The sequence below is a fragment of the Empedobacter falsenii genome (assembly GCF_013488205.1).
Classification (GTDB): Bacteria; Bacteroidota; Bacteroidia; order Flavobacteriales; family Weeksellaceae; genus Empedobacter; species Empedobacter falsenii_C.
This window is the reverse complement of sequence record NZ_CP040908.1, coordinates 57,672-115,342: the sequence shown is the minus strand read 5'-3', so window position 1 is coordinate 115,342 and position 57,671 is coordinate 57,672. Positions and strand designations below refer to the sequence as shown.

The window sequence follows — 57,671 nt, the reverse complement described above, 5'->3', positions numbered from 1 at the left end:
AATACTATTTTATTTAAGTGTTTCATTTTTGTCTTATTTTAGGTTGTACGATACGCCTAAACCAAAGTTTATAGCACGCATTTTAACATCTCCAGAGAAGTTTTGTTGAATATTATCAATATGTCTTTCGTCTCCTTTTACATATGATCCAAATAAATCAATATGAAAACCTGACTCAAATCTAAATCCTAATCCAGCTGAAACTGAATTCAAGTTAGAACTTGGTGTTTCTGATGACCAATAAGCTGATGGAACTGGTGATTTATCATGATAATAACCAACACGTCCAACAATCATCTCGCTGAAAGTATACTCTGCTCCAAAACGGAATAATGTATTGTCTTTCCAGTTTTTCGTAGAAGATGATGTGTAAAAAGTATTAGAAGCATCATTATATAAATTGATATCTAAACTTTTGTAACGTGTCCAGTTTTGCCAAACTACATCTCCAAAAAGTTCTAATTGTGGTAAAACTTTGTACGACATTCCAAATGTAAACTCAGATGGTAACGGTAAAGTTGTATTCCATTTATCTGTATTGAAAGGGACATTAGATGCAATTCCAGAAGGAACATTAGACCATGTAACATCACCTTTATTTGCAGAAACATCTACATTAGAACGGTACGCAATTCCAACTCCAAATTTATCTGTTGGCTTGAACATTGCTCCAACATTAAATCCTAAACCATGAGCATCTTTATCCTCTAATTTAAGTTTAATATCATTTCCAGCAACTGTTTGCACTTTCTCCAATTTAGCTGTTCCGTGTGTATAAATGAAACCTACCCCCAAACTAAACCAATCAGAAAAACGATATGCAACCGTTGGCTGAATATTGAATGCTTTTAAGTCAATATGTGTAATATTTGCTTTGTTTTGCCAATCTTCTGGCCACGTAACCGAACTACCAAAAGGCGTCGTAACACTCAATCCAATTGCTAAATCATCTACAGGCTTGTAACTAACTGCCAAATACATTGGTGTTCCTAATTTACTATCTGTTTCTGCTTTTTGTAACGTCATTGGATCTTGCCATTTTACGTCAGTTTTTACACCAAAACCTCCGACAGCAATACTCAATTTACTATCAACAAAAGCTAAACCTGCAGGATTATAAAACGCAACACTCGCATCGTGAGTTTGTGTTGCAGAAGTCCCTCCCAATGCCGCTTGGCGAACTCCTTGTAAAGCAACTCGGTATCCACCTGCGAATGCAGAAGAAGATAAGCCGATTAATGCTAAGGTTAAGAAAATTTTCTTCATATTTTTTGTTCGTTTTTAATAATTCCTTTAAACAAAAATAACATAATTTTATAATAATGTTATGTTAACATAATAAATCTTGAAAAAATCTTTATTCTTAAGGCTTTCAGCCAGAATAATATTTGTGTAAAATATACACTATTGATAAATTTCTTTGATTTTTTCAGATATAATATATCCTTCAGACCAACACGCCTGAAAATTGAACCCACCTGTTATGGCATCAATATTTAAAACCTCACCGGCCATAAACAATTGTGGGATTTTTTTTGCTTGCATCGAATGAAAATCAATCTCTTTCAAATCGACACCGCCAGCCGTCACAAACTCATCTTTGAACGTACTTTTTCCATTAATTTGGTATTTTCCTTGCGTCAATTCTATTGCAATTGCTTCGATGTGTTTTTTCGATAAATCTGCATAAACCTTGTTTTCATCTATATTACAATAGCTCAGAATACTAAACCAAAAACGCTTCGGAAAATCGAATGGATTATTTTTATGCACATTTTTCTTAGCATCAACTTGTTTTTTATCATTCAAAAATGAAATGATTTCGTCTTTAGATTGATTTACAAAATTGATTTCAGTTTCGAATTTATAATTGCTTTCATTCAATTTTAAAGCACCCCAAGCCGATAATCTCAAAATCGCTGGTCCACTAAATCCCCAATGCGTAATTAGTAACGGACCTTCTTCTTCTAATTTTTGTTGATTGATTTTGACTTCAGCATTATCGAAAGAAATTCCCATCAATCCTTCAATTCGAGGATCTTTGCAATTAAACGTGAATAAAGAAGGAACTGGCTGAATGATTTTTAAACCTAAATTTTTCAAACTTTTCCAAAATTTAGGCGTACTTCCTGTTGTCACAATCACCGTTTCGAAAAAATGTTTTCCTGATTTTGTTGTCAATTCATAACCACCATCAACTTTATTAATTTCTTGCACACCATCTGAGAAATTAAGCTGAACTTTATTTTGATCAACCGCTTTTGTCAAAGCCTCTATAATCGAAAGTGAAGAATCGCTAACTGGAAAAATACGGTTATCGTCTTCTATTTTCAATTCTACTCCGCGCTCATCAAACCAAGCCATTGTATCACCTGGTTGAAACGTGTAAAAAACGCTTAATAATTCCTTTTTTCCGCGTGGATAAAACTCGACCAAATCAAGCGGATCAAAACATGCATGCGTCACATTACATCTTCCTCCACCCGAAATGCGTACTTTTTGAAGCGGTAGATTTGCTTGTTCAAACAATATAGTTTGTTGTCCTACAGTTTTTCCAAGGTTTGCGGCAACAAAATATCCTGCTGCACCACCTCCTACTATGGCTATTTTTTTCACGGGGCAAAGGTAAAGTTTTATTTTTAACAGAATTTTTGACAAAAAAAGGAAATGTTTTCACATTTCCTTTTAAGACTTTTGTTCATGAAAAACGAACAAAGGTGTAATATTTTTATTTGCAATTTTCTTTGTAAATCCTGGCGAAAAAATCTTATCAAAAAATCCTTTATTGCGACTCACAACCGTCAACAAATCAATTTGTTTTTCCTTGATAAAATCCAACACCGCGTTTACAGGATCTGCATCATGATAAATTTCAAAAACAATTGGATCTCCAGCAAACTGATCTTGCCAATCTTTCATTGCTTGTTGATTAAATTTTCCATCTTTCGAAACGTGCATACAATGAATTTTTGCCTGATGACGATTTGCAATTTCAATCAAATACTTTAACGCATCTTTATCTTTTTGATCAAAAACAGTCGTAAAACCAATATTTTTAAATCCTTTGAAAGACATTCCGTGCGGAACACTAAGAATCGGAACTTTCATCGATGTAATCGCATTTATCGTATTCGAACCGAAAAGCATTTTCTCAATTCCTGAATTTCCATCCGTTCCCATCACTACAAAATCAACGCTTTCTTCACCAATAATTTCGCGTAGAATGTATAAGAAATTTCCTTCTTCTAAAATAAATTTGATTGGAATTTCATTCAAACCATTATCATCAGCAATTTGTCTTAGTTGCGGAATATTATCTTTAAAGTTATCGAAACTTCCTAATTCTACCGTTTCATATACATTCTGAATCAATCCAGCACTCAAACTTCCAGTAATCATTGGCAATTCATAAACATGCAACACATAAACTTGTGCATCGATACTTTTTGCAAGATTTAGTGCATATAAGAAGGCGTTATTGGCAGTTTCTGAGAAATCTGTTGGGAACAATATTTTTTTCATCTTTTCGTGTTTTGTACTCAAAAGTTACGAATAATTTCATTTCAACACGAAAAAAGCTCAATCTATTTCTACAGATTGAGCTTTGTATATTCAGTATAAATTATCTTATTCGTGGAAAACAAACAAAGGCACGTTGTGTTGCGTCAAAATTTTCTTTGTAAAACTTGGTGAAAATAATTTCTCGAAGAAGCCTTTGTTACGGCTGACTACTGTCAACAAATCAATTTTTTCTTCTTTGATAAATTCCAAAACTGCATCAACAGATTCATCCGCAGTATAAATAGAAAAATCTACAGGTTCGTCTTTATAATATTCTTTCCAATGATTAAGCGTCGGAATATCATAATTTCCATCTTTCGAAACGTGTAAACAATGCACTTTTGCTTTGTAACGATAAGCGATTTCTGTTAAATAATCTAAGGCTTTGCGGTCTTTATCTTGGAAAATTGTCGTAAATCCGATGTTATTTATTCCTTTGAATTTATAACCATTTGGCACGCTCAATACCGGAATTTTAAGATGTTTGATTGCATTCATCGTATTCGAACCAAAAAGAACTTTATCAAATCCTGTATTTCCAGTCGTTCCCATTACCACAAAATCTACTTTTTCATCTTCGATAAATGTTGGCAACACAAACGAAAGCATTCCTTCTTTTACGAAAAATTTCAAATCAACATTTGCAAAACCATTGTCCTCAGCCATTTTTCTCAAGAACGGAATATGATCTTTTAAATTCTCGAAATTATTTAATTCAATTGTATTATAAACATCTTGCAAAATACCAGCATCGATTCCTCCACTTACCATTGGATACTGAAAAGCGTGCAAAACATACAATTCTGCATTCTGATTTTCGGCTAAATTTAACGCATACAAAAACGCATTATTTGCTGTTTCTGAAAAATCTGTTGGAAATAATATTTTTTTCATAATCTGTCTGTTTAATAGCTTTTTAAAGATACAAAATATTAAATATCTATATTTTAATTTGATGTTAAATCTTATTGTTTTTTATTATTTACGATGATTAAAAATATTATCATTTTCGTGTAAATAGTAATCCGTAACTTTGTACCTTAAATAATTTTTCAATTCATGAATAATAAATATTTTCAAAAAACCATTGTTCGATGGTCAGATTTGGATGCTAATCGCCATTTAGCGAACGCTTCGTATATGAATTTTACAAGTTTTTCACGTATTGCTTTTTTGAGAGATTATGGCATTTCGATGAAAAATTTGGCTGAATATGGAATTGGACCAGCTATTTTGCACGAACAATTTTCCTTTTTTAAGGAAGCAATGGAAGGTGAAGAAATTTATATTTCGGTAGAAATTGGTGGAATGTCGGAAGATGGAATGATTTATCAATTTATTCATAATTTATATAACCAAGATGGTGTACATCTTTGTCATTCTGAATTGACAGGTGTTTGGTTTTCGATGTCGAAAAGAAAAATGCAAGCACCACCAACAGAAATGTTAGAAAATATTAAAAAATCATTTGAAGGACAAACCGTGAAAACAATGTCGAAACAAGATATTATCAATTTACCTTTTCGTTCAGAAAATATAGATCCTTCAATCTTTACTCAAAAATAAAATCATGTTAGAAGATAAAAACGTTTCAAAAACAAGTTTAGCCGAAATTGGAGAATTTGGTTTAATTAATCAAATCAAAGAAGGTTTTCCGATCAAATTAGAAAGTTCTATTAAAGGAATTGGCGACGATGCAGCTGTTCTTGATTACAAAAAAGATAAAATTGTGGTTTCTACTGACATGTTGGTAGAAGGTGTAAATTTTAGCTGGTCGTACATGCCTTTGCGTCACTTGGGTTATAAAGCGGTTGTGACGGCAATTAGTGATATTTTGGCGATGAATGCTATTCCAAAACAATTGTTGGTTTCGATGGCAATTTCGAATCGTTTTACGATAGAAGCTGTGGACGAAATTTACAACGGAATGAAATACGCTTGCGACAAATACAATATTGATATTGTAGGCGGCGATACAACTTCTTCTGTTAGCGGACTTGTTTTGAGCATGACGGCGATTGGCTCTGCTCCAGAAAAAGATTTGGCTTATAGAAATGGTGCAAAAGAAAATGATTTGGTTGTACTTTCTGGTGATTTAGGTGCTTCTTTTCTTGGTTTGCAAGTATTAGAACGCGAAGCACAAGTATCAAAAGTAAACCCTAATAATCAACCAGATTTCGAAAACTATTCATATTTAATTGAACGTCAATTAAAACCAGAAGCTCGTTTGGATATTATCAATCTTTTGAAAGAATTGAAAGTTAAACCAACTTCTATGATTGATATTTCGGACGGATTATCTTCTGAAATTATTCATCTCTCGAAAGAAAGTGGTGTTGGAATTAATATTTACGAAGAAAAAATTCCGTTAGATTCTATTGTGATTCGTACAGCCGAAGAGTTCAAAATTAATCCAATAACATGTGCATTAAGTGGTGGAGAAGATTATGAATTGCTGTTTACAATTAATCAAAAAGATTTTGAAAAAATCAAAGGAAATCCGCATTTAACGGTGATTGGTCATGTAACTGGTAAAAACGAAGAAAACTATTTGATTACACGCGGAAGCGAACAAATGGTTCCATTAACAGCACAAGGTTGGGGAGTTGAAACGGAAGACGAAGAGTAGTTTTAGACTGAATTTATTTCAGTTTCTCATCAAATATAAAATCAAAAAAGCATTCAAGGAATTGAGTGCTTTTTTGGTTGAAATAAGTTGTATTTTAGTTCTATTAATTAACTAGTTATGAAATACTTTTTACTTTCATTTATTCTATTTTTTTGTTCATGTTCATCAACATTCAATTCTGTTTATAAAGACAAACAACTTCAAAAAACGATAGATGTATTTATTGAATTAGGCGAAAAAGATTCTAAAAACAACAAAATGGATAAATTTTTATTAATGAAGCTTTCTAAAACAGATCCAGAAAAAGAAATATATTTTTCAAATTTTGGTATAGAAGTTATGTTTTATGAGAAAAAACTTCCTTTTATTATTCCTCCCCATGAGTATTCTCAATTTGAGTATAAAGGTTATTCTATTATAATTATTGACTCTAATCACATTAATTTTAAAAAATATTCATTTTTAAAACCTGTTAAATCAGAAGAATTAAAGACTTTAGATTCTGAGAATATGTTTTCATATAATCCAACAACTTTTGCAATATTTTTTGATAAAAAAGGAGTTATACAGTTTATTGATCCAATGTACAGAAGAAAATCTCTTCGAGAAATGTTACTTAAACAAAATATAAAAATTAATCTTAAATCAAAAGATGTATATAACGAAAACGCTATAGGGATTGATTAGTTTTTAAGAACAAAAAAAGCTCGAACCAATAAGTTCGAGCTTTTATATTGTTAGCATTTTCGCTGTCGAATTATCAATTAAGATAATGGTTCAACTGAAACGTAAGATCTATCGTTACGTTTTTTAGTGAAAACTACTTTTCCGTCAATTAAAGCGAATAATGTGTGATCTTTACCGATTCCTACATTATCACCAGGATGATGTTGAGTACCTCTTTGACGAACAATAATGTTACCAGCGATTGCTGCTTGTCCACCAAAAATTTTAACACCTAAACGTTTCGAATGTGATTCACGACCATTTTTCGAACTTCCGACCCCTTTCTTATGTGCCATTTCGTTTTGTTTTTAAGAGTTAATAATTAATCTCAGCTCAATCTTAACCGATTGAAGCTACTTCAATTTTAGTGAATTGTTGACGATGACCGTTAGACTTTTGGTAACCTTTTCTTCTTTTCTTTTTGAAAACGATTACTTTGTCTCCTTTCACGTGTTCAACGATTTTAGCTACTACGGTAACTCCGTCTATAACTGGGGCGCCGACAGTGATTGTTCCGTTATCTGTTAATAAAACACGGTCGAATTTTACTTCGTCACCTGCTTCACCAGCTAAACGGTTTACAAACAATTGTTGGTCTTTTTCAACTTTGTATTGAAGCCCTGCTATCTCTACAATTGCGTACATAAATTAATGTTTATAAATGAAAATTGAGTGCAAAGATAATCAAATTTTTGAATTTAGACACTTGAATTCATTGAAATTTAATTAGAAAGATAAAAAAACTATGACATATCTTCTATTTGGATTAATTAAAAATAAATATCTTTGCATATAGTAAAATCATAGATAGATTGGTAGAAATGGTTGAAAATTATTCTTTAAAAGATTTAAAAATTGGTGAACAAGCAGTTGTAACTGGATTTAGTACAGAAGACATACCTGCTAAGTTTTACGAAATGGGCTTTATTCCGGGAACAAGTTTATTGGTAAAAAATAAGGCTCCGTTTGGTGGTCCTATTTGCATTAGTATCATCTCTAACAAGTCTGTTTTAGCTTTAAGAAGAAACGAAGCCGATAAAATTTTGATAACAAAAAAATAATGAATCATTATAAAATTGCCTTAATTGGTAACCCAAATGTTGGTAAAACTTCGTTATTTAATAAATTAACAAATCTTCGTCAAAAAGTTGGGAATTACCCTGGTGTGACGGTAGAAAAACGCGAAGGTAAAATAGAACGAAATGGAAATAAATTCCAAATTACAGATTTTCCCGGAACGTATACAATTTATCCAAGCTCTTTGGATGAAGAAATTGTTTTCAAAACTTTAGGAGACAAAACCAATAACCATTACCCAAATTTGGCGGTTGTTGTTGGTGAACCATCTAATCTAAAACGATCGATTTTGTTGTATCAACAAGTTAGAGATTTAGAAGTTCCTGCGATTTTTGTCATCAATATGAAAGATGAAATCAAAAGCAAGGGACTAAATATTGATTTGAAAAAGTTAGAAGATTTTCTTCAAACAAAAATATACTTAACAAACGCGCGTACAAGCGAAGGAATTGATGAATTGGTAGAAGCTTTTACAAAAGAAGCAACTCCATATAATCGTCATTACGAAATTCCGAAAGAGCATCTTTCTATTCTAGAAAAAATCAAGAATGAATTTAATCTTAAATCTGATTATTTAGCTTGGCAATATCTTTCTCAGAAAGAAGTTCCGTTCGAATCGAAAGAAAATCTAAGTAAATTAGATACAATTAAGAAAGAAAATTCTATTGTTTCGAAACGATTACAAGTTAAAGAAGCATTAGATCGAAATAAAATTTTAGAGGATAAATTAAACGATATTATTTCGTATAATTTTGACGGAAATGAAACCTTAACCGATAAAATTGATAAAACATTAATTCATCCGATTTTTGGATACATCATCTTTTTAGGAATTTTATTATTAATCTTTCAAGCTGTTTATACGTGGTCTGCACCATTAATGACAATGGTCGAAGATTTATTTGGTTGGATCGACGAAAAAGCAATTAGCTTAATTCCCGAAGGACCTATCAACGAAATTATTGGAGGTGCAATAATTCCAGGTATAGAAGGGATTGCCGTTTTCGTTCCGCAAATTGCCATTTTGTTTTTATTCATTTCAATAATGGAAGAAACGGGCTACATGAGTCGCGTGGTTTATTTAATGGACAGATGGTTAAAACCATTCGGTTTAAGTGGAAAAAGTGTCGTTCCATTAATTTCTGGTGTTGCCTGTGCCGTTCCTGCAATCATGTCTGCGCGTAATATCGAAAATGATAAAGAACGTCTATTAACGATACTTGTAACGCCTTTTATGACGTGTTCGGCTCGTTTACCAATTTACATCGTTTTAATTGCTTTGGTTATTCCCGACGAACATATTTTCGGATTAAGTTACCAAGCTTTGGCGTTATTTGTGATGTACATTTTAGGTGTTTTAGGCGCACTAGGAAGTGCTATTTTATTAAATTTAATCATTAAAGCGAAACATAAAAGTTACCTAATTTTAGAAATGCCAACATACAAACTTCCTGATTGGAAAAATGTTGGAATTAATGTTTGGGAAAAAACATTAGGATTTTTAGTTGATGCGGGTAAAATCATATTTGCAATTTCGATTATTCTTTGGGTTTTAGGAACTTTCGGACCTGGAGAACAATTCAAAAATGCAGAAGAAATTGTAACTGCTCATCATCCGAAAATGAATGAAGAAGATTTGGCAAATGAAATTGCTTCTTACAAATTAGAACATTCATATTTAGGGAGATTAGGATCAGTTATAGAACCAGTTGTAGAGCCTTTAGGATACGATTGGAAGATGGGAATTGGTTTAATTTCATCATTCGCAGCGCGTGAAGTTTTTGTCGGAACGATGTCAACAGTTTATAGTTTAGGAGAGGTTGATGTTGAGGACAATGGTCAAAAAGATCGTTTACTTCTTCGTATGAAAAATGAGATTAATCAAAACACAGGAGAACCAGCATACAACCTTGCTACAGGAGTTTCGTTGTTGTTATTTTATGCATTCGCAATGCAATGTATGAGTACAATTGCGATCGTAAAACGAGAAACAAATTCTTGGAAATGGACATTGATTCAGACAGGGTTTATGACAGGTTTAGCATATGTAGTTGCATTCATTGCATATCATTTTTTAAAATAATAGTATGGACAATATTTGGATACAATATATCTTTATCGCTTTCCTTTTTGGATTTGCAGTTTGGTATGTTGTAAAATTAATTAGAAGCTCATTTAGCTCAAAAGGAGGCGGATGCTCAAAAGGCTGTGGTTGTTCTCCAAGCAAAGATGAATTTCAAAAAAAGGCTAACTCTTAAAAGTTAGCCTTTTTTATTTCAAAATTTCGGAGTATTTTTACAATAGTATAATCAGAAAAAAACAAGTATTTTAATGATTATCAATTGGTTTTATTTTATTAATTCGGAATATAAATTTTACAAAAATGGAAACTTGGTTAATCATTTCATTAATAGTTTTAGCTATAATTATCTTAGGATTAATTATTTACTTTGTTTCCAAAAAAACTAAACAATCAACTGAAATTTCTACTGAAGAAATTAATTCTGTAAAAGAAATTAAAGAAATTCCTTCTGAACCAATCAAACAAGAGGTTACAAATAAAATAATTCCTCCAACTCCGCCAACAGAGGTTATCATTGAGGAAAAACCAATGAATAATCTTAGCATTTCATCTAAAACCGAAAATGATTTACTTCGAAAATTAGAATTATTTGAGAAGAATAAAGGCTTTACTAAGAAAGATATTAATCTTGCTTCATTATCAAAACAATTTGAAACGAATACAAAATACCTTTCCGAAATCATTAAAACTCATCGTCAAAAACAATTTAATTCTTATTTGAATGAGTTGAGAGTAAATTACATTGTAAATCGACTTCAAAATGAGCCGAAATACATTAATACGAAAGTAAGCTATTTAGCAAGCGATTGCGGATTTGCTTCTCACAGTACTTTTACGACAACTTTTACTCAAATAATGAACGAATCTCCTTCTGCTTTTATAAAAAGAATTAAAGCGGAACAAAAAAATTCATAATCACGAATTAATAAAGTTTATACAACTGAATTTTAAATAGATATTCATTTATATTCATTTTATTTTTTACACCAATTAATACAAGAGCTATATAAAATAATTTCACAAATCTCGATTGTATTTTTTTATTCTTAATTAAGACTTTATCTTTAATCTAAGATTGTGTCTTATGCGAAAAATTGACCCCGAAATACTTGCTCAAAAAATAAAAGAAGGTGATCGTTTTGCCTTATCAAGAGCTATTACACTTGCCGAAAGCAATCGTTTAGACGATTTAAAATTAGCGCAACATATCATTAGTTTATTACCTGTTTCCATAACGTCAAAAAGAATTGCCATTACTGGAATTCCTGGTGTTGGTAAAAGTACTTTTATCGAATCTCTGGGGAAATATATTCTGAGTAAAGATGAAAAAGTAGCAATTTTAGCTATTGACCCTAGTAGTTCACTTTCCAAAGGAAGTATTTTAGGCGACAAAACACGCATGGAAGACTTATCTCGAGAAGAGAATGCTTATATACGTCCAAGCGCCTCTAACGGCTCTTTAGGCGGTGTTACGTCACGTACATATGAAGCAATTTTATTATGTGAAGCAGCAGGATTTGAAAATATTTTGATTGAAACTGTTGGTGTTGGACAATCTGAGACCTTAGTAAATGAAATTTCAGATCTCTTCCTATTTCTTCAACTTCCGGGTTCTGGAGATGATTTACAAGGAATAAAACGCGGAATTATGGAAATGGCTGATTTGATTTTCGTTAATAAATCAGATTCATTTCAAGAAAAATTAGTGAAAGATGCAAAATTAGACATTGTTCGTTCATTGCAATTTTTACCAACCAAATCTTCTCAATGGAAAAGAAAATCAATTATCGGTTCTGGATTAATCGGAAAAGGAATTCCTGAACTTTGGGAATTGGTCAATGATTATTTCAATTTTATTAATAAAAATAATTATTACGCTTCAAACCGAGAAAAACAACAGCTAAATCAAGCAGAACGCTACACAATTGATTTAGTCAATCAACAATTTTTAAAATTACTTAAGGAGAAACCACTAGAATTGAGCAAAAATTTATCTGCATTCGAAATGGCAAAAGACTGGTTGAATAACCATACTGAAATTGATATAAAATAAAAAAAGACAATCAAATTGATTGTCTTTTTTGCTCCTCCTCTTGGGCTCGAACCAAGGACCCTCTGATTAACAGTCAGATGCTCTAACCAACTGAGCTAAGGAGGAAAATCCGATATTTTAAAATTTTATTTTTATGTCTTTGTTTGACATTTCACTAAAAAAGCTCCTCCTCTTGGGCTCGAACCAAGGACCCTCTGATTAACAGTCAGATGCTCTAACCAACTGAGCTAAGGAGGATTGTTGCTTAATTGTGGGTGCAAATATAGAAGTATTTTTTACACCCACAAAAAATATTTTAAAATTTATTTAAAAATCATATTCACAATATCGTTCCCAAAGATGAATACCATTAATCCTAAGATAATTACAACTCCAACCATTTGTGCTTTTTCTAAAACTTTTTCACTTGGTTTTTTACCTGTCACCATTTCATAGATAGCAAAAACAGCATGTCCACCGTCCAAACCTGGAATTGGTAATAAGTTAATAAATGCTAACCAAGCAGAAATCATTGCCGTAAATGACCAGAAAAATAACCAGTTCCATTCTTTTGGCATTTGTTTTACCATTCCAATTGGTCCAGCAACTTGCTTACGACCGTCTTTTACTTGGAACAATGTCCCAATTCCACGAACTTGCGTTGCAATCGCTTCAAATGGCTCTACAATTCCTTTTGCGATTCCTTCACCAATTGTATAATCTTCCTTAGAAATTAATGAATCTAAATATGCTGTTGATCTTAGGAATCCAATGCTTCCATCTTTATCTACATTTACCATCAACTCTACAGGCTCGCCTTTTCTTTCAACACTTAAAGAAACTGTTTTTCCTTTGTATTCTTTTAATTTATTTGTTAAATCTGAAAATAGAGGTGTTGTGAAACCATCAATAGCAATTACTTTATCATCTTTTAATAAACCTGCTTTTTGTGCTGCACTATTCTCAACAACAGAATCCACAACGGTTGGCATTTGAGGAATAAAGAAAGCGCCTTTAGCGTTTAAAATTTCAGTTCTGAAATCTTCTGTAATTGGTAAAGAAACTTCTTTTCTTTGACGTTTTACATCTAAAGTTTCACCACCCAACAAGGCTTCTTTTCCTATTTCATTTAATGCTTGATATTTAACACCATTTACACCAACTGGAATATCACCTTTTTGCAAGCCGAATTTAGTTTGCGTTGCATTCGCTTCGATTCCATATTGCATTTTGTTTACATCAACAAAGCTTTTTCCTTGAGAAATAAATAAAATAGTATAAATAATCATCGCTAAAATGATATTTACAATAATACCACCTAACATAATAATTAATCGTTGCCAAGCTGGTTTTACACGGAATTCCCACGGTTTTGGCTCTTGTTTCATTTGTTCCAAATCCATGCTTTCGTCAATCATTCCCGAAAGTTTTACGTATCCTCCAAGAGGCAACCAACCGATACCGTAAACAGTATCACCAATTTTCTTTTTCCAAATGGCAAATTTCACATCGAAAAAACAAAAGAAACGTTCGACACGAACGCCAAACCATCGCGCTGTTACATAATGTCCTAGTTCGTGCAACATTACTAAAAGCATCAAACTAAGCATTAAGGTAGCTATCTGTATTAACATATTGTTTTAAATTTATTTATGTTCTAATTTTATTAAACGATTACAAAATTAATCGAATTTATTTATCAAAGCGGTTTATTTTTTCCATTCTAAGGTTTCTAACAATTTTTTTACATCTTTTTTGATATAATCAACTGCTGGAGCTAAAGAATCGGGTTTTGGTTGAGTTTTGAAATAAACCGAACCTGCTAAAAAATTCTTTACACTATCCGTCGCATGAAATTGAATATTAATCGCTGATTCTCCTCCTAATTCATACATAGTACCAAAAACCTTTTTTTCTGGAAAAGAAAATTCCTGTGGCGAGATAAAACTGGCTTTAACCGTCTGTTCTTGCACAAAACTTTCACTTTCTTTTATTTGAACGATTAAATCTTGTGGTGACTGAACTGGAAAATACGTCAGGTAAATTGTTGCTTTCATTCGTGGATAAACAATATTGAAAGAGTTTGGTTTTTTCCCTGCAATCACCTTCCCAAAGTTTGAATACTGAAAAGTATAAGGCACATTTTCTTTGAATGATAGATAAGTTTGTTGCGGATATTCGAGACGAACTTGCCCTAAAGGTTTGGCAACTTCCTCGTTTTTATTGCACGACACAAAAAAAATAGCACTACTACATAATGCTATTATAGTTTTAAAATTCATTGTATAACGTAAAACGTTAAGTTTTGTAAAATTCATTTAATTTTTTAATTTCTAAAAAGGTAAATCGTCTTCTCCTTCATCTATAAAAGGCGGCTCGACAACTGTTGTGTTTTGTTGACTTTGCTGAACTTTGTTCTGATCATTTTGCATGGCTTGACGTTGTTCATTGTCAATTTTGGGTGTCAAAAACTCGATTGAATTTGCTACGATTTCTGTTGTATAACGCGTTTGTCCGTTATCGTCCCATTTGCGCGTTTTGATACGTCCTTCAACAAAAACTTTATCTCCTTTTTTTAGATAACGATCACATAATTCTGCCAATTTATTGCGTGTCACAATATTGTGCCATTCTGTTTCTGTAATTCGCTCTCCCGTTCTAGAGATATATGATTCTGTCGTTGCAATAGGAAATCGTCCAATACAATTTTGTTCGTCAAAATGATGCAATTTTACATCATCGCCCAAATTTCCGATCAAAAGTACTTTATTCGTTGTTCCATTCATAGTTGTAATAGGTTTTTAGTGGCTTGTTACTTACAAAGTTAATCCAAATAATGTTTATTTATAAATTTTTCTATTGGTTTTGGAAGCGGATAATGTTCGAGATCGTTTAAAGCAATCATTTCAAAATCATTTTCGGCTTGCAAATTTGTTATATCTTTTAAAGATACATTTAATTTCCAATATTTTATAAATAAATTTTGATGTGACAAAATGTGTTTCTCTTCTTCGATAAAAGTTAAATTATTTTCAAGATTTTTATCTAAAATCCAACCTTTATCCAACAAATCAGTTTCAGTTTCGATTTTTGGAAAAGTGAATAAATTTTTCCAAACATCATTTCCAATTCGTTTAGACAACGCAATTTTATCTTCATTTTCGATGAAAATAAAATGTAAAAAACGATTTGATACTTTTGTCTTTTTCAATTTGATAGGCAATTCGTTTACTTTATTTAATCGAAGCGCTTCACAAGACTCATTAAGTGGACAAATTTCACATTTTGGTTGTTTTGGTGTACAAATCGTTGCACCCAAATCCATCACCGCCTGATTAAAATCACCTGGACGTTTTTTATCAATGATTTCTAAGCCCAAATCCCAGAAAATCTTCTTTGTTTTTGGCGAACTTATATCATCTGTAATATTAAAATATCGCGCAAAAACTCGAAACATATTTCCGTCTACAGCAGGCACAGATTCATCATATACAATAGATGCAATTGCAGCAGCAGTGTAATCTCCTACGCCTTTTAGCTTTTTTAAATCTTTGAAATTATTCGGAAATTGTCCATTTAATTCATCAGCAATCGTCTTTGCCGTGAAGTGCAAATTTCTGGCACGGGAATAATAACCCAGTCCTTGCCAGAATTTTAGGACTTTTTGTTCGTCGGCATTTGCCAAATCGAAAATAGTCTCAAATTCTTGTATGAAATTATTGTAAAATTTCATACCTTGGTCAACCCTTGTTTGTTGGAGAATAATTTCCGACAACCAAATGTGAAATGGGTCTTTTGTATGACGCCAAGGTAAATCTCGTTTATTTTTGTCAAAATATGACAAAATCAGATAGTTGAAGTTCATAAAAACTGAAAAAATCTTTTTTTGTTGGGATACTATCGTTATATTTGCACCCGCTTTCAAATTTAAGAATAATAAGAGGAATTATGACAAAGGCAGAAATAGTAAATAACATTTCAGGTAAATTAGGACTTGAAAAGAGCGATACTCAAAGAGTGGTAGAATCGTTTATGGAGGAGGTGATTAAATCATTAGTAGAAGGAGAAAATGTATACTTAAGAGGATTTGGTTCTTTTACTATTAAAACTAGAGCTGAAAAAACAGGTAGAAACATTACAAAAGGTACTTCTATCATTATCCCAGCACACAACGTTCCTACATTTAAACCAGCGAAGACTTTCATCGAAGATGTAAAGACTAGCGAAGCAAACGTAATCAAATAACAATAAAATAATTGTATCATGCCAAGCGGAAAAAAACGTAAAAGACATAAGGTAGCGACGCACAAACGCAAAAAACGTCGTCGTCTTAACAGACACAAAAAGAAAAAATAATTAGTAGCTAAGCTATTAATAATTTAGTCTTTTTACAAGATAGCACTTTTCAATGGAAATTTTGGAAAGTGCTTTTATCATTTTTAAAAACATAATTTTTTGATGAGTAAAGAATTAGTGATTTCAGCCTTAGCTGATCAAGTACGCATCGCAGTTTTAGATGAAGGTCGCTTGATGGAATTTCATCAAGATACTGCAAATGATGGCTTTGCAGTTGGCGACATTTACTTGGGTAAAATCAAAAAATTAGCTCCCAGTTTAAATGCAACCTTTGTTGACATTGGTTATTCGAAAGATGCATTTTTACATTACCATGACTTAGGTCCACAAATACGCTCGTCAAATGCTTACAACAAAATTGTAGCAAATGGCACGTACAAAACCGAAAAATTGAAGAACTTCCGTATGGAAGAGCCGATTGACAAAGATGGACAAATTACAGAAATCTTTGCTCCAGGTGATTCCGTTTTGGTTCAAATTACAAAAGAACCAATCCATACGAAAGGACCAAGAATTACTTCTGAAATTTCAATTGCTGGTCGATATTTAGTTTTAGTTCCATTTTCGGAACGTGTTTCGATTTCGCAAAAAATCAAACAAAAACCAGAACGCGATCGTTTAATCAAAATTTTAGAAGGTTTAACACCAGAAGGCTTCGGAGTTATTATCAGAACAGTTGCCGAAGAGAAGAACGCAGAAGAATTGCAAGCAGATTTGGCATATTTGTTAAACAAATGGACTCAAATCTTCAAAAATCTTCAAAAAAAGAAAGCGCCAGCTAAAATTCTCAGCGAAATGGACAGAGCTTCTTCTATTTTGAGAGATAATTTTAATGATGATTTTATTAAAATTTCTGTTGATGATGACGAATTAGCTGACGAGATGCGCGAATATTTGGAAGTTATTGCACCAGATAAAATTAATTTGGTAAAAGAATACGACGATCCATTTGTTCCAATTTTTGAGAAGTTTAATGTCGAAAGACAAATTAAACAAGCTTTTGGTAAAACGGTAACTATTCCACAATCTAAAGGTGCATATCTTGTGATTGAACATACAGAAGCGTTACATGTAATTGATGTGAATTCAGGAAATATTTCTCGTAATTCTAAAAATCAAGAAGATTCAGCTTTTGCCGTAAACAAAATTGCTGCTTCTGAAATTGCACGTCAGTTGCGATTACGTGATATGGGAGGAATTGTTGTGGTCGATTTTATTGACATGACGGATGTAGAACATAAGAAAGAATTGTTCGAACATCTGAGAGCTGAAATGGCGAAAGATAAAGCAAAACATAAGATTTTGCCACCAAGTAAATTTGGATTGATTCAGATTACAAGACAACGTGTTCGCCCAGAAGTGAATTTCGTGACAACTGAAGAAAATCCTAACCAAGAATCGAATGAAGTTGAAGCACCTATCGTTACAATTGATAAAATTGAACAAGTGCTCTTGAATATCCTTGATAGAAAAGATAAGGATTTACGAAAAATGTCGTTGCACGTGCATCCTTTCGTAGCTGCTTATTTACAACATGGATTGCCAAGCATTCAGATGAAATGGTTTTTTAAGCATAAAAAGTGGATTAAGATTGTACCAAGAGATGCGTACAAATACTTACAATTTAATTTCTTGGACAAAGATCATAATACACTTTACAACGAATCAAATTAAGAAAAGCCTCGCAATTGCGAGGTTTTTTGTTTTATATTCGTTACACAACAAAATACTATGAAAAAAATCTTCCGAATTCTACTCAAAACTTTAGGAGCTTTAGTTTTACTAATTGTGGTGTATTTACTTGCAGTAGTTTTGCTGCCATTAATTCCAGTAAATAAGCAAAAAGAAAAGCCTAATGATCAAATTACAGCTTATATTTTGACAAATGGCGTACATACAGATATTGTGGTTCCAGTAAAATCTGAAGCGATTGATTGGTCGACTTTTGTGCCTTTTTCGGATACGAAATCGAAAAAAGAATACAAATATATTGCCTTTGGTTGGGGTGATAAAGGTTTCTATTTGGATACACCAGAATGGAAAGATTTGAAATTTTCTACTGCTTTCAACGCTGCATTTTGGTTGGGAGATTCGGCGATGCATACTACTTTTTATGATAAAATGACGTTGGGAGAAGATTGTAAAAAAGTAAACATGAGCTTAGAGGAATATCAAAAATTAATTGTTTACATCAAGCAATCATTTGATTTAGATAAAAATAACAAAGTCGAATTAATAAAAACGGATGCTGTTTATGGAGATAGTGATTCGTTTTACGAAGCAAAAGGAAGTTATAGCTTATTTTTTACGTGTAATACGTGGGCAGCAAGCGCGCTAAAAGCAGCAAATAAAGAAGCACCATTGTGGACGGCAACACAACAAGGAATTTTTCGTCATTATGAATAATTTTTTTGAATTATTTCTGATTCATTTTCAAAGAGTTGCCTATTAATGCGACTTGTAGAACGAAAAAAAATACTTTTAAGATTTGGAAGTAATAAAATTTGCTCTATATTTGCAACACAATATCGATAACGATACTCCTCCTTAGCTCAGTTGGTTAGAGCATCTGACTGTTAATCAGAGGGTCCTTGGTTCGAGCCCAAGAGGAGGAGCAAAAAAGACAATCAATTTGATTGTCTTTTTTTATTTCACAAAAATTTAACATTCCCTCACACAACCATTCACCTAACTTTTGCATCTTACTAATAGAAAACAAATAAAATAAAATCAAATTAGTATGAAACTTAGAAAAGTATTTAGCGTTTTAGCATTATTAATGGTTATGGTAACATTCGCGCAAAAAAATATGAAAATAGATTATTCAATGTATCCAAAAGCAAAAGATGGATATGAACAAAAAATTATCACGTTGAAAACTTTACCTAACGAAGATAATTATAGTGTAGAAATTTTCGCAGGTAAAAAAACATTGGTTGATTCTTGTAATCATTTTTTCTTAGCAGGAGCCTTCGAACAAAAAACTGTTGATGGTTGGGGTTATGATTATTTCAATTTCGAATCAAACGGTAACGTTGGAGGAACTTTAATGGGATGTTTTGACAATAAATCTGTCGAAAAAATTGTACACGCACAATCTATTCAAACGCGTTACAATAGCAAATTACCAATCGTAGTTTACGTACCAAAAGGCTATACTTTAGAATATAGAATTTGGAAAGCAGATGAAAAACTTAATTTAGTTAAGTAATATTTATAGTTGTTAATTGAAAAAGCTCGAGAGATTCTCGAGCTTTTATATCTTAATGAAATACCAATTGCGTAATCGTGTAAATAACTAAACCAACAAGTCCTCCAACCAACGTTCCGTTAATCCGAATAAATTGCAAGTCTTTCCCAACTTCCAATTCTAGCTTTTCGCTCAACTCTTTTCCTTCCCATTTATCAACTGTATTACTAATCAAACTTTCAACCTCTTTGACATTTCGTAAAATCATACGGTAAATAAAATGACGCACCCAACCATTAATCTTATCTATCATTTCTTGGTTATCGTTCAAATTTTCGGTCAACTTTTTAATGTTTTTCTTAATGTAAACTTGCATCGCAGAATTTTCATCATCAAAACTTTCGGTCAAATTTTGTTTAATCGCCAACCACAAATCCAAAGCATAATCATTCAATCGTTCTTTTGTGATAAAATCATCTCGAAGCGATTCTAACCTAAATTTCCAATCGGGAGATTCTTTTATATTCTGAATATTTTCTCGGATAATTCGTTCGATATTATGACGAATTGGATGCTCTTTGTCCGCTTCAACCTCATCCAAAAAACTAACCACGCCTTCCACTACTCCTTTCGATATTTTTTTACCAGCAAAAAATGAAATGACAGGATGTTTTTCATTTAATTTATCTTTAATAATCAAATCACTTTCTAAAATATACTCTTTCGCTTTTGGAATGATTGCTTCTAAAATTTCGTCGTGTTTTTCCTTTTCTAAAATATACTCTAAACTTGATGATACTAATTCAGGTAAATCAAATTGTTTCAAAATTTCATCACCTTTCAAGGTTATAAAATCAACGACATCTTTATCATCTAAATCTTTGACAATTTTCTTGGAGAAATTAATCAATTCTTCTTGCAACATTTCTTGATTCGTAGGTTTATTCAACCAATCTGCTGCGTATTTTACAACTTCTAATTTCTCGATATATGGACGAATTGTAGATGGTGTCAAAAAATTCTCAGTTACAAACTGTCCCAAATTATCTCCAATCGAATTTTTACTATTTTCGATCAAATTTGTATGCGGAATTTTAAGTCCAAGCGGATATTTGAACAAAGCCGTAACCGCAAACCAATCGGCAAGTGCACCAACCATTGCTGCTTCGGCAAATGCTTCCACATATCCAATCCATTTCGCAGGTGAATGTTGACTTAGATAAACCATCAAAAAGTAAATAAAAGCCATCAAAATGAATAATCCTGTCGCAATAGCTTTATGTTTTTTGAGGTTTTGTATTTTCTGAAGTTCCGTCATAAAAGTGTTTTGAGAAATTTGTTGCAAAAATTTAGCCAATCAAAAAAGCGGAGAATTCTCCGCTCTAAGTTTTATGTTTTTAATTTATTTACTTTCCTGAAAAACCAATAACGCTACATTTGCACTCGACAATAATCGTTGGCTATGATTGATTGTAAATAATCTTTCGAAAGATGATAATTCACGGTGAACAACACCTAATACATCAATGTTATTTTTCGTACAATAATTGATTAAACCACCTTCTACATCTTTGCTCGGTTCAATTGTAATTATCGCTTCAGGATATTCTTCTTCCCATTCTTTTTTAACGCTTAACATTTGTGGAGTAATCGATTTATCATCAACATGTACAATGTTTAACAATTTATCGTAACGTTTTGTCACTTCTTCCATTTGCGCCAAAGCTTTTGTCTCTTTTTGATTAAACAATGTAGCATAAGCAAAATTTCTTTCTTCTTTAAATTTTACATTATTTGGAACAACCAACACAGGCGCAGGCGAATTGTTAATGACATTTACGGTATTAGAGCCAAAAAACTTTTTGCCTAAACTATTTTGTCCATTCGTTCCCATCACCACATATTGTATATCATCTTTGTTGATAATATCCAAAATCATCAACAACAAATCGCCAACAACCAAAGAACTCTCTATTTTTACATGTTCAAGGTTATTTTCTTTTGCAATATTTTTAAGTTTATTGATATAATTTTCGAAGTTTTCTTCTGTAACTTCAAGATAATTTTTAAGATTTGATTGTACAGAAACTAACTTAATATCTGTTTTAAGAACTTTTGCAAGGTTTAACGCATACAAAAAAGCATTGTTTGCTGTTTCCGAAAAATCGGTTGGAAATAATATTTTAGCCATAATAATTAAATTCTAGAATAGATTTTGTTCTATAAATTTACAACTAAAATTTAGGTAAAGCCACAAAAAAAGTCTTGATTTCTCAAGACTTATCTATTTTTTAACCGTTTTTAATAACCAAAACGACGCAAATCATTCTCTTTGCTTCTCCAATCTTTTCGCACTTTCACGAAAAGTTTCAAGAATACTTTTTTATCAAAGAATTTTTCTAACTCTTCTCTTGCTTCTTTTCCTACTTTCGATAAAGACTCTCCTTTATGTCCAATAATAATTCCTTTCTGAGAATCGCGTTCTACAAAAATTTCAGCTTCGATAGAAATTAAATTCAAATCTTCTTTGAAACGCTCTGTTACTACCTCAACAGAATATGGAATCTCTTTTTGATAGTTTAATAAAATCTTTTCACGAATTACTTCGTTTACAATAAAACGCTCCGAACGGTCTGTTAATTGATCTTCTGGATAATATTGTGGCCCTTCTGGAATAATTGCTTTGATCTTATTAATCAACAAATCTACATTCACGTTTTCTTTTGCCGAAATAGGTAAAATCTCTGCTTTTGGCAATAATTCGTGCCAATATTCTACCGCTTCATTCAATCGATCCGGCGTAGCTGTATCAATTTTATTCAACAATAAAATAATTGGTGTAGATGTTTTTTGCAGACGTTCGAAAACTTGTTCATTTTTCAATCGTTTTTCTCCAATTTCTACAACATAAAGAATCACATCAGCATCCACCAACGATTCATTAACTGCATCCATCATTTTTGTTTGCAGCTCATAAGCAGGATCCAAAACACCAGGCGTATCCGAAAATACAATCTGATAATCTTCTCCTGTCAAAATACCTTTGATACGATGACGCGTAGTTTGCGCTTTGTGTGTTGCGATAACCAAACGCTCTTTCATCAACATATTCATCAAAGTAGATTTTCCAACATTTGGATTTCCTATGATGTTTACAAAACCGGATTTAAATTTCTTTTCGTCTGACATTCTGCAAATTTAGTGATTTCTATAATATTATTTCAGATTAATATGTTGAAGAAAAGATTAATATTCTAATGAAATTTTAATTTCATAAAATTGATTTTGGTCTGTATTTTGAATAATTCTAATTAAGTTCAAAAAAATATGACGAAAATTATGGTTTATTGAAAAATATGATTAATTTCATACATGTGTTATGGAAGATTAAATTAACCAAAATTTAAAAAAATGATGAAAGCAGAACTTATCGAAAAAGAAGAAGTAAGAAACTATAAATTTTTAGACGCGCCAAAAGACGAAGTAACGGTAGAGGCAAACAAATTGAATGGTGCAGTAAGATTAGGAAACGAATTCAAATCGAAAGCATATATTACATTTCAGACAGATCAAGGTCCTAAGAAAATTGAGACGACTGTTTGGTCTGTTACGGATAAATTTTTACAAATTAAGAATGGAGTTTTGATTCCGTTAAAATCTTTAATTGATATTCAATACTAAAAATTGTTTATTGCTTAAATTAAAAAAGGGATACGATGACATCGTATCCCTTTTTTAATTAATTATTTTCGTTAGATTCTTTCAACAATCTAATTAATTCTGCTCTAATAGCTGCTTTATCATTACTTTTCGGGAAATCTCCGATAAAAAATGTTTGTTGCGGAACTTCATAAGATTCTAATTCACTTTTTGGAATATCAACATGTTCTGCAAATCGACTTTCTATTACCAAAGAAATTACATCTTCTGTAGATCCTTTTTTCGGAAAAGCAATCACAATAAAATTATAATCTATATATGGTTTTAATTTCTCTTCGATCAATTCTAAATTCACCACATCTTTCCCATTCAACTTACACTCATTTCTAGAAATCCATCTAAACTTTTTCTGATCATCCGAAACAACAGCCTGTCTATATAAATTTAGTGATTCTTTTTCGTAAGGCGAATTCAAGACTAAATTACCTTTTTCATCTTCCGAAAGTTCTATTTTATCTAAAACAGTATAATCTGTTTCATCTATTTTTTTTACTGCAATCGGAAACCCATTCGCGGTAAAAACTTGATAAAAAGTTGTTTTCGTTTGATCATTCAATTTACTTTTCAAATCATCTGACAAATCATCACTTTCGATTGCAATTTTTTCGATTCTTGCTAAATCTTCAAAAGAGTTTTCAATCTGTTTCTTTGTCAAATAAGCATAATTTAATGCGTATCCTATTTCGTCTTGACTTTCGTCTGTTAATGGAATCTTCACTTTATCCGAATCTTCATGACAATACAAATCAAAACCTCCTTCTATGGCTTGAACCAATAAAATTTCTCCTTCATTTTCTAAAACCGATGAACTTAAAAGTGTAGAATCTCCTTTTTTCAATCCTAAAAAATTATTTAACGAATGAAATGTTTCATTCACAAATCGAGGATCAAAATTTGATATATAAACATTATCTTCTCTCGAATAATGGAAATTAACTTTTTCTTCTTTTGAATCGATCTTTTTCATCAAATCAAAAATATCATTTTGCCATTGAAAGGTATTTTTATCCTGAAATTCACTTAAAATTTCTGGAATGCTTTTATTGTTAAAATCTAACTTCATAATAATTATTTTTTGTGCGTTTTTAATTTATTGATAATCAAATTCAATCAATAATTTTACCAAAAAACTCGATTAAAATGTTTTTTCAACTTTTGTTGACAAAAAGTTGAAAAAAGCAGTTTCAAAAATTGGTGATTTTATAAAATCTAATGGATAATTATTTATCTTAGCAAGATGAATCACAAAACAGATTTTTCGAATTTAAGATTTAAACGAAATCTAAATTCTAATCCATCACATATAGAGTCATTTGAATTAGATAGTTTACAAGTCAAAAGTGATTACAATTACGATGATGTAAAAGATCTGAAACAGATTAACTTTCTACCCGGAGTTGCACCATATTTACGTGGTCCTTATACGACTATGTATGTTCGTCAACCTTGGACAATTCGCCAATATGCAGGTTTTTCTACTGCTGAAGAATCAAATGCTTTTTACAAAAGAAATTTAGCTGCTGGTCAAAAAGGACTTTCAGTTGCTTTTGATTTGGCTACTCACCGAGGATACGACTCAGATCACGAGCGCGTTGTAGGAGATGTAGGTAAAGCTGGCGTTGCAATAGATTCTGTAGAAGATATGAAGATTTTGTTCAATGAAATTCCTTTGGATAAAATTTCGGTTTCGATGACAATGAACGGAGCTGTTCTTCCTATTTTAGCTTTCTACATTGTAGCGGCTGAAGAACAAGGCGTTTCGCAAGATCAACTTTCTGGGACCATTCAGAATGATATTTTGAAAGAGTTTATGGTGCGTAATACATACATTTATCCGCCAACTCCTTCGATGAAAATTATTGCAGATATTTTCGAATATACTTCTCAAAAAATACCTCGTTTCAATTCGATTTCTATTTCGGGTTATCACATGCAAGAAGCTGGAGCTACACCTGTTTTGGAAATGGCTTATACGCTTGCAGATGGTTACGAATATGTAAAAACTGGTTTGGAAGCAGGATTGAAAGTTGATGACTTCGCTCCTCGTTTATCATTTTTCTGGGCGATTGGAATGAATTTTCCTCAAGAAATTGCAAAAATGAGAGCTGCTCGTATGTTATGGGCAAAATTGATGCAAGAATTTGAGCCTCAAAATAAAAAATCATTAATGTTGAGAACGCACTGTCAGACTTCTGGTTGGAGTTTAACAGAGCAAGAACCTTATAACAATATTGGTCGTACAGCAATCGAAGCCTTAGCTGCTGCATTAGGTGGAACACAATCTTTGCATACCAATGCATTGGACGAAGCAATTGCTTTACCAACAGATTTCTCGGCGCGTATTGCACGTAATACACAAATCATTTTACAAGAAGAAACTCAAATTTGTAGAACAGCTGATCCTTTTGGAGGAAGTTTTATGATTGAATCTTTGACAAATGAAATGGCAAATCAAGCGTGGGAATATATTCAAGAAGTTCGTGAATTAGGTGGAATGACGCAAGCCATAGAAGCTGGAATTCCAAAAATGCGTATTGAAGAAGCTGCTGCAAAAAAACAAGCCAAAATTGATTCTGGTGAAGTTGCGATTGTTGGTGTTAATGCTTATCGCTCGAAATTAGAACAACAAGAGTTCGAAATTTTAGAAGTTGACAACACAGCAGTTCGTCAAAAACAAATTGATCGATTAAATCAAATTAAGGCCGAGCGTAATAGCGAAGCTGTTCAAGATATTTTAGCGCAATTAACAAAAGCTGCTGAAACAGGCGAAGGAAATTTATTAGAATTATCTATCGAAGCGGCTCGTCGTCGTGTTACGTTAGGTGAAATTTCTGATGCATTAGAAGCTGTTTTTGGACGTCATAAAGCAATTACAAGAGGAATTCAAGGAGTTTATGCTATGGAAGCAGGTAAAATGAATAAATTTGAGGAAGCTCGTAATTTAGCTGACGAGTTTGCAGAAGAAGACGGACGTCGCCCTCGTATTATGGTAGCAAAAATGGGACAAGACGGTCACGATCGTGGTGCAAAAGTCGTTGCAACCTCTTTTGCGGATATGGGATTTGATGTGGATATTTCCCCATTGTTCCAAACGCCAGCAGAAGTTGCAAAGCAAGCTGTAGAGAATGATGTTCATATTTTAGGAATTTCTTCTTTGGCTGCAGGTCACAAAACATTGGTTCCGGAAGTTGTAAAGCAATTGAAAGAATTAGGTAGAGATGATGTTTATATCGTAGTCGGAGGTGTTATTCCGCGTCAAGATTATGATTATCTTTATCAAAATGGTGCAGATGCAATCTTTGGCCCAGGTACAAACTTAGCTGAATGTGCCTGCGAAATTTTAGAGAATTTATTGAAATCTTATAAATAAATCTATTTTAGTATGAGTATTCCTGTCTATTGACAGGAATATTTTTATATTTATACCACACAAACCTTAAAGCGAAATGAATAAAACTCTTCGAAATATTATCTTAATCATCTGTACAATTTTTATTATATGGTTTATTGGATACTTTCTGATTGGAGATTTTATCAGTTTAGAATTCGCGAATCATGACTTTGCAAAACTATTTCCAAAGCTTTTAACTTTTGCTGCGGCAGTTAGTATTTATGTGCTTTTTCTACTTTCGATCAAAAAGAAAGACGGATGGAGTTTTATGAATGTGATGAAATTTATCTTTGGAATTATCTTCGGATTTCTTCCACTTTTAACCTTCGAATATTATAGTATTGGAAGTTGTACAAATTGGAAAATTGATAAAAAAATTCAAAAAACGCTTTATAAATCCAATTCTTCTGATTCAGAAAAAATTGTTTTAATCGAAACATTTTGTCCAGAATCTAACCTAAAAACAACTCAAGTAAAGCGAATTGTAGAGATTACACCACTTTTTATAACAACTTCTGAAATTGATCTAAATAAAATTTCGGATAAAAGTTGGAAAAAACTTTAATCAAAATTAAACTTTGCCCAAAATTTGATGTCTAACAGATGAAGTAACCAATTCATCTCATGACAAAATATATTCTATCATTTCTTTTTAGTTTGATTACGATTTTTTCTTTTGGACAAGAAAAGATTACCGTCACTGGAAAAGTAACGGATGTACTTAATTTTCCTTTAACTGATTCTGAAGTTATTTTAGGCAATAAAGCCGATTCTACACAAATTTCTACTACATCTACAAATGATGATGGTACGTTCAAAATTGAAATTAATCTACAAGATAAACCTGTTTATTTAATTATTGATGATCCTTTAGAAGGCGTTTTCAAACAAAGTTTCGAATCGATCAAAAACAATATTGATCTTGGAACAATTATCATTAATCCGATGATTTATGATTTGGATGAAGTTGTGGTGACAAATGTGGAACCTATGGTTGTAAAACAAGATACAATCGAATATAATGCTGATTCTTACAAAGTAAAACCGAATGCAAATTTGGAAGCTTTATTGAGAGAATTACCAGGTTTTGAAATGGATGATAGCGGAAATATTACGGTAAATGGAAAAGATGTTAATGAGATTTTGATTGATGGTGAACCATTTTTTGGAACAGATGGAAAAGTTGCGTTAGAAAATTTACCTGCGGATATTATCAAAAAAATTCAGGTTTCGGATTATAAAACAAAGAACGAAAAATTCTCTGGAGAACGTTCGAAATCGGATAAATCTTCGCTAAACATTACCTTGAAAGAAGATAAAAAGAAAGGTTATATGCTCAAAGCCACGGCGGGTTACGGAACGGATAATCATTACGAAGGCAATTTGATGGCAAATTATTTTAAAGGTAAAAAGAAAATTAGTTTAATTGGTTCTTCAACGGATATTGCGGCTTCTGGAATGACAAGCGGTGAAGGTTCGCGTGGTCGTGGCGGAATGGGACGAAGAGGTTCTGATGGAGTAACGACAAATACTTCGATTGGATTGAATTATAGCGATCAATTAAATGATAATTTGAAAATTGGAGCTGATTATCGTTTGAATCATTCGTTTTCAAAAAATGATCAATACAAACACATCGAAAATTTTGCGCCTAAAAATATTTATACTTCTGATGCAAATTCTAAAACAAAAAACGAAACGTATGGACATAATTTTGGAACAAATTTAGAATGGACGAAAAACAACACAAAAATTTATTTTTATCCATCATTTAGTAATTCATCATCTACAAATTCATCGATTTCGGATAGTAAAACATATTCAGATTTGGGTGACTTGAGAAACCAAATGAATCAAACATCGAATGGAAAATCAAATTCGAATACATTTAAAACATTATTATCACTTAATCAGAAATTCAAAAATAAATCATATCTAGATTTTAATTCAAGTATATCGATTGGTAAAACAGATCGAAATTCGTTCATCAATTCAACAACATTATATACAAATGATACGATAGCGGATGTTTATCGAAACATCAATGAGAAAAATATTTCGAAGAATAATCAATACAATTTTGATGTAAAATATACGTATCCTATTACAGATTCTTTGAAAATTGCTGTTGGTTCTGCTTATAATTTAACCGATTCTGAAACCAATAATAGAACGTGGAATTATAATGATGTAACGGGAGAATATGACAATTTGAACAATGATTTGACGCGTTTTTATTCAACTAAATTGAATGAATTTAATCCATATGCACAATTATTACTGAACAAAAATAAAATTTCGGCAACTGTACGTTTTGGTGCAAATATCTATAATCAACAAAATTTTGGAACGTTTAAAGCAGATGATTACAGCTCAACTCAAAACAAAACCTTGCCAGATATTTCGGGAAATATTCGTTATCAAAGCGGAAACAACTCGCTGTCTTTAATGTATAATTATCAGACAAGTTTGGCTTCGACATCACAAGTTTTACCGATTTTAGATGAAACTGATCCGTTAGATGTTTTCAAAGGTAACCCAGATCTTGATCCAAATAAAGCGCATCAAATCAATTTGATGTTCAGCAATTTTGATCGTAAAACGCGTCAAGGATTTAACGCTAACTTAGGTTATACGTACAACGAATCGAATATTGTGAATTATACAGAAATGGATTATTCGATTTATAAACGAACTACAACGTATGAAAATGTAAAAGGAAATTATCGTCTGAATGGTAACTTTTTCTTTAATAAACAATATCAAAAAGGGATCAATAAATTTAGAGTAAATGTAGGAATGTCTGCGAGTTATGCTTTAACGCAAGGTTTTAGAGATGCGGTGAAATATGAGCAATACAATACAACTTTATCACCTACATTGAGATTAAATTGGGATTATGGTGATTATTTAACAATTTCACCTTCTTATCGTTTGAACTTCACAAATTCTAAATATGTAAATTACTCAATTGACAATCAAAATAATATTACGCACAATTTTGGAATTAAAACGATTTCTACTTTTCCTAAAAATTTGACTTGGACAAATGATTTCAGTTACAATTATAACTCGAGAATGGCAGCAGGTTTCAAGCGTGATTTCTTTTTGTGGAATACAAGTTTGATGTATCGTTTCTTCGATGATAAATTGGAAGCTGGTGTTAAAGTTTACGATTTATTGAATCAAAATAACAGTTATACGCGTACAATTACAGCAGAATCAACAATCGATCAACGCAATAATATTCTGACTCGTTTTGTGATGTTCTCGTTAACATTCAACTTAAATCAGTTTGGTGGAAAATCTACAAAAGGTGAAGATGGAGACCGACCAAGAGAAAGCGGTGGAATGCGAAGAATGTAAATGCAGTAGTAAAATAACAAAAAAACGGCTCAAAATTGAGCCGTTTTTTCAATTCTTATATAATCAAAAAAAGCTTCACCATTTCTGATAAAGCTTTTTGATTAAATATCCCTCTTGTTTTTAGAAAACTCTTACCAACAATTCTTGTTCTATTTTATCGTGACAATTTTCTAATGCATTTTTCTCTGCTTTTCCTGCTTTCCAATGCGATGTACAATAAAATTCGTCTTTTTTCCATTCTAAATCATCTTTAAAAAATGATTTTATTTCCTTTACAGATTTAGATTCTCCCGCAACATAAGCAAAACGTTTTCCATCTTTGCGTTTCGGAAATTGCTGATTTTTCGTCAAACTATATAAAGCTGTTCCACTTCCTACATTTTGATTCACAATCCATTTAAATTCTAAATTTGCTTTTGTTTCAATTTGGTGAATATCATCTTCTGTTGGCACTTCCACACAAACAATTCCGTTTGTTTTAGCAGGAAGAGACTCTATAATTGCCGAAATTACAGGCAAACCTGTTAAATCTGCAGCTAAGAAAATGAAATCTGTTTTTGGAGCCAAGTCTTTCTTTTTCGACTTCATCGAAACCCCAATCATATCTCCAACTTTCGCCTCATTTGCCCAACGCGATCCTGGACCGTTCAATCCATGATTTGCAATATCAATCACAATCACATTGTTTTTTGCATCAATATCACGCAACGTATAGGTACGAGAAACTGGTTTAAATTTTTCTGATGGCGAAATCCATTTTTGATTTTCTTCATCATACTCAGCGTAGTGAATATCACGGATTCCAAGCGGTGGAAAAAGTAATTTACATGTTCCGCCCAACGTTGTATCCTTAAAAAAAGAAACATCATCATTCTCCAAATGAACGCGAATAAGATGTGGTGTCACAAATTCTTTCTTTTTTAAGATGAACTTCTCCTTCGCAATTTTCACTTTATCTCCCATCAGATTATTTAGATTTATTCTAATTCTATGCGAATATAAAATAAATTTAGATTGAATAAAAATAATAAAATGTTAAAGTAAAAAGTTATACTTTTTTTAATACGATTTTAATATGATAACTAAATAATTAACCTTAACTTTTACATATTAAAAAATAACCTAAAAAACGAACAGAAAATGGAAAATACTTTTTGCGAAATCTCGCTCGAACAAAGAACTCTTCCACTTGAAGGCGGATTTAATTGCAGAGATTTAGGTGGAATAATTAACACAAAAAATGAAGTCATTAGAAAAGGATTGTTAATTCGATCTGATGATTTAGCAAATTTGACAGATGATGATTTGGAGATTTTAAACGATTTTCCAATTCGAACAATTATTGATTTACGCACGACTTACGAACGTTTAAAAAATCAAGATCGCATTCCAAATAGTTGTAATCACGAAGTTCATTTGGATATTTCTTCTGGACATTTCGAAAATTTAGTGAAACAATTCAAAGCTGGAATTTCAAATCCAAAAGAATTTATGTGTAAAATCTACGAGGATTTTGTTTTAGATAAGACGTGTCAAACGCAATACAAAAGCTTTTTTGATATTATTCAACATAAAAATAGAACGCCAATTTTATTTCATTGTACTGCAGGAAAAGATCGAACTGGATTTGCAACAGCAATGATTTTATCTGCTTTGAAAGTCGATTTAGATACAATTATGGATGATTACTTGGCTTCTAATATCTTTTTGGAACAAAAATATGCACACATCTTAAAGATCGATCCGAATTATAAATATCTAATTGATGTTTTACCTGAATATTTGGAAAGCTCTTATGAAGCGATTAATAAGAATTTTGGTTCAGTCGAAAATTATTTAACTGATATTTTAAAGGTTGATTTAGATTTGATGAAAGATTTATACATAAAAAAATAAGCGATCAATTGATCGCTTTATTTTTTATCTAAAATTTCATTCGTTGAATTCGAACAGCATTCAAAATTGCTAATAAAGCAACACCTACATCTGCAAAAACAGCTTCCCACATATTGGCAATTCCTTCTGCTCCAAGGAAAAGCACGATAATTTTAACGCCCATTGCTAAAATGATATTCTGAATCACAATCTTTTTTGTTTCACGACCAATTTTTATCGCCGTTGCAATTTTAGAAGGTTGATCGGTTTGGATTACAACATCTGCAGTTTCTATCGCAGCATCGCTTCCAAGTCCACCCATCGCAATTCCGACATCAGAAAGCGCTAGAACAGGCGCATCATTGATTCCATCACCTACGAAAGCCACCACTTGATTTTGATCTTTTTTCAATGCTTCAACTTTCTCTACTTTTCCTTCTGGTAACAATCCACCAAAAGCTTCATCAACACCAACTTCTTTTGCAACTTTTTGCGTAATGGTATTTTTATCTCCACTCAACATAATCGTTTTCGAAACACCTAAAGCTTTCATTTTCTGAATTGCTTGTTGCGCATCTTCCTTGATTTTATCAGCAATTGTAATATATCCAGCATATTTTTCATCAACTGCAACCACCACAATGCTTTCTACAATATCATGAATTTCTTGTGGATATTGAATCGAGAAATAATCTAATAATTTAGTATTTCCAGCTAAAACTATTTTTCCATCAACTTTTCCTTTCAAACCTTTTCCAGAAATTTCTTCCACCTCTATTGCTTTCAATTCTGATGGATGACTTGCCACAATCGCTTTCGCAATTGGATGTGTAGATTGCTTTTCTAAAGCCGAAACAAGATTTAAAAAATCATTTTCAGGGAGATTCGTTTCAATTTTTTGCACTTCAAAAACACCTTCTGTCATTGTTCCAGTTTTATCCATCACAACCGTGTTTACTTTCGCCATTAAATCTAAAAAGTTAGAACCTTTTACTAAAATTCCGTTACGTGAAGCCGCTCCAATTCCACCAAAATAACCCAACGGAACCGAAATAACCAACGCACAAGGACAAGAAACAACCAAGAAAACTAAACCTCTATACAACCAATCATGAAAATCATAATTGTCAACAAAAAAGTAAGGAATAATCACCAAAGCAGCCGCTAAAAAGAAAACAATTGGCGTATATATTTTTGCAAATTTTCGGATAAATAATTCAGTTGGAGCTTTGCGAGAAGCTGCATCTTGAACCATTTGTAAAATTTTTGCAATCGAACTATCTTCAAATTTTTTTGTCGTTTGAATTTCAATTACATTTTCGAGATTTAACATTCCTGCCAAAACAGTTTCTCCTATTTTATACGTTGAAGGTTTACTTTCTCCCGTCAAAGCCGCAGTATTAAAGCTCCCTTTATCTGAAATCATAATTCCGTCTAACGGAACTTTTTCCCCAACTTTTACTTGAATTGTTTCTCCAATTGCCACATCTTGTGGTTTTATTGTTTCGAAATTACCATTTCGTAAAACATGCGCTGTGTCTGGACGAACATCTAATAAGGCTTTAATATTTCCTTTTGCCTTATTAACCGCCGCTTCCTGAAACATTTCGCCAATTGTATAAAACAACATTACCGCTACACCTTCTGGATATTCGCCAATAATGAAAGCACCTAAAGTCGCAATTCCCATCAACGAAAATTCATTGAAGAAATCTAGCTTTTTAGCTAATTTAAAGGCTTCTCCCCAAACAGGAAATGCTACTAAAATATAAGAAATGCCAAACCATATCAAACGAATAATTTGATTATCAACAAACCAAGTTGGTTTTAAAACATATTGAACAAAAATTCCGGCAAAGAAAATAGCTAAACTGGCACCTAATAAAATTTTACTATTATTGTGTTCGTGGTCATGACCTTCGTGATTGTGATCATGAGTATCTTTATGTTCGTCATTTGACGTACTACAACAAGCTTTAGACATAATTCAAAAATTTATATTTCAAAATTATAAAGTTATTGCTGCAATCTGGTTGCAAAGTTTAGGACTTACATTGATCGCAAATTCCTTTTAAGATAAAAGAAGATTGTTCGACTTCGAAATTTTTGGGTAAATTGATTTCTGGCAAATGAATATTTCTCAAACAAAACGTCTGATTACAATTGTTACAATGAAAATGAGCATGCGTAAACTCGGGCGTACATTTGCAACTCGATTCGCAAAGCGCATATTTTATAGACCCCGTTCCGTCCTCGATTGAATGAATTAATTTATTTTCTTCGAAAGTTTTCAATGTTCTATAAATTGTTACTCGATCTGCTTGATCCATCTCAATTTCTAGATCAGCCAAACTCAACGCAACTTCTGCATTCATCAGTTTATCCAAGACCAACAATCTCATCGCAGTCGGATTGATAGAACGATTTTGTAATGTTTTGTTTAAAATTTCTGTTTGCATTTTCTTCGATTTCGAATATAAAGTTACGAAAAAGTTAACTAAAGTTTAGTTAATAAAGTTTTTCCCTTTTTATTGCATCTAATTCTTTTTGCATTCGTTTCTTCCAATCTTTACCATTACGTTTTTCAAGATAAGGCTTTACAGTTTCTTCATATTTTAGTTCTAATTTATCATGTTTAAAATCTAAAACTCCAATATTTATATAATCTACTCCATATTTATTGTGAATACTGTCAATTTTAGCATAGGTTTCAGAACTAAATTCTGGTAAAGGAAATCCTCCTGAATAAAGGAAAACAATTTTATCTTTTTTAATGTCGTCAAGAGCTCGTTCTATATATTCTTTTTCTTCTTTTTTTAGATCAATTAGTTGATTAATTAATGAGCTAAAAAATAATATTATTAAAAGAAAATTTAGGCCAAGATTAAATTTAAGTAATTTGTCTATTCTGAATAAACTTATTAAGCTTGAAAAAATAAAAATACCAACAAGAATAAAAATAGTATTCTGATACTCAATTTGATTGAAAATTTCTGAAAATTTAAATTTCAAAGGATAATAAATACAATAAAATTCTAGTATTGGATACAATAATATTAATCCAATAGCAATTATATTAAACGCTATTAATTTATTTTTCATTATTTAATCATAATCTCATCAACGAAAATATAGGATTTCCCTTGAAAAGGTTCTGCTAAATGACCTTTTGGAAATGCACCATAATTTGTCGCTTTTACTTTGATATAACGTGCTTTCTCTGCTTTGAACTGAACTTTCCATTGATCAGAAAACACATTATTATCAAATGCATCAACTTGTTTTTCTAACATTCCAACCAATTTAAAATTCTGACTATCCTTAGAAATATAGACTTCTAATTTTGTCGGTAACACAATCCAAGAACGAGAATCTTGCAAGAAATTCATGACAACAGAAGAAACTGATTTCGCTTTTTTCATGTCAACTATTGCTTCAAAGTTTTGGTCATAATATCCCTGCCAATCGCCTTTTTTCCAATTGCTATCACCAATAATACCGTCCAATAAACCTTGTGGACCACCTGCATGATATTGTGGTGTATACGTAGAATTAAGCTGAATTGTATAATCATTTGGTTTCTTAGTAAACGTTCCAGAAATCGTTTTACTTTTCTTGCCATTCACTTCTATGAAAGAAGAAATTATAGTTGTTTCTTTTATTGAAATAGGCTTTTTATAAATTTCAGCTTTTTTACCATTCACCGAAACATAAATTTTTGCATTGGGTTCAGAAGATTTTACTTCAACATTCATTTTATTTTGAAATGATCTGTCTTCAGCAACCAAAACTGGAACCGTTACAATTTTTTCACTTTCAGAAATAGGTTTAATCTCTCTATCTTTCAAGAATTCAAATCCTAAAAATTGATTGTCTTTATAATTATTTTTCGTAATTACACGCTTCGTTCCATCTTCTAAATTAATAGTGATTTCATCAAAATACGGCTCAACTGTCGTCCACATTCCAGAACCTGGCGTAACACTGTAAATTCCCATCGAAGCCAAAACATACCACGCACTCATCTGTCCACAATCTTCATTACCAATTAATCCATCAGGCGAATTTTTATAATGTTCGTCCAAAATTTTATGGACTAATTCTTTCGTTTTTTCAGGTTTATCAATGTAATTGTACAAAAACGCTACGTGATGACTCGGCTCATTTCCTTGCGCATATTGTCCAATAAGTCCCGTAACATCCACTTGTTCTCGACCTGTTGTTTCTGATGGTGCATTAAATAATTCATCCAATTTTGCCTCAAAACCATCTTTTCCGCCATAAATATCAATCATTCCATTGATATCTTGCGGAGCGAAAAATGTGTATTGCCAACCATTCGCTTCTGTGTAATTATTGTTTACTTCACGCGGATCAAAAGGCTTTAACCAACCTCCATTTTTCTTTGGCTGAATAAATTTTGTCTCATGATTGAATAAATTTTTCCAATATTGCGCACGCTCAATGAAGTAATTATAATCGTCTTGTTTATTTAAAATCAATGCCATTTGCGCAATACACCAATCATCGTACGCATATTCTAACGTTTTTGAAACTGACTCGTGTTCATCATCAATCGAAATAAATCCATTCTGTTTGTAAGCTTTCAATCCCAAATGATCTAACATTGCCGAATGCTTTGCTGCTTCATAAGCTTTCTCATAATCAAAGCCTTTGAAACCTTTGACCATCGCATCTGCAATCACAGACACCGAGTGATAACCAATCATACAATCCGTTTCATTGCTCGCTAATTCCCAAACAGGCAAACGTCCGCCTTGTTCGTAATGCTTGATAAATGTGTTAATAAAATCGATCGTTCTTCTCTTCTCAATCAACGTATACAAAGGATGCGCAGCACGAAAAGTATCCCAAAGCGAGAAAACTGAATAATAATCGAAATTATTTGCCAAATGAATTTGATCGTCCATTCCACGGTAATTTCCATTCAAATCTTGCGAAATATTTGGTTGCATCATCGTGTGATACATCGCTGTATAAAAAATTGTTAGCTTATTTTTGTCTGAAGATTTTACTTCAATCTTTGATAATTCTTTATTCCAAGCCTTTTCAGCAGCGGCTTTCGTTTTAGTAAAATCGAATGTTGTTAACTCTTTACTGTTAACATCCGTTCCATTATATCCAGTTGTAGACAAGGTTACTTTTACCAAAATCTTCTCACCTTTCTTTACTTTTTTCCCAAAAGCCAAGGCAATTTCATTTCCTTTGAATGTTTTAGATGTAATATTTCCGTCTTTTGAAGATGTTAATTTTAACGGAACATTAAATTCTATTTTGGCAAAAATCTTTTGATTCTTCGCCCACTCTTCCGAATTTCTGTAGACATAAACTGTTTTAGCGTCTACAATTTTCACTTCTCCTTCTACTAATTTATCACGATGGTTAAGGTCTAAAATGATATTTGCATCACCAGCTTTATTAAAAGTATATTCATGCAAACCAACGCGAGTTGTTGTTGTTAATCTAACATTGATATTGTATTTATCCAACAAAACTTGATAATATCCCGCAGTTGCTTTTTCGTTTTTATGCGAAAATTTAGAGCCATAATCCGTTTGATTAAATCCATTCTGATTAAGCGTTGGCATCAACATAATATCGCCATAATCAGAAACTCCTGTTCCATTAAGATGCGTATGCGAAAAACCATAAATAAAATCATCAGAATAATGATATCCGCTGCAACCATCCCAACTTCCATCAACACGCGTATCTGGTGAAAGTTGAACCATTCCATAAGGTAAAGTCGCGCCAGGAAAAGTATGCCCGTGACCGCCAGTCCCGATAAAAGGATTTACATATTGTGTATAATCATTTTTTTGAGCAAATAAAATACTGGAAATCATTATCCATAAAACAGATAGTAAAATTGTTCTCATAAGTTTTTAGTGTTTTGAGTATCAGATAAACTGTTATACAATTATATGAATTATATTTGTTAGATTCATAATTTGAAATCGATTAACACATGAATAATAGAAGAAATTTTATAAAAAATTTAGGTGCACTAGGCTTGCTTTTAGGTACAACGAAACTTGATCTTAGTGCGCAAACTAAATCTACAAAATCAGCTACTTCAACAAAAATCAATAAGCCAATTGTTCTTTCTACATGGCGTTTTGGGCTTGAAGCCAACGCTGAAGCTTGGAAAATTTTAGGAAAAAATGGAACTGCTTTAAACGCAGTAGAACAAGGTGTAAAATTGGTAGAAGCAGATCCAAATGAACGAAGTGTTGGTTACGGTGGACGTCCTGATCGTGATGGAAAAGTAACGTTGGACGCCTGTATTATGGACGATCAAGCGAATATCGGTTCTGTTGCAGGTTTAGAATATATCAAACATCCTATTTCTGTTGCGCGAAAAGTGATGGAAGATACGCCGCATGTTATGTTAGTTGGAAATGGTGCACTTCAATTTGCGTTGGAAAAAGGCTTCAGAAAAGAGAATTTATTGACTGATGTTTCCGAACAAGAATGGAAAGAATGGTTGAAAGACACCAACTATCAAATGCCAATCAATATCGAAAATCATGATACAATTGGAATGATTGCATTAGATGCGCACGGAAATCTTTCTGGAGCTTGTACGACAAGTGGCATGGCATACAAAATGCACGGACGTGTTGGAGATTCACCAATTATCGGCGCAGGTTTGTATGTTGATAACGAAATTGGTGCAGCGACAGCAACTGGACACGGTGAAGAAGTAATTCGTATTGCGGGAAGTCATTTGGTTGTGGAATTGATGCGTCAAGGTTATTCGCCAGAAAATGCGTGTAAGGAGGCTGTACATCGAATTATTAAGTTAACAAAATCGCGCAAAAAAGATTTATCGGCTATTCAAGTTGGTTTTATTGCGATTAATAAACAAGGTGAATATGGTTCGTATTGTATCCATCCAGGCTTTAACTTTGCGGTTTATGACGAAACTGGAAATCGTTTGATTGACGGAAAATCTATTACAAAATGAAAAAATTAGAAATCGCTTGTTTCAACTTAGAATCAGCTTTAATTGCTGCAAAATCAAATGCAGATCGAATTGAGTTATGCGCCAATGCTTCAACAGGTGGAGTTACACCAGATTTTGAAGATATCAAAACATTGCGAAAAGAAACAGACAAAGAAATTATGGTGATGATTCGCCCTCGTGGTGGAGATTTTTGTTATTCTGATGAAGAATTTGAACAAATGAAATCTGAAATCATCATGATTAAAAATTTTAGAATTGATGGTTTTGTTTTTGGAATTTTGAATGAAGATAACGAAATTGATTTTGAACGAAATCAAGAATTAGTTGAACTTTCAAAACCTTTTCCATGTACGTTTCATCGTGCATTTGACAGAACTTCTGATGCCGAGGACTCACTTCAAACAGTGATTGATTTAGGATTCAAAACAATCTTAACTTCTGGCTTGGATAGCAATGTAGATTATGGAAAACGTGAATTAAAAAATCTGGTTAAAAAAGCAGAAAATCAAATTACAATTATGCCTGGAGGTGGTTTGCGCTCAACAAATATTGAAGAAATTGATTCATATGCAAATGCAACTTATTTTCATTCTTCAGCAATGATTGACGATTCTGGAATTGCTAATTTAGAAGAAATCAATCGATTAAAAAGTTTGATAAATTCTGAAAAATAAAAATAGTAACTTTGGACTATGCTTTGGGAAAATGTAATTGGACAACAGGAGATTAAAAACAAACTTCAACAATCTATAAAAGATGGTCGTATAAGTCATGCGCAGCTATTTTCTGGTCCAGAAGGTTCGGGAACTTTGGCTTTGGCTATTGCTTATGCACGTGAGGTTTTGTGTGGTTTGAATAACGAACAATGCAATCTGAAAGTTGATAAATTACAACATCCCGATTTACATTTTTCTTTTCCTTATTCAGCAACAGAAAGTGTAAAAAAGCCACTTGCTAAGTATTTATTAAACGATTGGCGAACTTTTGTAGACGAAAATGTCTATGGAAATCTAACCGATTGGATGTCCCATCTCGGAATTGAAAAAAAACAAGGCGTTATCCCTGTTGATGAAGCAGATGAAATTGTTAAAACATTAGCGCTAAACAGTTACGAAGGCGGTTACAAAATCATGATTATTTGGCAAGCAGAGGAAATGACAACTGCTGCAGCCAATAAATTGTTGAAAATAATTGAAGAACCACCTCAAAAAACACTGTTTTTATTGGTAACAGAGCGCGAGGATTTAATTTTACAAACCATTACTTCTCGTTGTCAATTAGTCAAAATCCCACGTTTATCGCAATCGGATGTAAAGAACTATTTGGTTGAGAAGAAAAATATTAATCCAGAAAAAGCGCAACATATTGCTTTTCTATCGCAAGGAAATGTACGAGAAGCCTTGCATCAATTGAATGATGACGAGCATTTATTCGATAAATATTTTGTGACTTGGGTTCGAAAAGCGTTTATGGCAGCCAAAACTCCAACCGTTTTAAAGGATTTGATTGATTGGTCAAATCAAATTGCAAGTTGGTCGAGAAGTGAGCAAAAAGATTTTTTGAACTATTGTTCCGAGATTTTTCGTCAAGCTTTGTTAAAAACGTATCAATCTGATGATTTAGTTTTCTTGCAAATCAATGCAGAAGGCTTTAAATGGCAAGGTTTTGCGCCTTTTATACATGGAGCAAATATCGAAGATATTTTAAATGAAATTAATGAAGCGTCATATCATATCGAGCGAAATGGTAATTCTAAAATTATTCTTTTAGATTTATCAATCAAGCTAACGAGATATTTACATCGCAAAACAGCATAAAAAAACCACTTATCTAATAAGTGGTTTCTTTATATGATCTGAATGTTATTTCAAATTATTTTGCTGGAGCTTCAGTAGCTGGAGCTACTTCTTTAGCTGCACCTTCAACTTTAGTTGCTGCTGAATCAACTTTAGCTGCTGCTGAGTCAACTACTGCTGCTGCTGAATCAACTACTGCTGCTGCTGAATCAACTGTTACTGCTGCTGAATCAACGTTAGCTGGTGCTTCTTCTGCTTTTTTCTCACCACAAGATACTGCTCCTAAAGATAAAGCTGCTACTGCAACTACTGCGAAAAATTTTTTCATTGTTTTATTGTTTTAATTATTAATAATTTTCGATTAATTTTCTTTGACAAATGTATTTCGAAATGCAAACAACAGCATGTAAAATCAATGTAATATAGTTGTATTAATAAATTCTCAATAAATAAAGTTTAATGCATTAATTATCAATTAATTATAAAATATTTTACAATTTTTGAATATTATTTGTAAAAAACATTATGTCAATTATTTATCTAATAAAGACAGTAAAATCTAAAAATAAGTAGATTTTGATTAATTTTTGATACTAAATCATTTAATCTTTATTCTAAAAAATTAATTATTTATACATTTGTATAAATTTAATAAAAGTATGCTAGTAGTTTCTTACATTCAAGAAAACAAAGATCGTGTAATTGAAGGACTTAAAAAACGTAACTTCAAACAATTAGATCTTGTTGATGAAGTTTTAAATGTGGATGAACTTCGTCGTAAAACACAATTTGAATTAGATAATGTATTAGCTGAATCCAACAAATTAGCAAAAGAAATTGGTAATTTGTTTAAAGATGGAAGATCGGAAGAGGCTAATGAATTAAAAAACAAAACGGTTGATTTAAAAACTCAATCAAAAGAGTTACAAGATTTATTATCGTCTTACGAAACATCCGTTAAAGATATTTTGTATCAAATCCCGAATATTCCGAACGAAATCGTAATGGCAGGAAAAGATGCTGATGATAACGAAATCGTTTTTGAACACGGAGATGCAACTGCAAAACCAAACAATTTGCCACACTGGGAAGTTGCTAAGAAATTTGACATCATTGATTTTGAATTAGGTGTTAAAATTACTGGAGCTGGTTTCCCTGTTTACAAAGGAAAAGGTGCTCGTTTGCAACGTGCTTTAACGCAATTTTTCTTAGATAAAAATTCTGATGCTGGTTATACAGAAATCGTTCCTCCTTTCGTTGTGAATGAGGCTTCTGGTTATGGAACAGGACAGTTACCAGACAAAGAAGGGCAAATGTATTATATTGGAGAAGATGATTTGTACTTGATTCCGACTGCGGAAGTTCCTGTGACAAATATTTACCGTGATACGATTGTAAGAGCAGAAGATTTACCAATTACGTTGACTGCATATTCGCCATGTTTCCGTCGTGAAGCGGGTTCTTATGGAAAAGATGTAAGAGGTTTGAACCGTTTGCACCAATTTGAGAAAGTTGAGATTGTGCGTATTGAAAAACCAGAAAATTCTTATGCTGCTTTAGACGGAATGATTGAGCACGTAAAAGGAATTTTAGAAGATTTAGAATTACCATACCGTATTTTAAGACTATGTGGTGGTGATACAGGTTTTACATCTGCAATTACATACGATTTCGAAGTTTTCTCTGAAGCGCAAGAAAAATGGTTAGAAGTTTCTTCTGTTTCTAATTTTGAGACTTTCCAAGCAAATCGTTTGAAATTACGTTACAAAGATGAAAATGGAACTCAATTAGCGCATAGTTTAAATGGTTCTGCTTTAGCTTTACCACGTATTTTAGCGTCAATTCTAGAGAATCACCAACAGGCTGATGGAACAGTAAAAATTCCGAAAGCATTGCAACCTTATACTCGTTTTGAGATTTTAGATTAATTAATAACCTTTCAGATAAATAAAAAGCTCGAGAAATTCTCGAGCTTTTTTATGTTATTAAAATTGAAACTAAATCAAATACTTCAATTCTTCTTTCAAACTATCTTCCCAAGTCGGAATATCAAGTTGATACACTTCTTTTATTTTTGATTTATCCAATAAACTGTACGCAGGACGCTTCGCTTTTGTTGGATAAGCTGAAGTTGGAACAGGATTAATTTCGATTGTTGAATTAGAAAATTCTTTAATTTTTTGAGCAAATTCAAACCAAGAACATTCTCCTTCATTCGAATAATTAAAAATTCCATACGTTAAATCATTTTTCGAAATAATCGTTAAGATTGCGTCAGCCAAATCAATCGCATTTGTTGGAGAACCAATTTGATCTGCCACAACAGAGATTGAATCTTTGTCATTAAACAATCTAAGCATCGTTTTAACGAAGTTATTTCCAAATCGAGAATAAACCCAAGCTGTGCGTAAAATAATCGTTTTAGGATTGTTTTCTAATGCTAAATTTTCTCCGTCTAACTTTGTTTGACCATAGACACCAATCGGATTTGTTTGATCAGTTTCTAAACGAGGTTGAGCTTCAGTTCCATCAAACACATAATCTGTCGAAACATGAATAAATGGAATTCCTTTCTCATTCGTAATTTTTGCTAAAAATTCTGTTGCTTTTGCGTTTACTAAATAAGCATTCTCTTGATCATCTTCTGCTTTATCAACCGCTGTATAAGCTGCACAATTGATAACAAAATCGAATGATTTATCTTCGAAATAATGATTAATTAATTCTTCGTTCGTAATATCTAATTCGTTTCGAGTGACAAAAAAACATTCAATTTCCTTGTAGTTTTTTGATTGCTCTAAGATTGATTGACCTAACTGACCATTCGCTCCGGTAACTAAAATTCTTTTCATATATAAAAAAAGCCACTAAAATAGTGGCTTGAAGATATTAATAATACTTAAAATTATAAACCTAATTCTTTTTTAACATCGTTTAATAAGTCGTATCCTCCAGCTTTGTAAACTAAAACACCTGCAGGTAAAACATATTTAACTCCTTTTTTTGCAGCAGCAGCATTAATTGCATCCATTACTCTTTTCTCGATTGGATCCATTAAAGCTTTCTCTTTTGCTTGCATTTCATCTTGAGCAGCTTTTGCATAATTTTCATATTTCTTTTGCATTTCTTGCTCTTTTTCTTGGTATTTGTTCGCTGCAATTAATTTTTGAGCTTCTTCTTGAGATTTACCAGCTAAATCTTTTTGTGCTTTTTCCATAAAAGCCTTATATTCTGCTTGTAAAGCTTCAATTTTAGTTTGGTGACCTTTTCCTAATGCTTCTAAGTCTGCTTCAGCTTTTTTGTATGCTGGCATTGATTCAATTACTGCTTGCGTATCAATATGTGCAATTTCTTGAGCGAAAGATAAAACGCTTCCGAAAACCATCATTGTAAATACTGCTATCAATCTAATTTGTTTCATTTCTAGTCTAATTTGTTTTTTAAAATTTATTTTCTTGTTTTATTGCTACTATTACTAGTTTTATTATTTCCAGAAGTTGATGTTTTTGAATTATTTGGTTTCAATTCTGGTCTTAAAGTCATTAATACTTCTCTACTTATGTCAAACTTTGGATCTGTGTAAATCATGATTAAATCACTTCCTTTATCAAATACGAAACCATAACCTCTTTTATCAGCAACTTCTTTTGTCGCATTATAAATTTGATCTTGTAAAGGTTTTACCATTGATCTTCTCAGATTCACTAAATCACCATTTGGTCCATAACGCTTGTCTTGCAAAATTCTTACAGCTGCCACTTCATCCGCTAGCTTTTTCTCTTGCTCTTTCACCTGTTCTGCCGTTAATAAAATCTTTTCGGCTTCGAATTCGGCTTGTAATTTAGCTAAATTTTCTTGTTTTTGCTCAATTTCTTTTTGCCAAGATTCTGTTTGAGATTTTAATTTGCTTTGAGACGAAGTATATTCAGGTAAATTTTCTAAAATATACTGGCTGTCTACGTAACAAAATCTTTGCGCAAAAGAGAAACTTGCTAATCCAAAGAACAACGCTATAAAGCTAATCCATTTTTTCATATTTGTGATGTGTTAATTCTAAAATTATGCCAAAACGTTCTAAGCAAATTTAATCAATTTATTAGAATTGTTGTCCAATAATAAAGTGAGTTTGCCATCCAGAGCGTTCTGTTTGTCCAAATCCTTTATCAAATCCGTATCCAAAATCAAATCCTAACAAACCAAATGCTGGCATATAAATACGAACACCTGCTCCTGCAGAACGTTTTAATTCAAACGGTTTAAATTCACTTGTATTGTTCCAAACGTTACCTCCTTCTGCAAAAGTTAATGCATAAATTTTGGCTGTTTGGCTCATTGTGATTGGATAACGTAATTCTAACGAATATTTATTATAGATTGTTCCACCTCCTTCTGGCGTAATATCTCCTGTTTGTCCACCAGAGTTTGTTGCATCTTCGTAACCTCTTAATGAAATGATCTCACGTCCATCGAAACGATTTTGTGTAAGACCTGTTCCTCCTAAGTAGAAACGCTCGAAAGGAATTGTTCCAATTTTACGGTTATATGTTCCTAAAACTCCAAATTCTCCACCAGCTTTTAAAACTAATTTACCTGTTAATTCTTTGTAGAAATATGCTTTAGCTTTGAATTTATAATATTCTAACCATTTGAATTTTTCTACGTCAGACATGTTTGTATAGTCTTTGTTATTAAAAACTGAATAAGGAAATGTTGTCGTAAACGATAAACTAATTTCTGATCCTGATTGAGGGAAAATAGGGTCTGGTCCAGCTGAATTACGTGTTAAACCTAATGTATAGTTTAAGTTGTTTGACGAACCATTTTCATATTGCATATTACCAACAGACATCGCATAATTATCGAAGTTATATAACTGATAAGAAATTGAGTTTGATAAACGGAAATAATCATCTGGCCAAGTTAACAACTTAGTTAAACCAACTGAAGCTCCTAAGATATCCAATTTCGCTTTTTCTCCATAATTATCGCGGTAATCATATTGTGAATAATAAAAAGACGTTGATAAAGCTGTAGGGCGTTTTCCTCCAATCCAAGGTTCAACAAACGATAAACTATAATTTTTATATCCGTTACCAGCTTGTGCTCTTAATGATAATTGTTGTCCATCTCCCATTGGAATTGGTTTCCAAGCTTTTTTATTGAAAAAATTCTTCAATGAGAAATTCCCGAAAGTTAATCCTAATGTACCAATGAAAGTCCCTGCACCATATCCTCCTTGTAATTCTACTTGAGAAGATGATTTTGGCGCAACTTTCCACTCTACATCAACTGTATTATTATCTTGATTTGGTTGAATATCTGGAACAATTTGCGTTGGCTCTAAATATCCTAAAGAAGCTAACTCCATCATCGTACGTTTAATGTCCGATTTAGAGAATAAATCTCCTGGTTTAGTTCTTAACTCACGGTATAAAATATGATCATGAGCTTCTGTATTACCGTTAATCGTTACTTTGTTAAGTGTAGCTTGAGTACCTTCGAAAACTTTAATTTCAAGATCGATTGTATCATTTTTCACACTTTTTTCTACAGGAATAGCACGAGCAAACAAATACCCTCTATCCATGTATAATGTAGAAATATCATCGTCTTTTTCTGATCCAGAAATCTTTTTGTTGATACCTACTGCATCATAACGATCTCCTGTTTTGTAACCAAAAATTCGTTGTAATTGTTCAGAAGTATAAATTGAGTTTCCAGAAAACGTTACATCTCCTAAGAAATATGGTTTTCCTTCGTTAACTTTAATTTTAACTAATAAGTTTTTGTCATCAACTTTTTCGATGTTGTATGACTCAACTTTAGCATCTCTAAAACCAACAGATTTGTACTCATCAACCAAAGTTTTTAAATCTTCCTGGAATTTTTCAGGAATCATTTTAGATGATTTGAAGATATTGATCGATTTCTGTTTGGTATTTTTCATCCCTTTTTTACGTAAACGAGCAGCTGTTAAGTTGTCATTTCCTTCGAAAATGATTTTCTTAATCTTTACACGCTCTCCACGATTCACATTCAATGTAATATTTTCTTCATCTTCTTTACCAGCAATTGGTTGACGTTCTACATTAATTGTTGTGTTAGGATAACCTTTTCCAGTATAATAATCTTTGATTTTATTATTTGTCGTATTGATCAAACTTTGTGTAATCTTAACACCTGGATTTAATTTATTTTGTTTGATTAAATCTTCGCGTTGCGATTTTTTCACGCCGTTAATCTTAATTTCTCCTAAACTAGGAACTGAAACCAAGGCAAGCTCTAATGTTACTTCGTTACCTTCTATTTTATCTACATACAAGTCGATGTCAGAGAAAATATTAGATCTCCATAATTTTTTTACAGCATTATTTACCTTCGTACCTGGTAATTCTATCTCTTCACCGATAGCAAAACCTGCATAACGGATAATTTGATTCTTAGAATATTTAGAGTCACCTGTTACAACGATATCTTTCAGTTTGAAAGTTCGTGCATTGGTATAATCTAAGACAAAATTATCTTGTTGTGTTGAATCAATGGTTTTCGTAGAGTCTACGACTTGCGCCTGTGCCATGTAAGCACCAAGCATACACATTGTCCAAAAAATTTTCTTCATAATCCTCTATTTCAGTTCGATTAGTTCGTTAGTTGCTCGCTTATCTTACCAAATCTACGTTCTCGATTTTGGTAATTTAAAATTGCTTTATAAAATTCTTCCTCGTTAAAATCAGGCCACAAAACCTCTGTAAAATATAATTCTGCGTAAGCAATTTGCCACAACAAGAAATTACTAATTCTGGTTTCGCCACTTGTTCTAATCATAAGATCTACCATAGGTAAATCGTGTGTATATAAGTTTTGATGAACTAATTCTTCATTAAAATCATTGTCGGATATTTCTCCGTCTTTGTATTTTTGGGCAATAGATTTCATCGCGTGTAATAGTTCTTCTTTCGAACCATAACTTAATGCTAATGTCAAAACACAATCTGTGTTGTCTTTTGTTTTTTCCATTGCTTGAGTCAAATCTTTGAATGCTTTTTTTGGTAATTTTGATAAATCTCCAATCACATTCAAGCGAACTCCATTTTTGTGTAATTCATTTATTTCGTCCTTAATTGCAGAACTTAATAAAGTCATTAAAACATTGACTTCTAATTTTGGACGGTTCCAATTTTCAGTAGAAAATGCGTAAAGTGTAAGATGTTTTATACCTAATTTTCGACAAGTTTCGATTGAAGATCGTACAGCTCCCAAAGCACTTTTGTGTCCAAAAGTTCTTTCTTTACCGTTCTTCTTAGCCCATCTTCCGTTACCATCCATAATGATTGCAACGTGATTAGGTATATTATTTTTATCTATTTGTTCTACTAAACTAATTTCCATTCTTTTTAATCACAATAACAAGCAGGTCGACCAAAACTGTACGTTAAGGTAATTCCTGATAATACGTACCAATCTTTGTTTGATGTGTTTCCGTATACTCTTTTACTATATTCATCCGAAGGTATAACTCCATCAGCTACAGCATCAGTAAAATTTTGAGTAAATTTTCCTTTGTTGTAATCTATATAATCAACACTTGTATAACGAACACCTGTCTCAAAAGATAAAATCCAATTGTAATTGAATCTTACTTTATATCCAACCCCAAAAGGAATCGTTAAATCGGTATTATATTTTGTTTTTTCGATAATTACGTTGTTTGTCCCATCGTAATCATATTCTTTTCCTTTTGCCGAAAAAGCTCCAACTCCTACAAAAATATAAGGCGATTGCGCTTTTTCTTGATCATCATTGATATTAAAGAAATTATACTCAAACATCAATGATCCTTCTACAATATTATTTCGAAAATTTTTATTTCTTTCTAATTTGTAATACTCTTTCGAGCGGTGGTCACTTGCTCCAACTTTTGAATAAGAGATATTTGCTCTAAAACCCATTTGCGGATTTATATTAAAACGATACAATCCTCCTATGGAAATTGGTAAATAAATTTTCCCACCTGGCTCTGTTTTCGTAGGAAACGGATTGATGTAATTGGCTTTACCAATATCTCCAATCACATTTGCTCCACCAGCAAAAATTCCGAGTTCATGTCTTTGCGCAAAAGTTAATTGCGAAAAACATAGTATAAAAACAAACAAAAATACTCTCCTCATAAGTTGTGTTATTTTTTCGGCTTTTGCTTTTTATCTTCTTTTAAATTCGAACAAATATAAACAAAAGTCAATTCAACGTAACTGATTTAACAAAAATTAAGAAGATTTATTGTAAATTTTAATTCCTTTTATCTGAACCCCAAAGCATTTTTTCTCTCAAAGTTGTGAAATAAGTCGCGTCAATAGCTTCAACGATTAAGATTTTGAAGTCAGCTTTTTGTATCGTCAATTCGACGTCAGTTGTTAAAGGAAAGTTACGAGAATCCAACGAAAGGAAGTATTCATTAGCTCTACTACGTATTTTTAAGTCAATTTTTTCGTTTTCTGACACAATTAATGGACGTACATTTAGATTATGTGGCGCAACAGGTGTAATCACAAAATTTTGATTGGACGGATGAACAATTGGTCCTCCACAACTCAACGAATATCCTGTAGAACCTGTTGGCGTAGAAATAATCAATCCATCAGACCAAAAAGAATTTAGAAATTCATTGTTCAAATAAGCATCAACTGTAATCATACTAGTTGTTTCACGGCGAACTACAGTTACTTCGTTTATCGCAAAATTATTTTCAATTTCTACACCATCACTTCTTTTCACTGTTAATAAAGTTCGTGGAATAATGTTATAATCATCATTGAAAAAACTATCCATTTGCTCCAACAATACACTTTTATTGATTGTTGCTAAAAAGCCTAAACGTCCAGTATTTACTCCAATAATTGGAATATTAGAATCCCTAACAATTGTAGTTGCTGATAAGATTGTTCCGTCTCCACCAAAACTGAATAAAAACTTGACCGATTTGTCTAAATCATCATGAGAAGTATAGGTTTCTACATTATCAGTATCAAAATCAGTTGTTTCTTTTAAGATTTGAAGAAAATTTTGCTCAACACAAAAAGCAATTTCGTTCTGAACTAAATAATTAATAAATGGTGGAATAATATCCGTTAAAGACGTACTTGTTTTTTGTCCAAAAAGTGCAACTTTTATCATTAGGTATTCATGTATTTTAACAATTGTGCATAACGACTTTGCAGAAGTTCTTGTTTTTCGTCGTTATAAAATTTTTGAATCACTTGATATCCATAACGCTCAAATGTTTCACCAATTGTCAACAAGTTCGATGAACTAAATTTCAGCAAAACATAAACGCTATCCTCCTTATTCCCAACAATCATCATTCCCAAAATTTTTCCGTTATTCACTTCAATAATATTAGAAATCGCAGTCATCGACAAATCTTTTTCCGCAATCGAAACTAGCATCGAAACACCTAGCGCAGCGACAAAAGGAAAATTTGCAAATGTGTAGATAATATCCGTTTCCGTAATAAAACCAACATAGCGCGATTGTTCGTTAATAATTGGTAAGATATTCGCCTGATTCGTGTACATCATCTGAATTGCATCTAAAAGCGTACTCGATTCAGAAAGATAAAAACTCTCCAAATACGAAGTATAATCTACTTTTTTATCATCAATTGATAATTCAATCAAATCTTCTTCCGAGATATTTCCAACAAAATCCAACCCTTTAAACAAAGGTAAATGCGTCAATTTATTCTCTTGCACAACTTCTAAAAGCTGACTTGGAGAAGAATTAACTTTCCCTGGTTTTATCTCATTCGATAGATATTCGGTGATATACATGGCACAAATTTATATATTTTAATACATTAATTCTCTATTTTTAATGCTAATTCGGTTAAAATCATTGATTATTAATTGAAATTTAACCAATTTATTCTAAATTATTTAGTCAAAATATATTCCAAAATCTACTAATAATCAAAAAATAATGTGATTTACAATTTTTTAAAACAAAACTCTTCCTCAGATTCAAAAAAGAATGGCTTAAATTTTGTACATTTGCGGTACCAATTTTAGCATTGAATGAAGAACCCATTATTTTATGCCAAAATCTTACTTTTTGGCGAATATGGAATTATTGAGAACTCGAAAGGATTAACAATTCCTTATAATTTTTACCAAGGTGCATTAAAATTTGAGCCTTCTGAAATTGCAGAATCATCAAATGCTCACTTGAAAAATTATGCAAAATTTTTAGAAGAAAATTTTGCTGATACTTTTGACACAAAATCTTTTTCGGAAGATGTTGCAAACGGAATGTACTTCGATTCTAACATTCCTCAAGGATATGGTGTAGGTAGTTCAGGCGCTTTGGTTGCTGCTATTTATGACAAATATGCGTTGAATAAAATTGATATCAACCAAAATCTGAACAAAGAAAAAATCAGCGAATTAAAAGCTCTTTTCGGTAATTTAGAATCTCATTTTCATGGGAAAAGTTCTGGAATTGATCCTTTGATTTGTTATATGAATATTCCTTTGTTAATTCAATCAAAAGATGATATCTCGACAATTGGTTTACCTTCTGCAAATACTGACGGAAAAGGAGCTGTTTTCTTAATCAATTCTGGTACACCAGGAGAAACGGCACCAATGATTCATATTTTCTTTGAAAAAATGAAAAAAGAAGGTTTCCGTAAAACATTGAAAGAAGAGTTTATTAAATACAACAATGCATGTATCGAAAACTTTGTGAAAGGTGAATACAATCCACTTTTTGCAAATCTTCAGAAATTGTCAGCTTGGGGTTATGAACATTTCAGACCTATGATTCCTCAAAAATTGGTGAATGCATGGAAAACTGGAATTGATACAGATACGTATTACCTAAAACTTTGTGGTTCTGGCGGAGGCGGTTATGTTCTTGGTTTTACACAAGATTATGACAAGGCGAAAAGCTACCTAAAAGACTTTCAGACCGAAGTTATTTACAAATTCTAAAAAAATAATTTATAAAAATATAATCAATGAACGTTCAGAAAATAATCTTAAAGGTTTTTGCATTATTTTCTGTTGTTCGTGGCTATAATTTAATTGTGCTTATTTTAGCACAATATCTTGCTGCGCTTTTTATTTTTGCGCCAGAAGTTGGTCATCGTCAATTGTTGACAAATCCAAAGTTAGACGGGCTTATCCTTTGTTCGATACTTTGTGTGGCCGCAGGATATATCATCAATAATTTTTACGATTTAGAAAAAGACGAACTCAAACGTCCTTTACAAGTTTATCTTCAAAAACAAGTTTCACAAGGTTTCAAACTAACTGTTTACATTGTTCTAAATGCTTTAGCATTGATTATTGCGGCTTTAATTTCGTGGAAAGTTTTCGTTTTCTTTTTGGTTTATCAATTTTTAGTTTGGTTTTATAGTCACAAAATCAATCGATTTGCATTGATCAAAAACTTTTATTTGGTTGTCATTCGTGTGATGCCATTTTTCGCCTTATTGGTTTATTTTGATCATTTCACGTTCAATTTGGCTTTGCACGCTACTTTCTTGACCATTTTATTATTGATTACTGATATTGTAAAAGATTTGAGTTCTCAAAAAGCAGATTTGATTTATAATTATGATTCAATTCCAATTAAATATGGAATCGATTTTACAAAAGTTTTGATTTCATGTTTAATTATTACAGAATTAATCATTGGAATTATTATCATTATGAAAAATGATGTTGGCGCAATGAAATACTTTTTTATTGCTTCGAATATCGCTTTTACAGTGATTTTATTTATCATTTGGAGAATAAAATCGTCACAAGCATATAAGATTTTACACTATTTTTTTAAGGGAATGATTGTTGCTGGTGTATTTAGTATCGTATTAATCGAAATAAATCCCTTAACTTTGCAAACTATTGCGCAAAATTTTAATCAGCGCATAAATTAATCAAATTCAGATGAATAACAGACGAAATCAATCCAACGACAGAAATTCCCAAGGCGGGAACAATCGTGGAAAAGGTGGAGCAAGAGGAAATTCTTCTTCTAAACCATCTTCAGGGAAAGGAAAACCAACTTTTGGTGGAAAACCATCAGAAGAAGGAAAGAAAAGTTTTGGACCAAAGAAACCGTTTAACAAACCAGGTGAAAAACCATTTGTTAAAAGACTGAAAAAAGCTCCAGTTGATGACGGGACTATTCGTTTAAATAAATATGTAGCGAATGCAGGGATTGCATCCAGAAGAGAGGCCGACGAGTTGATCAAAACTGGAATCGTTACAGTGAATGGTCAAGTGATTACTGAAATGGGTTATAAAGTACAACCCGATGATGAAGTGCGTTTCGATGGTCGTAAAATCTCTTCAGAGAAAAATGTATATTTTGTGTTGAACAAACCAAAAGGGTTTATTTCAACATCAAATGACGAAAAAGGACGTAAAACTGTAATGGACTTAATGTCTACAGCAACTACAGCGAGAATTTTCCCAGTAGGTCGCTTGGACAGACAGACAACAGGAGTTTTATTGTTTACAAACGATGGTTATTTAACTAAGAAATTAACGCATCCAAGTCATGATATCAAAAAAATATATCATGTAACTTTAGATAAAAAATTAACAGCAAATGATTTGACTGACATCAAAAAAGGTGTTCGTTTAATTCCTGAAGGAATTGCAGTTGTTGACGAAATTTCTTTTATCGAAGGTAGACCGAAAAATGAAGTTGGTGTAGAATTACACATTGGTTGGAACCGCGTTGTACGTCGTATTTTCGAAACAAAAGGATACGAAGTAGAAGCGTTAGACCGCGTTTCTTTTGCAGGACTTACAAAGAAAACTTTACAAAGAGGTGATTTTAGAAGATTAACAGAATTAGAAGTTAACTTCTTGAAAATGTTATAATACCTCAGCTATAAAATTTAAAAACCACTTCTTTCGAAGTGGTTTTTTTTGTGTTTTAGTCTTTAGAAACCTTATTATTATAGGCTTCCATCATTTTTCTATTCGCTTCTTTTACAAAATAGTCTTTCTCAATTTGTGTCATTTTTTGACCTTTTGATGGAATTTTAATCACTTCGTTTTTAGATGCTTCTTTTATATTAATTGCTCTAAAAGTCGTTTCGTAACTTTCGTCTTTCATTGTTGTTACAGCTTTCAATTCTAAAATTAAACCTGGCAATCCATTGAAAAATATTGGTCCGCCTTTTGGTTGTAAAGTTGGCGCAAACCAAACTTCTATCTTAGAATCTTTGTATTCAGTTGTTGCTTTTTTAACTTTAATACCCAAAATTTCTTTTGATTCTCGACTAATTGTCCAAATGTATTTTGGCAAATTATCTATTATTAAAATATTTTTGTTTACATAATTTCCTTCAATCTTATATTGTAAAGTTTTATAATCGATGTAAATATTATCTTCAATTGTACTCATCGACATAGATGATTGATTTTGACTATTATCAATTTTTACAACTTCACTGAAAAACGACTGATTTTCATCAAAAAGTAATTGATAATATTTTGGTGTAGAATTGTTTTTATCTAATGCTGCTTTATAAACAGGATCTTTTTCATCAAAAAAGATTTTATCATAGGTTTCATATTCTACTTTCCACAAATTTTGAGCAAATAGAAATGGAGAAAAAATTGTTAGAAAGAATAGTAAAGCTTTTAATTTCATAGATGATTAATTATGAACTAAATATAATGATTATTTACAATAAAAAAGCGATTCAAAATTGAATCGCTTTTCTTATATTGAGAATTATTTCTTTTCAGAATTTTTTCCTTTGTTTTTCACATATTTCTCTAACCATTGATCTTGTTCCCATAACATGTGAAGAATATTTTCTCTGGCTGCATATCCGTGAGATTCTTGTGGTAATAAAACCAAACGAGTTGTCGCTCCTAAACCTTTCAATGCATTGAAATAACGCTCAGATTGCATCGGGAAAGTTCCTGTATTATTATCAGCTTCACCATGAATTAACAACAATGGTGTTTTCATTTTATCTGCATTTTGGAAAGGAGCCATTGTGTTGTAAACATCTGGAGCTTCCCAATAATTACGTTGTTCTGACTGGAATCCAAACGGCGTTAACGTACGGTTATAAGCCCCTGAACGCGCAATACCCGCCGCAAATAAATTAGAATGCGTTAATAAATTCGCTGTCATAAACGCACCATAAGAATGTCCACCAACCGCAACTCTTTCACGATCGATATAACCTAATTTATCCACCGCATCAATCGCAGCTTTTGCATTGGCAACCAATTGAGGAACGAACGTATCATTTGGCTCTTCTTTTCCTTCTCCAATAATTGGGAAAGCCGCATCATCTAGTACCGCATACCCTCTCAACGCCCAATAAATAGGACCTCCGTAAGAAGGAGAAGTAAATTTATTCTCAGAAGTTGTTACCTGACCAGCCGTAGATGCATCTTTGAACTCGCGAGGATAAGCCCACATTAACATTGGTAACTTTTCCTTTTTCGTTTTATCATAATTTGGTGGTAAATATAACGTTCCTGATAATTCCACACCATCAGCACGTTTGTACGTAATTAATTCTTTCGAAACTTTGTTCATTGCCTCGAAAGGATTTTTTGTAAAGGTTACTTGTTTTGGCTTTCCTCCTTTCTGAAAAATATTACGAAAATATAAATTTGGATAATCTGATTTCGATTGAATTTGTTCTAAAATGATTCCTTTCTTCGGATCAATAACACGAGCAATTGCTTCTAATTTATCTGATTTTTGCGCCCTCCATAAACGAGTGGTTTTCAGTGTTTTGATATCAAAATCATCAACAAAAGGTAAAATTCCTTCCGCAGAAACTCCTTCTCCAACTAACATCAATTTTCCTTTGTTAATCGCTAAAACATTGTAACCATAATCATTCATTTCAGTTACGAAATTTCCAGGATTATTGTAAGCATCTTGCGAATTTCTACTGAAAAAACGGATTGGTTCTTGAGTTGGATTTGACGGATTGAACAAATAACTACTTTCGTTACGCGTATTATACCAAGCATCTCTCACAATCGCAACCTCATCATTTCCCCAAGTCACTCCTCTATAGCGATCTTTTACTTTTACCAACAACTCTTTGTTCGCAGTAAAAGGCGCCACAACTTGATAAAGCGCATCGCGATATTCCGCAGGCTTATTTGCATCACCACCATCTAAAGCCTCAACCCAATATAAAGTATTTGGTTTATCTGCTCTCCAATACAAATTTCTTTTTCCCATAATCGTCGAAGAAAATCCTTTCGGAACAACTTCTTGTAACTCTTTATGATCAACTTCTTTTACTAATTTTCCATTGATATCATACACAATATCAGTTGATGGGAAACTATTGTAGGTTACTAAATATGAAAAAGGTTTTTTGATTTCGTTCACCAAAACATATTGTCCATCTGGAGAAGTCGAAATATCCGTGTACATCGCAGCATCTTTCCATTTCGATTTTGCTCCTGTTTCGATATTAACTTTTACTAATTCAGAAATTGCTAATTGTTCGAAGTTAAACTCATCATTTTTATTTTGCAATAAATCTTGATAGGTTCTGTTTTGCGCTTCTTTTCCATCAGCAACAGAAACTGTAGGTCCAGTCGCAATTGCGTCTTTTGTATCAATCAAAGCTTTTTTAGAAGCTGGAATTACATTCACAATTAATTCTGTATCTGAAATCCAATTGAAAGGACGACCTAAGTTTGCGTTTAATTTATCTTCATAAACTTTTGTTGCAACTTGCGTTTTTACGTCAACAATCCATAGTTCTACACCTTTATTTGTTGTATTTGTAACGGCAAATTTTGATTGAGAAGTGTTCCAAGACTGATTAGAAAAACGACCTTTTGCAGGTAAACCAGCAATTGTTTTTTCCTTTGAAGTTTTCAGATCAAAATAAGTGATTTTCTCACTGAATGTTTCACGTGAATTGATATTTGTAACTGGATTAATTCGTAATCCTGCTAAACGTAATTCTTTTTCTGACAATTCATTAATCGTTTTATAACGACTTCTATAAGACAAAAATGCATTTTCAGCCTTACGATCTGTACTAATTGAGGGTGGCATATCCGCGTCTGCCAATTGTAAAATTTCTTGCGGAGGCAATTGATAAGTAACATTTTCTTGTGCTTTTACCGACGCACCAAAAGTCATCGCTATAAAAAGCAACGAGTAAACAATTTTCTTCATGTGTTTTTAAGATTTTACTTTATAAAGATATTGAATCTTTGACAAAGTGATATGATAGAAGTTAGCTTTGACCAAAATGTATAAAAAAAGACGAAAAATATTCGTCTTTTGATTTTATCTTCTTTTACCAAATTTCCCTCCTTTGGTATTTGTTGGTGGTTTACTTTTCCCAGCTCTCGCTTGAGTTGTTGATTTTTTTACTGGCTTTTTGATTGATTTTCCTTTCGAATCTTTAAAATCTGGAGAAATTTCTTTTGTTTTTTTCGTTGATGATTTTTTTGATTTTGAAGCTGGTTTCTTTTCCTCGTGTTTTTCTGAATCTTTCGTTAATCGATTGATTTCTGCTAACTCTTCTGCTGTTAAATCTCGGTGTTGACCAATTCCGACATTCAACGTTAAGTTCATAATTCGAACACGTTCTAATTTTTTGACAGTATAACCAAAATATTCGCACATACGACGAATCTGTCTATTCAAACCTTGGATTAATGTAATTTTGAAAACATTTGTACTTATTTTTTCGATCTTACATTTCTTCGTAACTTGATTAAGAATCGGAACACCTTTCGACATTCGTTCACAAAATTCATCCGTAATTGGTTTATCAACGGTTACGATATATTCTTTTTCGTGATTATTTCCTGCACGTAAAATCTTATTCACAATATCGCCATCGCT

Annotated in this window: 56 protein-coding genes and 3 tRNA genes (2 of these 59 cut by a window edge); 26 read left to right on the top strand and 33 right to left on the bottom strand. The window is 32.2% G+C overall.

Translation table 11 applies throughout. From position 1 onward, the window contains the following. The 5 genes from FH779_RS00575 to FH779_RS00555 form a co-directional block, all read right to left on the bottom strand. Positions 1 to 26, bottom strand: partial view of an SGNH/GDSL hydrolase family protein gene (locus FH779_RS00575; RefSeq protein WP_180905680.1) — the beginning only. Its footprint begins 1,465 nt before the window's first position; only the first 26 of its 1,491 coding nucleotides appear in the window; it begins with the start codon at positions 24 to 26; the stop codon falls past the left edge of the window. A gap of 7 nt (positions 27 to 33) precedes the next feature. Further along, a complete protein-coding gene (locus tag FH779_RS00570) occupies positions 34 to 1,266 on the bottom strand; it encodes an OmpP1/FadL family transporter (RefSeq protein ID WP_180905679.1) in 1,233 nt (410 codons plus the stop codon). Positions 1,267 to 1,404: 138 nt separating this feature from the next. Then, positions 1,405 to 2,616, bottom strand: a complete 1,212-nt coding sequence (locus FH779_RS00565) for a BaiN/RdsA family NAD(P)/FAD-dependent oxidoreductase (RefSeq protein ID WP_180905678.1) — start codon at positions 2,614 to 2,616, stop codon at positions 1,405 to 1,407. Positions 2,617 to 2,685: 69 nt separating this feature from the next. Further along, positions 2,686 to 3,522, bottom strand: a complete 837-nt coding sequence (locus tag FH779_RS00560; protein ID WP_180905677.1) for a universal stress protein — start codon at positions 3,520 to 3,522, stop codon at positions 2,686 to 2,688. A gap of 105 nt (positions 3,523 to 3,627) precedes the next feature. Then, positions 3,628 to 4,455 (bottom strand): universal stress protein, encoded by an 828-nt coding sequence (locus tag FH779_RS00555; protein WP_180905676.1) that lies wholly within the window; start codon positions 4,453 to 4,455, stop codon positions 3,628 to 3,630. A 165-nt stretch (positions 4,456 to 4,620) separates the two neighbouring features. Here FH779_RS00555 and FH779_RS00550 point away from each other — a divergent pair, with 165 nt between their 5' ends. The 3 genes from FH779_RS00550 to FH779_RS00540 all read left to right on the top strand — a co-directional run bounded on the left by FH779_RS00550 (position 4,621) and on the right by FH779_RS00540 (position 6,877). Beyond that, the gene (locus FH779_RS00550; RefSeq protein ID WP_180905675.1) at positions 4,621 to 5,127 is read left to right on the top strand and encodes an acyl-CoA thioesterase; all 507 of its coding nucleotides are present in this window, start codon (positions 4,621 to 4,623) and stop codon (positions 5,125 to 5,127) included. A 4-nt stretch (positions 5,128 to 5,131) separates the two neighbouring features. Beyond that, positions 5,132 to 6,190 carry a thiamine-phosphate kinase gene (gene thiL, locus FH779_RS00545; RefSeq protein ID WP_180905674.1) on the top strand — a complete coding sequence of 353 codons (1,059 nt, stop codon included), beginning with the start codon at positions 5,132 to 5,134 and terminating at the stop codon, positions 6,188 to 6,190. 117 nt (positions 6,191 to 6,307) lie between these two features. Further along, entirely contained in the window at positions 6,308 to 6,877 is a 570-nt protein-coding gene (locus FH779_RS00540; protein ID WP_180905673.1) for a hypothetical protein, read from the top strand. 77 nt (positions 6,878 to 6,954) lie between these two features. Here FH779_RS00540 and rpmA read toward each other — a convergent pair whose 3' ends face one another. Together rpmA and rplU are read right to left on the bottom strand one after the other, a co-directional pair. Further along, on the bottom strand, positions 6,955 to 7,212 hold the full coding sequence (gene rpmA, locus FH779_RS00535; protein ID WP_038334883.1) for a 50S ribosomal protein L27: 258 nt from the start codon (positions 7,210 to 7,212) through the stop codon (positions 6,955 to 6,957). 43 nt (positions 7,213 to 7,255) lie between these two features. Then, positions 7,256 to 7,561, bottom strand: a complete 306-nt coding sequence (gene rplU, locus FH779_RS00530; protein WP_038334878.1) for a 50S ribosomal protein L21 — start codon at positions 7,559 to 7,561, stop codon at positions 7,256 to 7,258. A 176-nt stretch (positions 7,562 to 7,737) separates the two neighbouring features. Here rplU and FH779_RS00525 point away from each other — a divergent pair, with 176 nt between their 5' ends. The 5 genes from FH779_RS00525 (at position 7,738) to meaB (ending at position 12,129) form a co-directional block, all read left to right on the top strand. Beyond that, positions 7,738 to 7,977 (top strand): FeoA family protein, encoded by a 240-nt coding sequence (locus FH779_RS00525; protein ID WP_038334874.1) that lies wholly within the window; start codon positions 7,738 to 7,740, stop codon positions 7,975 to 7,977. After that, positions 7,977 to 10,076 carry a ferrous iron transport protein B gene (feoB, locus tag FH779_RS00520; RefSeq protein WP_180905672.1) on the top strand — a complete coding sequence of 700 codons (2,100 nt, stop codon included), beginning with the start codon at positions 7,977 to 7,979 and terminating at the stop codon, positions 10,074 to 10,076. Before FH779_RS00525 ends, feoB begins: the two co-directional genes overlap by 1 nt. A gap of 4 nt (positions 10,077 to 10,080) precedes the next feature. After that, the gene (locus FH779_RS00515; protein WP_180905671.1) at positions 10,081 to 10,251 is read left to right on the top strand and encodes a FeoB-associated Cys-rich membrane protein; all 171 of its coding nucleotides are present in this window, start codon (positions 10,081 to 10,083) and stop codon (positions 10,249 to 10,251) included. A 125-nt stretch (positions 10,252 to 10,376) separates the two neighbouring features. Beyond that, positions 10,377 to 10,991 carry a helix-turn-helix domain-containing protein gene (locus FH779_RS00510; protein ID WP_180905670.1) on the top strand — a complete coding sequence of 205 codons (615 nt, stop codon included), beginning with the start codon at positions 10,377 to 10,379 and terminating at the stop codon, positions 10,989 to 10,991. Between the two features lie 169 nt (positions 10,992 to 11,160). Continuing rightward, the gene (gene meaB / locus FH779_RS00505) at positions 11,161 to 12,129 is read left to right on the top strand and encodes a methylmalonyl Co-A mutase-associated GTPase MeaB (protein ID WP_180905669.1); all 969 of its coding nucleotides are present in this window, start codon (positions 11,161 to 11,163) and stop codon (positions 12,127 to 12,129) included. A gap of 31 nt (positions 12,130 to 12,160) precedes the next feature. Here the strand turns inward: meaB and FH779_RS00500 are convergent. The 6 genes from FH779_RS00500 to mutY form a co-directional block, all read right to left on the bottom strand. Next, a tRNA-Asn gene (locus FH779_RS00500) sits at positions 12,161 to 12,234 on the bottom strand. Between the two features lie 58 nt (positions 12,235 to 12,292). Beyond that, positions 12,293 to 12,366: transfer RNA gene (locus tag FH779_RS00495), tRNA-Asn, on the bottom strand. Positions 12,367 to 12,431: 65 nt separating this feature from the next. Further along, positions 12,432 to 13,742, bottom strand: coding sequence for an RIP metalloprotease RseP (gene rseP, locus FH779_RS00490; protein ID WP_114998341.1), 1,311 nt, complete (start codon positions 13,740 to 13,742; stop codon positions 12,432 to 12,434). A gap of 75 nt (positions 13,743 to 13,817) precedes the next feature. Further along, positions 13,818 to 14,426: a gliding motility lipoprotein GldD gene (gldD, locus tag FH779_RS00485; RefSeq protein WP_244957998.1), complete on the bottom strand. Its 609-nt coding sequence runs from the start codon at positions 14,424 to 14,426 to the stop codon at positions 13,818 to 13,820. Between the two features lie 15 nt (positions 14,427 to 14,441). Continuing rightward, the gene (locus FH779_RS00480) at positions 14,442 to 14,894 is read right to left on the bottom strand and encodes a single-stranded DNA-binding protein (protein WP_038334855.1); all 453 of its coding nucleotides are present in this window, start codon (positions 14,892 to 14,894) and stop codon (positions 14,442 to 14,444) included. Positions 14,895 to 14,932: 38 nt separating this feature from the next. Further along, entirely contained in the window at positions 14,933 to 15,973 is a 1,041-nt protein-coding gene (gene mutY, locus FH779_RS00475; RefSeq protein WP_244957997.1) for an A/G-specific adenine glycosylase, read from the bottom strand. Positions 15,974 to 16,056: 83 nt separating this feature from the next. Here mutY and FH779_RS00470 point away from each other — a divergent pair, with 83 nt between their 5' ends. The 5 genes from FH779_RS00470 (at position 16,057) to FH779_RS00450 (ending at position 19,675) form a co-directional block, all read left to right on the top strand. Further along, complete coding sequence (locus tag FH779_RS00470) at positions 16,057 to 16,353, top strand: HU family DNA-binding protein (protein ID WP_019975652.1); 297 nt, start codon at positions 16,057 to 16,059, stop codon at positions 16,351 to 16,353. Between the two features lie 213 nt (positions 16,354 to 16,566). Next, positions 16,567 to 18,138 (top strand): Rne/Rng family ribonuclease, encoded by a 1,572-nt coding sequence (locus FH779_RS00465; RefSeq protein WP_038334846.1) that lies wholly within the window; start codon positions 16,567 to 16,569, stop codon positions 18,136 to 18,138. Between the two features lie 57 nt (positions 18,139 to 18,195). Next, positions 18,196 to 18,870: a TIGR02117 family protein gene (locus FH779_RS00460; protein ID WP_180905667.1), complete on the top strand. Its 675-nt coding sequence runs from the start codon at positions 18,196 to 18,198 to the stop codon at positions 18,868 to 18,870. A 135-nt stretch (positions 18,871 to 19,005) separates the two neighbouring features. Next, a tRNA-Asn gene (locus tag FH779_RS00455) sits at positions 19,006 to 19,079 on the top strand. Between the two features lie 125 nt (positions 19,080 to 19,204). After that, positions 19,205 to 19,675 carry an ecotin family protein gene (locus tag FH779_RS00450; RefSeq protein WP_180905666.1) on the top strand — a complete coding sequence of 157 codons (471 nt, stop codon included), beginning with the start codon at positions 19,205 to 19,207 and terminating at the stop codon, positions 19,673 to 19,675. A gap of 52 nt (positions 19,676 to 19,727) precedes the next feature. Here FH779_RS00450 and FH779_RS00445 read toward each other — a convergent pair whose 3' ends face one another. From FH779_RS00445 to era, 3 genes are all read right to left on the bottom strand, one after another. Then, entirely contained in the window at positions 19,728 to 20,972 is a 1,245-nt protein-coding gene (locus FH779_RS00445; RefSeq protein ID WP_038334830.1) for a DUF445 domain-containing protein, read from the bottom strand. Positions 20,973 to 21,056: 84 nt separating this feature from the next. Continuing rightward, positions 21,057 to 21,845: a universal stress protein gene (locus FH779_RS00440; RefSeq protein ID WP_180905665.1), complete on the bottom strand. Its 789-nt coding sequence runs from the start codon at positions 21,843 to 21,845 to the stop codon at positions 21,057 to 21,059. A 110-nt stretch (positions 21,846 to 21,955) separates the two neighbouring features. Then, on the bottom strand, positions 21,956 to 22,843 hold the full coding sequence (gene era, locus FH779_RS00435) for a GTPase Era (protein WP_038334822.1): 888 nt from the start codon (positions 22,841 to 22,843) through the stop codon (positions 21,956 to 21,958). Positions 22,844 to 23,065: 222 nt separating this feature from the next. Between era and FH779_RS00430 the strand changes: the two genes are divergently transcribed. After that, positions 23,066 to 23,335 carry a hypothetical protein gene (locus FH779_RS00430; protein ID WP_038334819.1) on the top strand — a complete coding sequence of 90 codons (270 nt, stop codon included), beginning with the start codon at positions 23,066 to 23,068 and terminating at the stop codon, positions 23,333 to 23,335. 58 nt (positions 23,336 to 23,393) lie between these two features. Here FH779_RS00430 and FH779_RS00425 read toward each other — a convergent pair whose 3' ends face one another. Continuing rightward, positions 23,394 to 24,437 carry a hypothetical protein gene (locus tag FH779_RS00425; protein ID WP_114998352.1) on the bottom strand — a complete coding sequence of 348 codons (1,044 nt, stop codon included), beginning with the start codon at positions 24,435 to 24,437 and terminating at the stop codon, positions 23,394 to 23,396. Positions 24,438 to 24,611: 174 nt separating this feature from the next. On the opposite strand from FH779_RS00425, the gene scpA reads away from it, so the two are divergent. From scpA to FH779_RS00410, 3 genes are all read left to right on the top strand, one after another. Then, positions 24,612 to 26,744 carry a methylmalonyl-CoA mutase gene (gene scpA / locus FH779_RS00420; RefSeq protein WP_114998354.1) on the top strand — a complete coding sequence of 711 codons (2,133 nt, stop codon included), beginning with the start codon at positions 24,612 to 24,614 and terminating at the stop codon, positions 26,742 to 26,744. Positions 26,745 to 26,820: 76 nt separating this feature from the next. Beyond that, positions 26,821 to 27,330 carry a hypothetical protein gene (locus tag FH779_RS00415; RefSeq protein WP_038334805.1) on the top strand — a complete coding sequence of 170 codons (510 nt, stop codon included), beginning with the start codon at positions 26,821 to 26,823 and terminating at the stop codon, positions 27,328 to 27,330. 59 nt (positions 27,331 to 27,389) lie between these two features. Beyond that, a complete protein-coding gene (locus FH779_RS00410) occupies positions 27,390 to 30,131 on the top strand; it encodes an outer membrane beta-barrel protein (protein ID WP_180905664.1) in 2,742 nt (913 codons plus the stop codon). Between the two features lie 120 nt (positions 30,132 to 30,251). On the opposite strand, the gene FH779_RS00405 is transcribed toward FH779_RS00410, so the two are convergent. After that, positions 30,252 to 31,094, bottom strand: coding sequence for a siderophore-interacting protein (locus FH779_RS00405; RefSeq protein ID WP_180905663.1), 843 nt, complete (start codon positions 31,092 to 31,094; stop codon positions 30,252 to 30,254). Positions 31,095 to 31,271: 177 nt separating this feature from the next. On the opposite strand from FH779_RS00405, the gene FH779_RS00400 reads away from it, so the two are divergent. Beyond that, positions 31,272 to 32,027: a tyrosine-protein phosphatase gene (locus FH779_RS00400; RefSeq protein ID WP_180905662.1), complete on the top strand. Its 756-nt coding sequence runs from the start codon at positions 31,272 to 31,274 to the stop codon at positions 32,025 to 32,027. Between the two features lie 28 nt (positions 32,028 to 32,055). Here FH779_RS00400 and FH779_RS00395 read toward each other — a convergent pair whose 3' ends face one another. Genes FH779_RS00395 through FH779_RS00380 form a run of 4 tightly spaced genes read right to left on the bottom strand, consistent with a single transcriptional unit; the run spans position 32,056 to position 37,906 of the window. Beyond that, positions 32,056 to 33,990 (bottom strand): heavy metal translocating P-type ATPase, encoded by a 1,935-nt coding sequence (locus tag FH779_RS00395; protein ID WP_180905661.1) that lies wholly within the window; start codon positions 33,988 to 33,990, stop codon positions 32,056 to 32,058. 58 nt (positions 33,991 to 34,048) lie between these two features. Continuing rightward, entirely contained in the window at positions 34,049 to 34,465 is a 417-nt protein-coding gene (locus tag FH779_RS00390; RefSeq protein WP_180905660.1) for a Fur family transcriptional regulator, read from the bottom strand. A 49-nt stretch (positions 34,466 to 34,514) separates the two neighbouring features. Further along, entirely contained in the window at positions 34,515 to 35,108 is a 594-nt protein-coding gene (locus FH779_RS00385; RefSeq protein ID WP_180905659.1) for an FEKKY domain-containing protein, read from the bottom strand. After that, on the bottom strand, positions 35,108 to 37,906 hold the full coding sequence (locus FH779_RS00380) for a GH92 family glycosyl hydrolase (RefSeq protein WP_180905658.1): 2,799 nt from the start codon (positions 37,904 to 37,906) through the stop codon (positions 35,108 to 35,110). Before FH779_RS00380 ends, FH779_RS00385 begins: the two co-directional genes overlap by 1 nt. 89 nt (positions 37,907 to 37,995) lie before the next feature. Here FH779_RS00380 and FH779_RS00375 point away from each other — a divergent pair, with 89 nt between their 5' ends. The 5 genes from FH779_RS00375 to serS all read left to right on the top strand — a co-directional run bounded on the left by FH779_RS00375 (position 37,996) and on the right by serS (position 42,721). Beyond that, positions 37,996 to 38,997 carry an isoaspartyl peptidase/L-asparaginase family protein gene (locus FH779_RS00375; RefSeq protein WP_180905657.1) on the top strand — a complete coding sequence of 334 codons (1,002 nt, stop codon included), beginning with the start codon at positions 37,996 to 37,998 and terminating at the stop codon, positions 38,995 to 38,997. Continuing rightward, positions 38,994 to 39,671: a copper homeostasis protein CutC gene (locus FH779_RS00370; protein ID WP_180905656.1), complete on the top strand. Its 678-nt coding sequence runs from the start codon at positions 38,994 to 38,996 to the stop codon at positions 39,669 to 39,671. The genes FH779_RS00375 and FH779_RS00370 overlap by 4 nt, the downstream gene beginning before the upstream one ends. Positions 39,672 to 39,689: 18 nt before the next feature. Next, entirely contained in the window at positions 39,690 to 40,814 is a 1,125-nt protein-coding gene (locus tag FH779_RS00365; protein WP_180905655.1) for a DNA polymerase III subunit, read from the top strand. 20 nt (positions 40,815 to 40,834) lie between these two features. After that, positions 40,835 to 41,137 (top strand): hypothetical protein, encoded by a 303-nt coding sequence (locus tag FH779_RS00360; protein ID WP_180905654.1) that lies wholly within the window; start codon positions 40,835 to 40,837, stop codon positions 41,135 to 41,137. A 315-nt stretch (positions 41,138 to 41,452) separates the two neighbouring features. Beyond that, positions 41,453 to 42,721 carry a serine--tRNA ligase gene (serS, locus tag FH779_RS00355; RefSeq protein ID WP_180905653.1) on the top strand — a complete coding sequence of 423 codons (1,269 nt, stop codon included), beginning with the start codon at positions 41,453 to 41,455 and terminating at the stop codon, positions 42,719 to 42,721. A 69-nt stretch (positions 42,722 to 42,790) separates the two neighbouring features. Here serS and rfbD read toward each other — a convergent pair whose 3' ends face one another. From rfbD to FH779_RS00315, 8 genes are all read right to left on the bottom strand, one after another. Next, positions 42,791 to 43,645, bottom strand: a complete 855-nt coding sequence (rfbD, locus tag FH779_RS00350; RefSeq protein ID WP_180905652.1) for a dTDP-4-dehydrorhamnose reductase — start codon at positions 43,643 to 43,645, stop codon at positions 42,791 to 42,793. 53 nt (positions 43,646 to 43,698) lie between these two features. Beyond that, a complete protein-coding gene (locus tag FH779_RS00345; protein ID WP_180905651.1) occupies positions 43,699 to 44,214 on the bottom strand; it encodes an OmpH family outer membrane protein in 516 nt (171 codons plus the stop codon). Positions 44,215 to 44,240: 26 nt separating this feature from the next. Further along, positions 44,241 to 44,828, bottom strand: a complete 588-nt coding sequence (locus FH779_RS00340; protein WP_180905650.1) for an OmpH family outer membrane protein — start codon at positions 44,826 to 44,828, stop codon at positions 44,241 to 44,243. A 61-nt stretch (positions 44,829 to 44,889) separates the two neighbouring features. Next, entirely contained in the window at positions 44,890 to 47,412 is a 2,523-nt protein-coding gene (gene bamA / locus FH779_RS00335) for an outer membrane protein assembly factor BamA (RefSeq protein WP_244957996.1), read from the bottom strand. A gap of 20 nt (positions 47,413 to 47,432) precedes the next feature. After that, positions 47,433 to 48,176 carry an isoprenyl transferase gene (locus FH779_RS00330; RefSeq protein ID WP_180906770.1) on the bottom strand — a complete coding sequence of 248 codons (744 nt, stop codon included), beginning with the start codon at positions 48,174 to 48,176 and terminating at the stop codon, positions 47,433 to 47,435. Between the two features lie 11 nt (positions 48,177 to 48,187). After that, entirely contained in the window at positions 48,188 to 48,961 is a 774-nt protein-coding gene (porG, locus tag FH779_RS00325) for a type IX secretion system protein PorG (protein WP_180905649.1), read from the bottom strand. A gap of 118 nt (positions 48,962 to 49,079) precedes the next feature. Beyond that, entirely contained in the window at positions 49,080 to 49,964 is an 885-nt protein-coding gene (locus tag FH779_RS00320) for an NAD kinase (protein ID WP_180905648.1), read from the bottom strand. Beyond that, positions 49,964 to 50,620, bottom strand: coding sequence for a CBS domain-containing protein (locus tag FH779_RS00315; RefSeq protein ID WP_180905647.1), 657 nt, complete (start codon positions 50,618 to 50,620; stop codon positions 49,964 to 49,966). Before FH779_RS00315 ends, FH779_RS00320 begins: the two co-directional genes overlap by 1 nt. A gap of 243 nt (positions 50,621 to 50,863) precedes the next feature. Here FH779_RS00315 and FH779_RS00310 point away from each other — a divergent pair, with 243 nt between their 5' ends. Genes FH779_RS00310 through FH779_RS00300 form a run of 3 tightly spaced genes read left to right on the top strand, consistent with a single transcriptional unit; the run spans position 50,864 to position 53,686 of the window. Next, the gene (locus FH779_RS00310; RefSeq protein ID WP_180905646.1) at positions 50,864 to 51,781 is read left to right on the top strand and encodes a mevalonate kinase family protein; all 918 of its coding nucleotides are present in this window, start codon (positions 50,864 to 50,866) and stop codon (positions 51,779 to 51,781) included. A 26-nt stretch (positions 51,782 to 51,807) separates the two neighbouring features. Then, on the top strand, positions 51,808 to 52,731 hold the full coding sequence (locus tag FH779_RS00305; RefSeq protein ID WP_180905645.1) for a UbiA family prenyltransferase: 924 nt from the start codon (positions 51,808 to 51,810) through the stop codon (positions 52,729 to 52,731). A 10-nt stretch (positions 52,732 to 52,741) separates the two neighbouring features. Further along, a complete protein-coding gene (locus FH779_RS00300) occupies positions 52,742 to 53,686 on the top strand; it encodes a pseudouridine synthase (protein ID WP_180905644.1) in 945 nt (314 codons plus the stop codon). 55 nt (positions 53,687 to 53,741) lie between these two features. Here FH779_RS00300 and FH779_RS00295 read toward each other — a convergent pair whose 3' ends face one another. The 3 genes from FH779_RS00295 to rluF all read right to left on the bottom strand — a co-directional run. Further along, positions 53,742 to 54,464, bottom strand: coding sequence for a GLPGLI family protein (locus FH779_RS00295; RefSeq protein WP_180905643.1), 723 nt, complete (start codon positions 54,462 to 54,464; stop codon positions 53,742 to 53,744). Between the two features lie 84 nt (positions 54,465 to 54,548). Beyond that, entirely contained in the window at positions 54,549 to 56,993 is a 2,445-nt protein-coding gene (locus FH779_RS00290) for an alpha/beta hydrolase family protein (protein WP_180905642.1), read from the bottom strand. A 114-nt stretch (positions 56,994 to 57,107) separates the two neighbouring features. Then, positions 57,108 to 57,671, bottom strand: the 3' portion of a protein-coding gene (rluF, locus tag FH779_RS00285) for a 23S rRNA pseudouridine(2604) synthase RluF (protein WP_180905641.1). Its footprint extends 351 nt past the window's final position; only the last 564 of its 915 coding nucleotides appear in the window; its start codon lies beyond the right edge, outside the window; it ends in the stop codon at positions 57,108 to 57,110.

Bases quoted from the DNA above. Each gene is read 5' to 3' on its own strand.
- FH779_RS00340 (WP_180905650.1), bottom strand. From the start codon at position 44,828: ATGAAAAAATGGATTAGCTTTATAGCGTTGTTCTTTGGATTAGCAAGT.
- era (WP_038334822.1), bottom strand. From the start codon at position 22,843: ATGTCAGACGAAAAGAAATTTAAATCCGGTTTTGTAAACATCATAGGA.
- FH779_RS00295 (WP_180905643.1), bottom strand. From the start codon at position 54,464: ATGAAATTAAAAGCTTTACTATTCTTTCTAACAATTTTTTCTCCATTT.
- FH779_RS00440 (WP_180905665.1), bottom strand. From the start codon at position 21,845: ATGGCTAAAATATTATTTCCAACCGATTTTTCGGAAACAGCAAACAAT.
- porG (WP_180905649.1), bottom strand. From the start codon at position 48,961: ATGAGGAGAGTATTTTTGTTTGTTTTTATACTATGTTTTTCGCAATTA.
- FH779_RS00305 (WP_180905645.1), top strand. From the start codon at position 51,808: ATGAACGTTCAGAAAATAATCTTAAAGGTTTTTGCATTATTTTCTGTT.
- meaB (WP_180905669.1), top strand. From the start codon at position 11,161: ATGCGAAAAATTGACCCCGAAATACTTGCTCAAAAAATAAAAGAAGGT.
- FH779_RS00515 (WP_180905671.1), top strand. From the start codon at position 10,081: ATGGACAATATTTGGATACAATATATCTTTATCGCTTTCCTTTTTGGA.
- FH779_RS00415 (WP_038334805.1), top strand. From the start codon at position 26,821: ATGAATAAAACTCTTCGAAATATTATCTTAATCATCTGTACAATTTTT.
- scpA (WP_114998354.1), top strand. From the start codon at position 24,612: ATGAATCACAAAACAGATTTTTCGAATTTAAGATTTAAACGAAATCTA.
- FH779_RS00365 (WP_180905655.1), top strand. From the start codon at position 39,690: ATGCTTTGGGAAAATGTAATTGGACAACAGGAGATTAAAAACAAACTT.
- FH779_RS00395 (WP_180905661.1), bottom strand. From the start codon at position 33,990: ATGTCTAAAGCTTGTTGTAGTACGTCAAATGACGAACATAAAGATACT.
- FH779_RS00345 (WP_180905651.1), bottom strand. From the start codon at position 44,214: ATGAAACAAATTAGATTGATAGCAGTATTTACAATGATGGTTTTCGGA.
- FH779_RS00550 (WP_180905675.1), top strand. From the start codon at position 4,621: ATGAATAATAAATATTTTCAAAAAACCATTGTTCGATGGTCAGATTTG.
- FH779_RS00540 (WP_180905673.1), top strand. From the start codon at position 6,308: ATGAAATACTTTTTACTTTCATTTATTCTATTTTTTTGTTCATGTTCA.
- FH779_RS00410 (WP_180905664.1), top strand. From the start codon at position 27,390: ATGACAAAATATATTCTATCATTTCTTTTTAGTTTGATTACGATTTTT.
- mutY (WP_244957997.1), bottom strand. From the start codon at position 15,973: ATGAACTTCAACTATCTGATTTTGTCATATTTTGACAAAAATAAACGA.
- FH779_RS00480 (WP_038334855.1), bottom strand. From the start codon at position 14,894: ATGAATGGAACAACGAATAAAGTACTTTTGATCGGAAATTTGGGCGAT.
- FH779_RS00560 (WP_180905677.1), bottom strand. From the start codon at position 3,522: ATGAAAAAAATATTGTTCCCAACAGATTTCTCAGAAACTGCCAATAAC.
- FH779_RS00570 (WP_180905679.1), bottom strand. From the start codon at position 1,266: ATGAAGAAAATTTTCTTAACCTTAGCATTAATCGGCTTATCTTCTTCT.
- FH779_RS00465 (WP_038334846.1), top strand. From the start codon at position 16,567: ATGAGTAAAGAATTAGTGATTTCAGCCTTAGCTGATCAAGTACGCATC.
- FH779_RS00470 (WP_019975652.1), top strand. From the start codon at position 16,057: ATGACAAAGGCAGAAATAGTAAATAACATTTCAGGTAAATTAGGACTT.
- bamA (WP_244957996.1), bottom strand. From the start codon at position 47,412: ATGAAGAAAATTTTTTGGACAATGTGTATGCTTGGTGCTTACATGGCA.
- FH779_RS00390 (WP_180905660.1), bottom strand. From the start codon at position 34,465: ATGCAAACAGAAATTTTAAACAAAACATTACAAAATCGTTCTATCAAT.
- FH779_RS00300 (WP_180905644.1), top strand. From the start codon at position 52,742: ATGAATAACAGACGAAATCAATCCAACGACAGAAATTCCCAAGGCGGG.
- FH779_RS00375 (WP_180905657.1), top strand. From the start codon at position 37,996: ATGAATAATAGAAGAAATTTTATAAAAAATTTAGGTGCACTAGGCTTG.
- FH779_RS00400 (WP_180905662.1), top strand. From the start codon at position 31,272: ATGGAAAATACTTTTTGCGAAATCTCGCTCGAACAAAGAACTCTTCCA.
- FH779_RS00555 (WP_180905676.1), bottom strand. From the start codon at position 4,455: ATGAAAAAAATATTATTTCCAACAGATTTTTCAGAAACAGCAAATAAT.
- serS (WP_180905653.1), top strand. From the start codon at position 41,453: ATGCTAGTAGTTTCTTACATTCAAGAAAACAAAGATCGTGTAATTGAA.
- FH779_RS00430 (WP_038334819.1), top strand. From the start codon at position 23,066: ATGATGAAAGCAGAACTTATCGAAAAAGAAGAAGTAAGAAACTATAAA.
- FH779_RS00525 (WP_038334874.1), top strand. From the start codon at position 7,738: ATGGTTGAAAATTATTCTTTAAAAGATTTAAAAATTGGTGAACAAGCA.
- FH779_RS00405 (WP_180905663.1), bottom strand. From the start codon at position 31,094: ATGGGAGATAAAGTGAAAATTGCGAAGGAGAAGTTCATCTTAAAAAAG.
- rseP (WP_114998341.1), bottom strand. From the start codon at position 13,742: ATGTTAATACAGATAGCTACCTTAATGCTTAGTTTGATGCTTTTAGTA.
- FH779_RS00460 (WP_180905667.1), top strand. From the start codon at position 18,196: ATGAAAAAAATCTTCCGAATTCTACTCAAAACTTTAGGAGCTTTAGTT.
- rpmA (WP_038334883.1), bottom strand. From the start codon at position 7,212: ATGGCACATAAGAAAGGGGTCGGAAGTTCGAAAAATGGTCGTGAATCA.
- thiL (WP_180905674.1), top strand. From the start codon at position 5,132: ATGTTAGAAGATAAAAACGTTTCAAAAACAAGTTTAGCCGAAATTGGA.
- FH779_RS00425 (WP_114998352.1), bottom strand. From the start codon at position 24,437: ATGAAGTTAGATTTTAACAATAAAAGCATTCCAGAAATTTTAAGTGAA.
- gldD (WP_244957998.1), bottom strand. From the start codon at position 14,426: ATGAATTTTACAAAACTTAACGTTTTACGTTATACAATGAATTTTAAA.
- FH779_RS00290 (WP_180905642.1), bottom strand. From the start codon at position 56,993: ATGAAGAAAATTGTTTACTCGTTGCTTTTTATAGCGATGACTTTTGGT.
- rfbD (WP_180905652.1), bottom strand. From the start codon at position 43,645: ATGAAAAGAATTTTAGTTACCGGAGCGAATGGTCAGTTAGGTCAATCA.
- FH779_RS00370 (WP_180905656.1), top strand. From the start codon at position 38,994: ATGAAAAAATTAGAAATCGCTTGTTTCAACTTAGAATCAGCTTTAATT.
- feoB (WP_180905672.1), top strand. From the start codon at position 7,977: ATGAATCATTATAAAATTGCCTTAATTGGTAACCCAAATGTTGGTAAA.
- FH779_RS00450 (WP_180905666.1), top strand. From the start codon at position 19,205: ATGAAACTTAGAAAAGTATTTAGCGTTTTAGCATTATTAATGGTTATG.
- FH779_RS00320 (WP_180905648.1), bottom strand. From the start codon at position 49,964: ATGATAAAAGTTGCACTTTTTGGACAAAAAACAAGTACGTCTTTAACG.
- rplU (WP_038334878.1), bottom strand. From the start codon at position 7,561: ATGTACGCAATTGTAGAGATAGCAGGGCTTCAATACAAAGTTGAAAAA.
- FH779_RS00385 (WP_180905659.1), bottom strand. From the start codon at position 35,108: ATGAAAAATAAATTAATAGCGTTTAATATAATTGCTATTGGATTAATA.
- FH779_RS00310 (WP_180905646.1), top strand. From the start codon at position 50,864: ATGAAGAACCCATTATTTTATGCCAAAATCTTACTTTTTGGCGAATAT.
- FH779_RS00510 (WP_180905670.1), top strand. From the start codon at position 10,377: ATGGAAACTTGGTTAATCATTTCATTAATAGTTTTAGCTATAATTATC.
- FH779_RS00380 (WP_180905658.1), bottom strand. From the start codon at position 37,906: ATGAGAACAATTTTACTATCTGTTTTATGGATAATGATTTCCAGTATT.
- FH779_RS00315 (WP_180905647.1), bottom strand. From the start codon at position 50,620: ATGTATATCACCGAATATCTATCGAATGAGATAAAACCAGGGAAAGTT.
- FH779_RS00445 (WP_038334830.1), bottom strand. From the start codon at position 20,972: ATGACGGAACTTCAGAAAATACAAAACCTCAAAAAACATAAAGCTATT.